This window comes from Tistrella mobilis KA081020-065 (assembly GCF_000264455.2).
In the GTDB taxonomy this organism is placed as follows: Bacteria; Pseudomonadota; Alphaproteobacteria; order Tistrellales; family Tistrellaceae; genus Tistrella; species Tistrella mobilis.
Genome location: NC_017966.1, coordinates 629,738 through 687,181 on the forward strand (window position 1 = coordinate 629,738; position 57,444 = coordinate 687,181).

The 57,444-nt window shown below is 68.7% G+C and carries 47 protein-coding genes and 1 tRNA gene (2 of these 48 only partly in view); 29 read left to right on the top strand and 19 right to left on the bottom strand.

The annotated features are described in order from the left end of the window. Together TMO_RS23525 and TMO_RS23530 are read left to right on the top strand one after the other, a co-directional pair. Positions 1–206: the 3' portion of an ArsR/SmtB family transcription factor gene (locus TMO_RS23525; RefSeq protein WP_014753317.1), read on the top strand. 136 nt of this gene lie to the left of the window's left edge; 206 of the gene's 342 nt are visible here — the last part of the coding sequence; the start codon falls outside the window, past its left edge; the stop codon is at positions 204–206. Then, entirely contained in the window at positions 203–700 is a 498-nt protein-coding gene (locus tag TMO_RS23530) for an SRPBCC domain-containing protein (protein WP_014753318.1), read from the top strand. The genes TMO_RS23525 and TMO_RS23530 overlap by 4 nt, the downstream gene beginning before the upstream one ends. Here TMO_RS23530 and TMO_RS23535 read toward each other — a convergent pair. Beyond that, complete coding sequence (locus tag TMO_RS23535; protein WP_014753319.1) at positions 684–1,250, bottom strand: LuxR C-terminal-related transcriptional regulator; 567 nt, start codon at positions 1,248–1,250, stop codon at positions 684–686. The genes TMO_RS23530 and TMO_RS23535 overlap by 17 nt on opposite strands. A gap of 163 nt (positions 1,251–1,413) precedes the next feature. Here TMO_RS23535 and TMO_RS23540 point away from each other — a divergent pair, with 163 nt between their 5' ends. Together TMO_RS23540 and TMO_RS23545 are read left to right on the top strand one after the other, a co-directional pair. Next, complete coding sequence (locus tag TMO_RS23540) at positions 1,414–2,589, top strand: thiolase domain-containing protein (protein WP_014753320.1); 1,176 nt, start codon at positions 1,414–1,416, stop codon at positions 2,587–2,589. 9 nt (positions 2,590–2,598) lie between these two features. Beyond that, positions 2,599–4,137: a class I adenylate-forming enzyme family protein gene (locus tag TMO_RS23545; protein ID WP_014753321.1), complete on the top strand. Its 1,539-nt coding sequence runs from the start codon at positions 2,599–2,601 to the stop codon at positions 4,135–4,137. On the opposite strand, the gene TMO_RS23550 is transcribed toward TMO_RS23545, so the two are convergent. Beyond that, positions 4,092–4,820 (bottom strand): UTRA domain-containing protein, encoded by a 729-nt coding sequence (locus tag TMO_RS23550; protein ID WP_014753322.1) that lies wholly within the window; start codon positions 4,818–4,820, stop codon positions 4,092–4,094. The two genes, TMO_RS23545 and TMO_RS23550, sit on opposite strands and share 46 nt — an antisense overlap. Before the next feature lie 91 nt (positions 4,821–4,911). Then, positions 4,912–5,205 carry a YciI family protein gene (locus tag TMO_RS23555; RefSeq protein WP_014753323.1) on the bottom strand — a complete coding sequence of 98 codons (294 nt, stop codon included), beginning with the start codon at positions 5,203–5,205 and terminating at the stop codon, positions 4,912–4,914. A 203-nt stretch (positions 5,206–5,408) separates the two neighbouring features. Here TMO_RS23555 and TMO_RS23560 point away from each other — a divergent pair, with 203 nt between their 5' ends. The 10 genes from TMO_RS23560 (at position 5,409) to TMO_RS23600 (ending at position 16,757) form a co-directional block, all read left to right on the top strand. Then, positions 5,409–6,275 (top strand): polysaccharide deacetylase family protein, encoded by an 867-nt coding sequence (locus tag TMO_RS23560; RefSeq protein ID WP_014753324.1) that lies wholly within the window; start codon positions 5,409–5,411, stop codon positions 6,273–6,275. Positions 6,276–6,354: 79 nt separating this feature from the next. Then, positions 6,355–6,948 (top strand): TRAP transporter small permease subunit, encoded by a 594-nt coding sequence (locus TMO_RS23565; protein WP_014753325.1) that lies wholly within the window; start codon positions 6,355–6,357, stop codon positions 6,946–6,948. After that, the gene (locus tag TMO_RS23570; RefSeq protein ID WP_014753326.1) at positions 6,945–8,228 is read left to right on the top strand and encodes a TRAP transporter large permease; all 1,284 of its coding nucleotides are present in this window, start codon (positions 6,945–6,947) and stop codon (positions 8,226–8,228) included. Before TMO_RS23565 ends, TMO_RS23570 begins: the two co-directional genes overlap by 4 nt. Before the next feature lie 65 nt (positions 8,229–8,293). Then, a complete protein-coding gene (locus tag TMO_RS23575) occupies positions 8,294–9,340 on the top strand; it encodes a TRAP transporter substrate-binding protein (protein ID WP_041607376.1) in 1,047 nt (348 codons plus the stop codon). A gap of 16 nt (positions 9,341–9,356) precedes the next feature. Then, positions 9,357–10,766 carry an MmgE/PrpD family protein gene (locus TMO_RS23580; protein ID WP_014753328.1) on the top strand — a complete coding sequence of 470 codons (1,410 nt, stop codon included), beginning with the start codon at positions 9,357–9,359 and terminating at the stop codon, positions 10,764–10,766. A gap of 185 nt (positions 10,767–10,951) precedes the next feature. Further along, complete coding sequence (locus tag TMO_RS23585) at positions 10,952–12,121, top strand: acyl-CoA dehydrogenase family protein (RefSeq protein ID WP_014753329.1); 1,170 nt, start codon at positions 10,952–10,954, stop codon at positions 12,119–12,121. Then, positions 12,118–13,380: a CaiB/BaiF CoA transferase family protein gene (locus TMO_RS23590; RefSeq protein WP_014753330.1), complete on the top strand. Its 1,263-nt coding sequence runs from the start codon at positions 12,118–12,120 to the stop codon at positions 13,378–13,380. The genes TMO_RS23585 and TMO_RS23590 overlap by 4 nt, the downstream gene beginning before the upstream one ends. Then, positions 13,377–13,784, top strand: coding sequence for a CoA transferase (locus TMO_RS32705; protein WP_267020808.1), 408 nt, complete (start codon positions 13,377–13,379; stop codon positions 13,782–13,784). The genes TMO_RS23590 and TMO_RS32705 overlap by 4 nt, the downstream gene beginning before the upstream one ends. Next, positions 13,699–14,472, top strand: a complete 774-nt coding sequence (locus TMO_RS23595) for a CaiB/BaiF CoA transferase family protein (RefSeq protein WP_014753331.1) — start codon at positions 13,699–13,701, stop codon at positions 14,470–14,472. Before TMO_RS32705 ends, TMO_RS23595 begins: the two co-directional genes overlap by 86 nt. Before the next feature lie 209 nt (positions 14,473–14,681). Beyond that, the gene (locus TMO_RS23600) at positions 14,682–16,757 is read left to right on the top strand and encodes a methyl-accepting chemotaxis protein (RefSeq protein WP_014753332.1); all 2,076 of its coding nucleotides are present in this window, start codon (positions 14,682–14,684) and stop codon (positions 16,755–16,757) included. Here TMO_RS23600 and TMO_RS23605 read toward each other — a convergent pair. Further along, positions 16,735–17,625, bottom strand: coding sequence for a DMT family transporter (locus TMO_RS23605; RefSeq protein ID WP_014753333.1), 891 nt, complete (start codon positions 17,623–17,625; stop codon positions 16,735–16,737). The two genes, TMO_RS23600 and TMO_RS23605, sit on opposite strands and share 23 nt — an antisense overlap. A gap of 204 nt (positions 17,626–17,829) precedes the next feature. Between TMO_RS23605 and TMO_RS23610 the strand changes: the two genes are divergently transcribed. Beyond that, positions 17,830–18,414, top strand: a complete 585-nt coding sequence (locus TMO_RS23610) for a peptide deformylase (RefSeq protein ID WP_014753334.1) — start codon at positions 17,830–17,832, stop codon at positions 18,412–18,414. A gap of 31 nt (positions 18,415–18,445) precedes the next feature. On the opposite strand, the gene TMO_RS23615 is transcribed toward TMO_RS23610, so the two are convergent. Next, complete coding sequence (locus TMO_RS23615) at positions 18,446–19,279, bottom strand: SDR family oxidoreductase (protein ID WP_014753335.1); 834 nt, start codon at positions 19,277–19,279, stop codon at positions 18,446–18,448. 97 nt (positions 19,280–19,376) lie between these two features. Between TMO_RS23615 and TMO_RS23620 the strand changes: the two genes are divergently transcribed. After that, on the top strand, positions 19,377–20,279 hold the full coding sequence (locus TMO_RS23620; RefSeq protein WP_014753336.1) for a LysR family transcriptional regulator: 903 nt from the start codon (positions 19,377–19,379) through the stop codon (positions 20,277–20,279). 15 nt (positions 20,280–20,294) lie between these two features. Here the strand turns inward: TMO_RS23620 and TMO_RS23625 are convergent, their stop codons facing one another. Continuing rightward, on the bottom strand, positions 20,295–20,972 hold the full coding sequence (locus TMO_RS23625) for a TetR/AcrR family transcriptional regulator (RefSeq protein WP_014753337.1): 678 nt from the start codon (positions 20,970–20,972) through the stop codon (positions 20,295–20,297). Positions 20,973–21,080: 108 nt separating this feature from the next. On the opposite strand from TMO_RS23625, the gene TMO_RS23630 reads away from it, so the two are divergent. The 3 genes from TMO_RS23630 to TMO_RS32710 all read left to right on the top strand — a co-directional run bounded on the left by TMO_RS23630 (position 21,081) and on the right by TMO_RS32710 (position 22,523). Continuing rightward, positions 21,081–21,821 (top strand): SDR family NAD(P)-dependent oxidoreductase, encoded by a 741-nt coding sequence (locus TMO_RS23630; RefSeq protein WP_014753338.1) that lies wholly within the window; start codon positions 21,081–21,083, stop codon positions 21,819–21,821. A 390-nt stretch (positions 21,822–22,211) separates the two neighbouring features. Continuing rightward, a tRNA-Pro gene (locus tag TMO_RS23635) sits at positions 22,212–22,285 on the top strand. Positions 22,286–22,388: 103 nt separating this feature from the next. Continuing rightward, positions 22,389–22,523: a hypothetical protein gene (locus tag TMO_RS32710; protein ID WP_014753339.1), complete on the top strand. Its 135-nt coding sequence runs from the start codon at positions 22,389–22,391 to the stop codon at positions 22,521–22,523. Positions 22,524–22,652: 129 nt separating this feature from the next. On the opposite strand, the gene TMO_RS23645 is transcribed toward TMO_RS32710, so the two are convergent. The 3 genes from TMO_RS23645 to TMO_RS23655 form a co-directional block, all read right to left on the bottom strand. Beyond that, positions 22,653–22,925: a ketopantoate reductase family protein gene (locus tag TMO_RS23645; RefSeq protein ID WP_014753340.1), complete on the bottom strand. Its 273-nt coding sequence runs from the start codon at positions 22,923–22,925 to the stop codon at positions 22,653–22,655. Positions 22,926–22,949: 24 nt separating this feature from the next. Beyond that, positions 22,950–24,500 carry a 2-isopropylmalate synthase gene (locus tag TMO_RS23650; protein ID WP_081599062.1) on the bottom strand — a complete coding sequence of 517 codons (1,551 nt, stop codon included), beginning with the start codon at positions 24,498–24,500 and terminating at the stop codon, positions 22,950–22,952. 449 nt (positions 24,501–24,949) lie between these two features. Next, positions 24,950–25,474, bottom strand: a complete 525-nt coding sequence (locus TMO_RS23655) for a lasso peptide biosynthesis B2 protein (protein ID WP_014753343.1) — start codon at positions 25,472–25,474, stop codon at positions 24,950–24,952. A 254-nt stretch (positions 25,475–25,728) separates the two neighbouring features. On the opposite strand from TMO_RS23655, the gene TMO_RS23660 reads away from it, so the two are divergent. Further along, complete coding sequence (locus TMO_RS23660; protein WP_014753344.1) at positions 25,729–26,964, top strand: sensor histidine kinase; 1,236 nt, start codon at positions 25,729–25,731, stop codon at positions 26,962–26,964. Positions 26,965–27,063: 99 nt separating this feature from the next. On the opposite strand, the gene TMO_RS23665 is transcribed toward TMO_RS23660, so the two are convergent. Further along, a complete protein-coding gene (locus tag TMO_RS23665; protein ID WP_014753345.1) occupies positions 27,064–28,041 on the bottom strand; it encodes a replication protein RepA in 978 nt (325 codons plus the stop codon). A 1,170-nt stretch (positions 28,042–29,211) separates the two neighbouring features. Between TMO_RS23665 and TMO_RS23670 the strand changes: the two genes are divergently transcribed. After that, positions 29,212–30,252, top strand: a complete 1,041-nt coding sequence (locus TMO_RS23670) for an AAA family ATPase (protein WP_014753346.1) — start codon at positions 29,212–29,214, stop codon at positions 30,250–30,252. Beyond that, positions 30,252–31,154: a ParB/RepB/Spo0J family partition protein gene (locus tag TMO_RS23675; RefSeq protein ID WP_014753347.1), complete on the top strand. Its 903-nt coding sequence runs from the start codon at positions 30,252–30,254 to the stop codon at positions 31,152–31,154. The genes TMO_RS23670 and TMO_RS23675 overlap by 1 nt, the downstream gene beginning before the upstream one ends. Before the next feature lie 122 nt (positions 31,155–31,276). Here TMO_RS23675 and TMO_RS23680 read toward each other — a convergent pair whose 3' ends face one another. After that, complete coding sequence (locus TMO_RS23680; protein ID WP_014753348.1) at positions 31,277–31,819, bottom strand: GNAT family N-acetyltransferase; 543 nt, start codon at positions 31,817–31,819, stop codon at positions 31,277–31,279. A 619-nt stretch (positions 31,820–32,438) separates the two neighbouring features. Here TMO_RS23680 and TMO_RS23685 point away from each other — a divergent pair. Next, positions 32,439–32,969, top strand: a complete 531-nt coding sequence (locus TMO_RS23685; RefSeq protein WP_014753349.1) for a PadR family transcriptional regulator — start codon at positions 32,439–32,441, stop codon at positions 32,967–32,969. A gap of 86 nt (positions 32,970–33,055) precedes the next feature. Here TMO_RS23685 and TMO_RS23690 read toward each other — a convergent pair whose 3' ends face one another. The 4 genes from TMO_RS23690 to TMO_RS23705 all read right to left on the bottom strand — a co-directional run bounded on the left by TMO_RS23690 (position 33,056) and on the right by TMO_RS23705 (position 38,168). Then, positions 33,056–33,433, bottom strand: coding sequence for a nuclear transport factor 2 family protein (locus TMO_RS23690; RefSeq protein ID WP_081599070.1), 378 nt, complete (start codon positions 33,431–33,433; stop codon positions 33,056–33,058). Between the two features lie 111 nt (positions 33,434–33,544). Further along, positions 33,545–35,656, bottom strand: a complete 2,112-nt coding sequence (locus TMO_RS23695; RefSeq protein ID WP_014753351.1) for an NADPH-dependent 2,4-dienoyl-CoA reductase — start codon at positions 35,654–35,656, stop codon at positions 33,545–33,547. Positions 35,657–35,747: 91 nt separating this feature from the next. Continuing rightward, positions 35,748–37,079 (bottom strand): lipase family protein, encoded by a 1,332-nt coding sequence (locus tag TMO_RS29940; protein ID WP_014753352.1) that lies wholly within the window; start codon positions 37,077–37,079, stop codon positions 35,748–35,750. A gap of 138 nt (positions 37,080–37,217) precedes the next feature. Next, positions 37,218–38,168, bottom strand: a complete 951-nt coding sequence (locus tag TMO_RS23705; protein WP_014753353.1) for a GlxA family transcriptional regulator — start codon at positions 38,166–38,168, stop codon at positions 37,218–37,220. Positions 38,169–38,296: 128 nt separating this feature from the next. Here TMO_RS23705 and TMO_RS23710 point away from each other — a divergent pair, with 128 nt between their 5' ends. Beyond that, positions 38,297–38,596: a DUF3817 domain-containing protein gene (locus TMO_RS23710; protein ID WP_014753354.1), complete on the top strand. Its 300-nt coding sequence runs from the start codon at positions 38,297–38,299 to the stop codon at positions 38,594–38,596. Beyond that, positions 38,593–39,000 (top strand): CopD family protein, encoded by a 408-nt coding sequence (locus TMO_RS23715; protein WP_014753355.1) that lies wholly within the window; start codon positions 38,593–38,595, stop codon positions 38,998–39,000. The genes TMO_RS23710 and TMO_RS23715 overlap by 4 nt, the downstream gene beginning before the upstream one ends. On the opposite strand, the gene TMO_RS29945 is transcribed toward TMO_RS23715, so the two are convergent. Beyond that, complete coding sequence (locus TMO_RS29945; protein WP_014753356.1) at positions 38,987–39,688, bottom strand: TetR/AcrR family transcriptional regulator; 702 nt, start codon at positions 39,686–39,688, stop codon at positions 38,987–38,989. The two genes, TMO_RS23715 and TMO_RS29945, sit on opposite strands and share 14 nt — an antisense overlap. A 97-nt stretch (positions 39,689–39,785) precedes the next feature. Here TMO_RS29945 and TMO_RS23725 point away from each other — a divergent pair, with 97 nt between their 5' ends. Beyond that, positions 39,786–40,889, top strand: coding sequence for an acyltransferase family protein (locus TMO_RS23725; protein ID WP_014753357.1), 1,104 nt, complete (start codon positions 39,786–39,788; stop codon positions 40,887–40,889). 9 nt (positions 40,890–40,898) lie between these two features. Here the strand turns inward: TMO_RS23725 and TMO_RS23730 are convergent, their stop codons facing one another. Then, positions 40,899–43,217 carry an autotransporter outer membrane beta-barrel domain-containing protein gene (locus TMO_RS23730; RefSeq protein ID WP_014753358.1) on the bottom strand — a complete coding sequence of 773 codons (2,319 nt, stop codon included), beginning with the start codon at positions 43,215–43,217 and terminating at the stop codon, positions 40,899–40,901. Between TMO_RS23730 and TMO_RS23735 the strand changes: the two genes are divergently transcribed. From TMO_RS23735 to TMO_RS23745, 3 genes are all read left to right on the top strand, one after another. Further along, the gene (locus TMO_RS23735) at positions 43,205–43,426 is read left to right on the top strand and encodes a hypothetical protein (protein WP_041607379.1); all 222 of its coding nucleotides are present in this window, start codon (positions 43,205–43,207) and stop codon (positions 43,424–43,426) included. The genes TMO_RS23730 and TMO_RS23735 overlap by 13 nt on opposite strands. Before the next feature lie 27 nt (positions 43,427–43,453). Then, positions 43,454–43,726, top strand: a complete 273-nt coding sequence (locus TMO_RS23740) for a hypothetical protein (RefSeq protein WP_041607380.1) — start codon at positions 43,454–43,456, stop codon at positions 43,724–43,726. A 66-nt stretch (positions 43,727–43,792) separates the two neighbouring features. Continuing rightward, on the top strand, positions 43,793–43,981 hold the full coding sequence (locus tag TMO_RS23745; RefSeq protein ID WP_041607381.1) for a hypothetical protein: 189 nt from the start codon (positions 43,793–43,795) through the stop codon (positions 43,979–43,981). A 706-nt stretch (positions 43,982–44,687) separates the two neighbouring features. On the opposite strand, the gene TMO_RS29950 is transcribed toward TMO_RS23745, so the two are convergent. Then, positions 44,688–56,555 (bottom strand): beta strand repeat-containing protein, encoded by an 11,868-nt coding sequence (locus TMO_RS29950; RefSeq protein WP_051045601.1) that lies wholly within the window; start codon positions 56,553–56,555, stop codon positions 44,688–44,690. Further along, positions 56,519–57,444: the 3' portion of a hypothetical protein gene (locus TMO_RS29955; protein ID WP_014753359.1), read on the bottom strand. Its footprint extends 586 nt past the window's final position; 926 of the gene's 1,512 nt are visible here — the last part of the coding sequence; its start codon lies beyond the right edge, outside the window — the gene reads right to left on this strand; it ends in the stop codon at positions 56,519–56,521. Before TMO_RS29955 ends, TMO_RS29950 begins: the two co-directional genes overlap by 37 nt.

A 57,444-nucleotide genomic window follows, 5' to 3' on the forward strand; every position in this document is an offset into this window, starting at 1 on the left:
CGGCCAGCCGCCACCTGAAGGCGCTGCGCCAGGCGGGGCTGATCGAGGAAAGCCATCCCGATTTCGATGCCCGGGTGCGGATCTACCGGCTGCGTCCCGAACCCTTCTCGGCGCTCAAATCCTGGGTCGACGAGACCGAACGGATGTGGTCGCACCAGTTGCTGGCCCTGAAGGCGCATCTGGAGGCGGAGGCGACGGAAGAATGACCGGCTCAAAAATCCTGGTCGCGCTGCGCATCGCGGCCCCCACGCCGCGGGTTTTCCGCGCCTTCACCGACGAGATCGGCCTCTGGTGGCAGGCGGACGGGCTGTTCGCCTTCACCCCCGGCCCGCCCGGCCGGCTCAGCTTCGATCCCAAGGGGCCGGAGGGGCGGCTGATCGAGGAAAAACCCGATGGCGCCCGGTTCGAGATCGGCCGCATCCTGACCTGGGAGGCGCCGCCGGCACCAGGCACAGCCGGCCGTCTGGCCCTGACCTGGCGCCAGGCGAGTTTCGCCGCCGACCAGGAAACCCGCGTATTTGTCGCCTTCGACCCGGTCGAGGACGGCACAAGGGTGACGGTGGAACATCTGGGCTGGGATGCGATCCCGATCAGCCACGCCGCCCGCCACCATTTCCCCGACGGCATTTTCCTGCACCGCCATGGCAGCTTCTGGCGGCGGCAGCTGGCGGGGCTGGCGGCGGTCAGCGTTCGACGATGACCTTGGCGATCAGCTCGGCGGTGTTCGCGACGCCCAGCTTGCGCATGATCGCGCTGCGATGCACCTCCACCGTGCGCGGCGAGATGGCCAGCGCCTGGGCGATCTGTTTGCTGGTCAGGCCGTTGACCACATAGCGGGTCACCTCGCGCTCACGCGGGGTGAGTGCCGCCGAACCCGGCGCGCGGTCCTCCAGCCGGTCGAAGGTCCAGACGATCAGGCGGAACGGGTCGTCGGGGGTGAGCGTGCGGCCGCGGGCGCGGGTCCAGATGATTTCGCCACTCTTGCACTGCATGAACCGCTCATCCTCGTAGCGGGGGCCGTTTTCCAGCCAGCGATGCCAGCGCGCACCGGTCTTCTCGTAATCGACGCTCGACGGGTAGAGCACGCGCACCGAGCGCCCCTCCAGCTCGGCCCGACGCCAGCCGAAGATCGCCTCGATTTCGGCATTCACCCGCAGGATCCGGCGGTGGGACAACACCATGATGCCGACCGGTGCGTTCATGAACCCGGCCAGCTCCAACCCGTCGGTCGACAGATCCTCCGGCTGCATCGCCATCCTCCCGCTTACGTAGCCTTCTACGTATATCCCCTGATTGTCGGGCGCGCTGCAAAGCTTTACCTGTTGGGCCAAGGCAGATCGACGAGGGCTGTCGCACAATGATGACGTATGTCATATAATAACGCCTGTCAGACAATGAACGCGGAGAGCGCCCATGGACCCGCAGATCTACATCACCGGCAGCGGCCACACCCGTTTCGGCCGCCTGTCCCAGACCCTGGAAGAGTTGATCGTCGAGGCCGCACGTGAGGCGATCGACGAGGCCGGTGTCGATCCGGCCGAGATCGATGCGATCTATCTGGGCCATTTCAATTCGGGCCTGGTTTCCGACAGCTTCGCCTCGTCGCTGGTCAAGGGTGCCGATCCTGCCCTGCGCTTCACCCCGGCCTCGCGCTGCGAGAATGCCTGTGCCTCGGGTGCGGCGGCCTTTCAGGCCGGCATGATGCGCATCGCCGCCGGCAAGGCCCGCAACGTGCTGGTGGTCGGCGCCGAGAAGATGACCCACCGGACCACCGAGGACGTCACCCGCGCGCTCGCCGGTGCCGGCTATCAGAATGATCCGGAAGAGGCCGCCCTCAGCTTCCCGCAGGTCTTCGGCATCGCCGCCCGCGCCTATGCCGATCGCCATGGCGACCCGCTGGACGCCATGGCCCGGATCGCGGCGAAGAACCATGCCAATGCCATGGCCAACCCGCTGGCCCAGATGCACAAGCCGCTGCCTTACGAATTCTGCCGCGAGGTCAGCGAGCGCAACCAGCTGATCGCCCCGCCGCTCCGGCTCAGCGACTGCTCGCTGGTCACCGACGGCGCCGCTGCGATCGTGCTCAGCAGCGATCAGGGCCATGCCGCTTCGGCCAGCCGCCGGGTGCGCATCGCCGCCGCCGAGCAGGTCTCGGACACCCTGCCGCTGGCCGGGCGCGACCTGATCGCCTTCGAGGGCCCGGCCCGCGCGATCCGCGCCGCCTATGAGGCCGCCGGCATCGGCCTGGATCAGCTGGATTTCGCCGAAGTCCATGACTGCTTTACCATCGCCGAACTGCTGATCTACGAAGCCATGGGCCTGGTACCCCAGGGCCAGGGTGCGCGGGCGCTGGAAGACGGCACCGTCTTCGCCGACGGCAAACTGCCGGTCAACCTCTCGGGCGGGCTGAAGGCCAAGGGCCATCCGGTCGGCGCCACCGGTGTCTCGATGCTGGCGCTCGGCTTCCGTCAGCTGACCGGCCAGGCCGGCGAGATGCAGCGTGCCGGCGCCGAATGGGGCCTCACCTTCAACATGGGCGGCGCGGCGGTCGCCAACTACGCCACCATCCTGCAGGCCGACCGGGCCTGAGCGCAGCCGATGAACATCGCAAGCTGGCTCCATCAGACCGCCCTCTGCTGGCCCGACCGGCCGGCGGTGTTCGAAGGCGATCGCCTGCACCTGAGCTATGACGGCCTGGCGGGCGCGGTATCCGACCGCGCCCGCCACCTGGCGCGGGTGCACGGCATCGTCAAGGGCGACCGCGTGGCGATCTTCGCCAAGAATGCGGCCGAATATCTCGAAACCCTGCATGCCTGCTGGTGGATCGGCGCCGTCGCGGTGCCGATCAACGGCAAGCTCCACCCGGCCGAGGCCGCCTGGATCGTGCGGGATTCCGGTGCAAAACTCGCCTTCACCGACACGGGTGACGTGCTGGGCGCCTGCCCGGGCCTCACCGAACTCGCCCTCGGCGCACCGGTGCCGGCGGGCGGCCAGCGCACGGCACCGGTCGCCTGCGACCGGACCGATCTGGCCTGGCTGTTCTACACCTCAGGCACCACCGGCCGGCCCAAGGGGGTGATGCTCACCCACGACAATCTCCGCCAGATGACGCTGTGCTACGCGCTCGACGTCGATCAGGCGCGGGCCGGCGACCACATGCTTTATGCGGCCCCCATGTCGCATGGGGCCGGGCTCTATATGTTCGCGCAGATCCGTGCGGGTGGCGCACATCTGGTGCCGGCCTCTCACGGGTTCGATCCGGCGGAGATCATGGCACTGGCGCGCAGCCATGGCGATCTGGTGTTCTTCGCCGCCCCCACCATGGTCAAGCGGCTGGTCACCGCCGCGCGCGCCGCCGGCTATGACGGCAGCGGCATCCGCACCATCATCTATGGCGGCGGCCCGATGTATGCGGCCGATATCGACGAGGCGGTGGCGGCCTTCGGGCCGCGCTTCGTGCAGATCTACGGCCAGGGCGAATCGCCCATGACCATCTCGGTCCTGCCGCGGGCGCTGGTCGCCGACCGCAGCCATCCGAACTGGCAGGCCAGGCGCGCCTCGGTCGGCTTCGCCCATGGCGCGGTCGCGGTCAGCATCCGCGATGCCGATGGCCGGGAGCTGGCGCCGGGAGAGACCGGCGAGATCTGCGTCGAGGGCCCCACGGTCATGCGCGGCTACTGGAACCGCCCCGAGGCGACGGCCGAAACCCTGAAGGATGGCTGGCTGCACACCGGCGATCTGGGCCATCTGGATGCCGAGGGGTTCCTGCACCTCACCGACCGGTCCAAGGACGTCATCATCTCGGGCGGCACCAATATCTACCCGCGCGAGGTGGAAGAGGCCCTGCTGCTGCACCCCGCGGTATTCGAGGTGGCGGTGATCGGCGAGCATGACGACGACTGGGGCGAGCGGGTGGTGGCCTTCGTGGTGACCGCCGGCACCGAGGCCGCAGATGCCGTCACGCTCGACCTCTGGTGCCGGCAGCAGATCGCCGCCTTCAAGCGGCCGAAGCGCTATGTCTTCGTCGACGCCCTGCCCAAGAACAATTACGGCAAGGTGCTGAAAACCGACCTGAGGGCGATGGCGGCCGATCAGCCGCCGGCGGTGCCCGGGCTGAACCGGCCGACGAACCGGTAAAGCCCGGCGGGGTGGAACAGGCGGACCTGGGTGATGGTCCGCGCCCCCTGCCGGGTTTCGCGATCCAGGATCAGCAGCGCATCGCCGCGATCCAGGTTAAGCAAGCGTGCGATCGGGGCATCGGCAAGGCCGGCGCCGATCACATGGACTGCATCCGACCACGGTACCTGTTGCAGCAACCAACGGCCCGGCGCGGTGGTGGAGAAATCCATCTCCCGCGCCGCCGGCACGGCCTCCAGCATCACCAGCCGGCGTTCCAGCGCCACCGCTGCCCCGTCGATCCGGTGCAGCCCTTCCATCCGCAGCACCTCGGTGCCGGCCGGCACCGGAAATGCGCTGCCCTGGGCCTCGGGCAGGCGCAGAACCTCGCGGGACAGCTGTACATAGGCGTAGCTGCGCCCGGCGCGCGCCGCCTCCACCGCGAAATCCTGGATCTCCATCACCGTGCGCTCGATCCGCGGCCGGGTGACGAAGGATCCCGCGCGGCGCCGCCGCTCGATCAGCCCGGCCGCAGCCAACGCGGTCAGGGCCTTGCTCACGGTCATGCGCGAGCAACCATAGACCTCCATCAGTTCGTGTTCGGACGGGATGCGGTCCCCCGGCTTCAGCCGGCCATCCAGAATGCCGCCCTCTATGTCGCCATAGATGCGCTGATGGAGCGAGGCGGCGGGCGCGTCTGGCACGGCGGGGCATCCCGAAACCGGTGGCCCGCGGCCGGCGCCGCGGGATCGGAATAAGCATAGACAATTGCCCCGCCGCGGCAAGACGATCGGATCAGTCGGCCGGCAACAGACCCTTCAGCGCATCGGCCGCCTTGGTCGGCGCCACCTCGTAGACGTCGTAGACGGCGACCCCCGCGGTCACGAAGGGATCGGCGGCGATGATCCGGTCCAGCGCCTCTCGCGCCAGACCGGTCGCCAGGATGAAGCCGCCGCTGCGCGGCACCCGCCGGCCGGCCAGCACGAAGGCGCCGGTGGCGAAATGTTCGCCCACCCAGACCTTGTGCGCCTCCAGCTCGGCATCCACCGCCTCGAGCGGGGCTGTATAGGTCAACAACAGGATGTACATCGGCGCGCCTCCTGGCCTTTGCGGTTCCCGGTCACCGCCCCTTGCGTGTGGTTGCGCGGGCTGGCTTCACCCCCGCGCGAGGTGCAGCGGTATCCGGCTGCCGATTGTGGCGGGGCGTGCTGCGGCGTGCAAACAATCGGTTGACATCATGTCGCCACGGTCCGAGAGTTGTCCGGACAAATAACACATGCAGGGGATCTGGGATGAGCTTCCGTTGGCCGAACGGCGCGCGGCTCGCGATGTCGATCGTCGTGAACGTCGAAGAGGGTGCGGAGATGTCGATCGCGCGCGGCGACAAGGGCCCGGAGCCGGTCGACGAGCTGGGCGTATCGCTGAAGATTCCGATCCGGAATTACGGCAACGAAAGCAATTACGACTACGGCATCCGCGCCGGTGCGCCGCGGGTGCTGAAGCTGCTGGACCGCTACGGCTTCAAGGTGACCTTCACGGCAGCCGCCACCGCGCTGGAACAGGCGCCGGAACTGGCAAAGGCGATCGCAGAGGGCGGCCACGAGGCCTGTTCGCATGGCTGGCGCTGGATCCACCAGTTCAGCTATGGCGAAGAGCGCGAGCGGGAGTTCGTGAAGAAGGCGGTTGCGAGCATCGAGGCCACCACCGGCACCCGCCCCCATGGCTGGCTGTCGCGCTACATGCACACCCCCTTCCTGCGCAAGACGCTGGCCGAGGAAGGCTTCGTCTATCACATGGACGATTACAGCGACGACGTGCCGCGCTGGGATGTGGTGGAAACCGCCCGGGGTCCGAAGCCGATCGTGATCATGCCCTATGCGCTCGACACCAACGACATGAAGTTCTGGCTGGCGCCGGGCTATACCCCGCAGCAGTGGCTGGACTATGCGATCGCCACTTTCGAGCAGCTGTACGAGGAAGGTGCGGAGGCGCCGCGGATGATGTCGCTGGGCCTGCATCTGCGCATCATCGGCCGCCCGGGCCGGATATGGGCGCTCGACCGCTTCATGGCCCATGTGGCGAGCCGCCCCGATGTCTGGGTGACCAGCCGGCTCGACATGGCCCGCCACTTCGCCGCCGAGGTTCCGCCGCCGGTCTGAGGTCGGCCGCCACGGTCACCCGCTTCGCCCCCGCAGCCATCGGCCGCATGCGCGGCCAAGCCGAAGGAGGCCGGCCCTCATGACCCTCATCATCCGTCTGTCGCGCTGGTCCGCCTGGATCGCCGGCATCCTTGTCCTGGCGGCCGGCCTGCTGATCGCCGGCGACGTCATCGCCCGCAACATCTGGTCGACCAGCCCCTTCTACAGCTTCGAAATCTCGCGCTATCTGTTCGGTGCCACGGTCGCCTTCGGGCTCTCTTTCGCGCTGGTCGAACGCGCCCATATCCGTATCGACCCGCTGGTCAAGCTGACCCGCGGGCGGCTGCGGTCGCTGATGGACCTCTTCGCCATCCTCGCCACCGTGCCGGTGGCCGGCGCCATCGCCTGGTATGCCTGGGACCTGACCATCCAGAGCGCGGAGCTGGGGGCTATCTCCAACTCACCGCTCGGTCTTCAGCAATGGATCCCGCAGGCGATCTGGGCGGCCGGTATGACCTGGTTCGCGCTGATCGCCGCAGGGCTCGCCGTGCTCGCCCTCATCGCCCTCGTCCGCGGCCGAGATGCCGAGGTCGGCCGCATTGCCGGCCTGCCCGATTTCGGCGGCGAAGGCGCCGAGGTCGCCCATGATCTCGACGCCGCACGCGGCGATCTTCAGATGGAGGCCGCAAGATGATCGGCGTCGCAGGCGGTTCGCTTTTGATCCTTCTGGCGCTGGGTCTGCCGGTCGGTGTCGCCCTCGGCATCCTGGCGGTGATCCTGGGCGATCTCTACGGCTTCCTGTCGCCGCTGCCCGCGCTCGGCGACATCATGTGGGGCGCCTCGACCGACTTTCTGCTGACCTCGGTGCCGATGTTCATCCTGATGGGTGAACTGCTGCTGCGCTCGGGCGTGGCCGCTGAAACCTATGACGGCATCGACCCCTATGTCAGCCGGGTGCCCGGCGGCATCATGCACACCAACATCGCCTCCTGCGCGCTGTTTGCCGCCACTTCCGGCTCGTCGGTCGCGACCGCGGCGACGATCAGCACGCTGGCGGTGCCGAACATGAACCGGCTGGGTTACAACCCGCCGCTGTTCCTGGGCTCGCTCGCAGCCGGCGGCACGCTGGGAATCCTGATCCCGCCATCGATCAACATGATCCTCTATGGCGTGCTGGCGGACGTCTCGGTCGGTGATCTTTACGCCGCGGGCATGCTGCCCGGGCTGCTGATGGCAGCACTGTTCTCAGGTATCATCGCCGTCTCCTGCCTGATCAACCCCGCCCTCGCCGGCCGGTCGACCGGCAACCGCCCCACGCTCAAGGGGCTGCTGGGGCTGCTGCCGATCCTGGTGCTGTTCGCGCTGGTCGTGGGCTCGATCTATGCCGGGCTCGCCACCCCCACCGAAGCCGCGGCGCTGGGCCTGCTCGGCGCCTTCGCAATCGCCGCTGCCCGTCGCAGGCTGGACCGCGCCACCCTGCTCGCCGCCTTCGAAGGCACCGCGCGCACCACGGCCATGGTCATGTTCATCGTGCTCGCGGCCTATTTCCTCAACTTCGTCATGGTCAATATCGGGCTGACCACGGCCGTCACCGGCCTGATCGCCGATCTCGACCTGTCGCCGTTGATGATCCTGGGCGCGATCGTGCTGCTCTATATGATCCTCGGCTGCTTCATGGACACGCTGTCGATGATGATCGCGACCACGCCGATCATCGTGCCGATCGTGGTTCAGGCCGGCTTCGATCCGCTGTGGTTCGGCGTCGTCTTCGTGATCCTGATCGAAGCGGCCCTGATCACACCCCCCGTCGGCATGAACCTGTTCATCGTCCAGGCGGTGCGCGGCGGCGGGCCGTTCCGCGACGTGGTCGCAGGCTCCCTGCCCTTCCTCTTCGTCATGATGGCGATGATCGTGCTGCTGATCATCTGGCCCGATCTCGCCCTCTGGCTGCCGGCGGCCTTCAAGGGCGGGTGACCATCCGCCCGGCCGTCGCCTCTCGTCAAGCATCAGGCCCATCAAGAACAACGGAAACCGACACCATGACAGGGAAAGCCATTGCCGCCGGCGCGGGGGTCTGCCTCGTGCTGGCCGCCGGGACGGCCGTCGCCCAGGATCTGCCCAAGACCGACATCACCGTGATCGGCAATCTGGGCATCACCACCCAGAGCCGCCAGATCGAGGCGCCGTTCTGGACGAAGGAACTGCCCGAGGCCTCGGGCGGGGCGATCTCGGTCAACTTCAAGCCCTGGAACGAGCTGGGCCTGAAGGGCCCTGAAGTCTTCCGGATCCTGAGCCGCGGCCAGGCACTGATCGCCACCGCCCAGCTCGGCCATCATGCCGGCGATGCGCCGATCAACGACGGCACCGACCTCGCCGGCCTGTCGCCCGACATGGCGACCTTCCGCAAGGTTTCCGAAGCCTTCCGCCCGGCGCTGAACGATGCCCTGAACAAGAAGTTCGGCATCGAAATCCTGACCATGCAGTCCTTCCAGAGCCAGATCCTCTACTGCCGGAGCGAGATCAAGGGCCTGGCGGATCTGAAGGGCAAGCGCATCCGCACCTCGGGCGCCTCGCAGGGCGATTTCGTCAGCTATTTCGGCGGCTCGCCGGTCGACATGGCCTTCGGCGAGGTGCAGCAGGCGCTGGCCCAGGGCACGATCGATTGCGCGATCACCGGCACGCTCGGCGGCTACAGCGCCAAGTGGAACGAGGGCGCGCGCTATCTCTACACCTTGCCGATCAATTACGGCGCCGGCGTCACCGCCGCCAATATCGGCGACTGGAAGAAGCTGCCCGAAAGCGTCCAGATCTTCATCACCACCGAACTCGACAAGGCCAATGAGCGGATGTGGCAGCTGAACATGGACGAAGACGCCATGGGCATCGCCTGCAACACCACCGGCCCCTGCCCGCTGGGGGAGCCGGCCGGCATGACCCGCGTCGATCCGGGTGCGGAGGACGAAGCCCTGCGCCGCAAGGCGCTGATCGAGGCGGTGCTGCCCAAATGGGCCGCGCGCTGCGGTGCCGACTGCGTGGCGGACTGGAACGCCACCGTCGGTAAGGTCGTCGACATGCAAATCAAGTAACCAGCGGAGCCCCCTCATGACCGTCGCCTCCCCGCCCGCCCTGCCGACCGGTATCGTCGACGCCTTCGCGACACATGTGGCGCGCACCCGTTACGAACATCTGCCGCCGCTTGCCGTGGCCAAGGCCAAGACCTTCCTGCTCGACACCATCGGCGTCGGGCTGGCCGGCACCTCGGGCCCCCATTTCGCCCGCATCTCCCGGGCGGCAGAGGCCTGGGGCCGGGGCGAGGAGGCGACGGTCTGGGGCAGCGGGCTGAAACTGCCCGCCCCCTCGGCCGCCATGGTGAATGCCTATCTGATCCATTGCCTGGAATATGACTGCGTGCATGAACGCGCCGTCGTCCACCCGATGGCAACCATCCTGTCGGCCTTCTTCGCCTGGGCCGAACGGGCCGGCGGCCGCGGCCGGCCGGTGAACGGTCGCCAGCTTTTGACCTCGCTTGCGGTCGGCGTCGACATGTCGGGGCTGCTGGGATCCGCCACCACGGCGCCGATCCGCTTCTTCCGCCCGGCGGTCGCCGGCGGCTTCGGCGCGGTCTCGGCCATCGGCAGTGCCGCGGGCTTTACCGCCGCCCAGGTGGCCGATGCCTACGGCATCCAGTACGGGCAATGCGCCGGCACGCTGCAACCCCATGCCGAAGGCTCGGGCCTGCTGCCGCTGCAGATCGGCTTCAACGCCCGCGCCGCCATCACCTCGGCCGATCTGGTCGAGGCGGGTTTCGACGGGCCGCATGACGTGCTCACCGGCCAGTACGGCTATTACAACCTGTTCGAACTCGGCCAGTATTCGCCCGAGGTCATCCCCGACGAGCTGGGTCGGGTCTGGCAGATCGCCCGGCTGTCGCATAAGCCCTTCCCCAGCGGCCGGCTGACCCATGGCGCGCTCGACGGGCTGCGGCAGGTGATGGCGGAAGGCATCACCGCCGCCGATATCGCCTCGGTCGAAATCCAGGCGCCGCCGCTGGTGAAGCGGCTGGTCGGCCGGCCCGATCTGGACAATCCGCCGGCCAACTACGCCAAGCTCTGCCTGTCCTTCGTGGCCGCCACCCTGCTGCTGCGTGGTCGGGTCGACGTGCCCGAATTCGCCGGTGACACCGTGCTGAACGACCCCGAAATCCATGCCTATGCAAAGCGGATCAGCGTGGTCGACGACGGCAATCCCGATCAGAACGCGCTGGCCCCGCAGCGGGTGATCGTCCGCCTGGCATCGGGCAGCACCAGGGTGATCGACCTGCCGGAAGTCTATGGCCATCCCGATGCCCCGCTCACCGATGCCGAGAACCGCGCCAAATTCGCCCGCTGCTGCGGCTGGGCGGTGCCGCCGGTGCCGGATGCCCGCCGCGCCGAGATCGAGCGCATGGTCGACGAGATCGAAGACGTCACCGATGTCGGCCAGATCGCGAAGCTGATGGTTTCGGAAGGCTGACCCGAACGGGCTGACCACCGCCTCTCCCGCGGCGCCGGCAGGGCTTTGTACCGCATGCTGCGGTCGGGCATTGACGGCGCCGTTTTTCGGACCATAATTTGTCCGGACATTTAAAGTTGCACCCTTGGCGCTTCACCCGGCGCCGCCCCCCTGCCGCTTCAGGCGCCCTTCGAAAGACCCGAGACATGGTTGACCAGACCACCGCCGCTGCCGCCGACACCGAGGACGGCGAGATCCTCGCCACGATCGACAAGTGGCTCGCCCGCGATGTGCGGCCCCATGTGCTGAAGCTCGATCATGCCGATGAGTACCCGCACGAAATCGTCGCCCAGATGAAGGAGCTTGGCCTGTTCGGCGCCACCATTCCGGTCGAATATGGCGGGCTGGGCCTGAACGCGACGACCTATGCGAAGATCGTCGAGACCATCGCCGAGACCTGGATGTCGCTGTCGGGGATCATCAACAGCCATCTGATCATGTCGGCCTGCGTCGCCCGCCAGGGCACGCCCGAACAGAAGGCGTACTACCTCCCGAAGTTTGCCACCGGCGAGCTGCGCGGCGGCCTGGCCCTGACCGAACCCGATGCCGGCACCGATCTTCAGGGCATCCGCACCCGGGCGAGGCGCGATGGCGACCACTATATCGTCAACGGCACCAAGACCTGGATCACCAACGGCATCGAAGGCTCGTGCTTCGCGCTGCTGGTCAAGACCGACCCCGAGGCGAACCCGCGCCACAAGGGCATGTCGATGTTCATCGCCGAGAAGGGCCCCGGCTTCACGGTGTCGAAGAAGCTGGAAAAGCTGGGCTATAAGGGCATCGATTCGGCTGAACTGGTCTTCGAGGACTACCGCATCCCGGCCGACCGGCTGATCGGCGGTGTGGAAGGCCAGGGCATGCAGGCGGCGCTGGGCGGGCTGGAGCTTGGCCGGATCAACATCGCCGCGCGCGGCTGCGGCCTGGCCGCCGCCTCGCTGAACGACTCGGTGCGCTATGCCCAGATCCGCAAGACCTTCGGCAAGCCGATCGCCGAGCATCAGGCGATCCAGCTGAAGCTGGGCGAGATGGCAACCCGTCTGCAGGCGGCACGGCTGCTGACCTATGATGCCGCCCGGGCCTATGACCGCGGCGAGCGCTGCGACATGGAAGCCGGCATGGCCAAGTATTTCGCCTCGGAAGCCGCCGTCGCCAACAGCCTGGAGGCGATGCGCATCCATGGCGGCTATGGCTATTCCAAGGAATACGATGTGGAGCGCTATTTCCGCGACGCGCCGCTGATGTGCATCGGCGAGGGCACCAACGAGATCCAGCGCATGATCATCGCCAAGCAGCTGATCGCGCGGAACCCGGCATGACCATCGGCGGCGATATCCCCACCGCCGCCATCCCGACCGGCCCGGCCGCGGACGACGACCGTCCGCTGGCCGGCATCCGGGTGCTGGCGATCGAGCAGTACGGGGCCGGCCCCTTCGCCAGCCTCTATCTTTCCGACATGGGCGCCGAGGTCATCAAGATCGAGCCCACGCCCGCCGACGGGCAGAAGGGCGGCGACAGCGCCCGCCAGAGCGGCCCGCATTTCCTGGGCGAGAACGACAGCCAGTTCTTCCAGACCTTCAATCTGGGCAAGCGCAGCATCGCGCTCGACCTGAAATCTCCCGCCGGCCGCGCGGTGTTCGAAAGACTGGTCAAAACCGCCGATGCGGTGATGAACAATCTGCGCGGCGACCAGCCCGACAGGCTCGGCATCACCCATCAGGCGCTGAAGGCGGTCAAGCCGTCGATCGTCTGCGCCCATCTGTCGGGCTATGGCCGCAGCGGCCCGCGCGCCGCCTGGCCGGCCTATGACTATCTGATGCAGGCCGAAGCCGGGTTCATCGCGCTCACCGGCGATCCCGAAGGTGGCGGCACCCGCATGGGCCTGTCGGTGGTCGATTATCTGACCGGGCTCACCACCGCCTTCGCGCTGACATCGGCCCTGTTCGGCGCCATGCGCACCGGCCGTGGCCGCGATGTCGACGTCACCCTCTACGACGTCGCCGTGCACCAGCTCACCTATCCGGCGATCTGGTATCTGAACGAAGGCACCACCACCGGGCGCCGGCCGCGCGGCGGCCATCCGGCGGTCGTGCCCTGCGAACAGTTTCCGGTGGCGGATGGCGCGATCTACGTGATGTGCATGCTGCCCAAATTCTGGCGCGCACTCTGCGAGATCACAGGCCTGCCCGATCTTGCCGCCGATCCGCGCTTCGCCGATGTCGCCGCGCGTTTCCGCAACCGCGATGCCCTCGCCGCCATCCTGGATCCGGTTTTCGCCACCCGGACCATGGCCGACTGGGTGGCCGCCTTCGCCGGCCGGCTGCCGGCGGCACCGGTGCTCTCGCTCGCCCAAGCGCTGGACAACCCGTTCCTCGCCGAACGCGGCGGCATCCAGAACGTCGACCATCCGGCAAAGCCCGGCATGCGAGTGCTCTCCAACCCGATCCGGCTGGATGGTGCGGTGATCAGGGCAAAGCCAGGGCCGGGCCTCGGTGCCGATACCGACGCGCTGCTGGGCGAGCTTGGCTACGATCCGGCCGCCATCGCAGCCCTCAGGGCCGAGGGGGCCGTGGCATGAAGCTCGAAGGTATCAAGGTCGTCGACCTGTCGCTGTTCCTGCCCGGCCCTTATCTCACCATGGTCATGGCCGATCACGGCGCCGAGGTGATCAAGATTGAGCCGCCTGCGGGGGAGCCGACCCGCGACATCGGCGCCAAGGCCGGTGGCACCAGCGTCTGGTTCCGCAACACCCATCGCGGCAAGCGATGCGTCACGCTCGACCTCAAGCATCCCGACGACAAGGCGCGGCTGTTCGAAATGCTGGCCGAGGCCGATGTGATCGGTCGAGGCCTTCCGCCCCGGCGTCGCCACCCGTCTCGGCATCGACTACGAAACGGTGCGGGCGATCAACCCGCGCATCGTCTATTGCGCGATCTCGGCCTTCGGCCAGACCGGCCCCGATCGCGACCGCCCGGCCCATGACATCGCGGTCGAGGCGCTGGCCGGCGTGCTCAGCCTCAATCTGGGTCAGGACGGCAAGCCCACCCATCCGCATATCCCCGTCGCCGATGCCAATGCGGCCCTGCTGGGCCTGGCCGGCGTGCTGATGGCGCTGCTACGGCGGACGACCACCGGGCGCGGCGACTACATCGACATGGCGATGCTGGATGCGACCATGGCCTGGCTGCCCAATGCCACCGGCGATCTGTTCGCCACCGGCAGGCCGCCGATGGTGAAGGAACAGCGCCAATGGGGCGGCGGCTCGTTCTATCAGATCTACGAGACTGCCGACGGCCGCCACATTGTGCTGGGCGGCAGCGAGCATAAATTCGTCGAAACCCTGCTCAAGGCGCTCGGCCGCGAGGATCTGATCCCCGCCGCCTCCAGCCCGCCCGGCCCCGCCCATGCCGAGACCACGACATTCCTGCGCAGTGTTTTCCGCACCCGCAGCCGGGCCGATTGGGAGGCCTGGTTCGAAGGCCGCGACGTGTGTTTCGCCCCCCTGCTCGACCTGGCGGAGGCCTTCGCCCGGCCGCAGGTTCAGGCCCGCGAGATGCTGATCCGCGATGCGGACGGCAATCTGCATGTCGGCACGCCGATCCGCTTCCTGGACGAACCCGGCCGCATCGATACCAGGGTCCCGGTGCGGGAGCCCCTCCCCCCGCGCTGACCGGCCCCGGTCGCACGCAGCCGGTCCGGGTCCGGCTGCGTGTTTCAGCCCGGACGGCGGCGTGTTGAGAGCGTCGCGCCGCCGCCCGGGCTGCCTTTCCGTCAGGGTTTCATGGCACGACACCATTAACACCCACGTAACCACCTGCTTCCTAAACTCAGCTACGGCCGCAGAAACACAACCAGGCGGCGCCGGGCGGGGGGTGCGGGATGTTCAAGACATCGATTTCCGGGCTGTTGACCAGCATCCAGCTCGCCATGCTGGCCGGCCTGCTGGCAGCCGCCTCGATCCTGGCGGCCGATGCCTGGCGGGATCGGGCCGCGGCCGAACGGGTCGTGGATGCCGCCCGCACCGACCGGGCGCTGTTCGCCGGCGTGATCGACACCCGCGCCCAGATCGCAGCCGTGCAGACCGCGCTGCTCACCGAAGACGCCCCCCAGACCACGATCTCCCGGGTCCGCGACAAGGCCGATGCCGCCGCCGCCGGTGCAGTGGACTTCGCCGGCCGGATGACGGGCGAGGACGCGCGCAAGGGCACCGAAGCCGTCACCCGCGCCATCGCCGACATGCAGGCGAAACGCACCGCCATGGACGCGCTGGCCACCCGCCCGCGCGACCAAAGGCAGCTGGCCGACAGCGCCGCCTGGCGGGAATCCGTCTACGGCGTGGTGAACGCCATGCTGGCCCTGTCCGATCAGATCGGCGACGAGCTGCGCATGACCGATCCGGCGATTGCGGAACTGGTCCAGATCCGCCGTTTCGCCTGGCAGCTGCGCGACCAGTTCGGTGGCCAATGCTCCCTGCTGCGCCCGCTGGTCGCCACCAGCACGCCCATCCCGCCCGAAACCCTGACGAAATGGGCATCGGGGACCGGTGGCTGGCAGGCGGCACTGGCCGGCATCGACTCCCTGCTCGTCCGTCCGGGCGCGCCGGCGGCGGTGATCGCCCGGGTCAACGCCGCCCGCGCCCAGGTGACCGACACCCAGGCACGGATGGACGCGCTGGTGGCCCGCTTCGACGGCAGCGGCAAGCCGGCCATGGAGGCGCGTGCCTACACCGCGATGTGCAACGGCCCCTTCGATGCCATCCTCGCGATCAGCACGGCGGCGCTGAACGAGGCCGTGGCGCTTGCGGAACAACGCCAGTCGACCGCCACCGTCAATCTCGGCCTCACCCTGGCCGGCCTGGCGCTGGCTCTGGCCCTGTCGGTTCTGGGCCTGGTGGTGATCGCCCGCCGCTTCCGTCGGCCAATGTCGACCCTGATGACCGCGGTTGGCCGGCTGGGCAGGCGCGATTTCGAAACCCCGGTCCCCGCGCCGCGCCATCCCGATGAAATCGGCCGGCTCGCCATCGCGCTCGAAGATCTACGGGTCAGCGCCCGCGAGGCCGAGCGGCTGGAAGCCGAAGCCGCCGCTGCCCGCGCCCGCGACATCGCCCGCGCCGAAACCGTCCGCGATCTCAGCCGCAGTTTCGAGGGAGAGGTGACCGCGGCACTCGCCGGCATCAGCCATGCCGGCCACACGCTCAGGAACACCGCCAGCCATATGCGTGCGCTGGCCGATGCCGCCAGCGAACGTGCCACCACCGGCGCCGGGGCCACCGCCGAGGCGGCCTCCAGCGTGCAGACCGTGGCGGCGGCCACCGAGGAACTCGCGGCCTCGATCTCGGAAATCAGCGCCCGCGTCCAGGCCAGCGCCACCGGTGCACGAGAGGCGGTGGATCAGGTGGCGGCCACCGGTCGCAGCTTCGATGCGCTGGTCGAAGCGGCGCGGCGGATCGGCGACGTGGTCGGACTGATCACCGATATCGCCGCCCAGACCAATCTTCTGGCGCTCAATGCCACGATCGAGGCGGCCCGTGCCGGAGAGGCCGGCAAGGGCTTCGCGGTCGTCGCCTCGGAGGTCAAGAACCTCGCCAACCAGACGTCGAAGGCGACCGAGGAAATCACGGCACTGGTCGCCGACATCCAGCGCCGCACCGGCGAGGCCGCGGGGTCGATGGATCAGGTTCAGGCCGCCATCCGCAGGGTCGATCAGGACAGTGCCGCCATCGCCGCCGCGGTCGAGGAACAGGGTGCGGCCACCGGCGAAATCTCGGGCTCGGTCCAGCAGGTGGCGACCGCCACCGGCGAGGTTCAGGACATCATCGCCGAGGTCGCCCGGTCGAGCGGCGAGACCGGCCGGGCCGCGACCGAGGTCACCGGCTCGGTCGAAGAGGTGGTCCACGAACAGGAGGTGCTGCAACGGGCGGTGGGCGATTTCCTCAGCCGCGTGCAGCAGGCCTGATCACGAGCGCGATCCCGCCCAGCACCGCCACCGACACCACGACCAGATGCCAGGTGATCGCCTCGCCCAGCAGCACCGTGCCGCCGAGCGCCGCGATCACCGGCACCGACAGCTGGACCGAAGCCGCCTGCGCGGCGCCCAGTGCCGGCAGCACCGCATACCAGACGGCATAGCCGAGGCCCGAGGCCAGGGCGCCCGAGGCGACCGCGAGTGCCACGCCCTGAGGATCGATCTCCATCCGCAGCAGCGCCGGCACCAGCAGCAGCACCGCCAGCGGCAGGCTGCGCATGAAATTGCCGGCGGTGGTCGCCAGAGGATCGCGGCTCCGCCGGCCGATCAGCGAATAGACGCCCCAGGCGGCGCCGCTCGCCAGCATCAGCGCCGCCGCAACCGGATCGGGCGCCTGCGCACCCTGATCTGGTATCTGCGTCTTGGGCGCCAGCAGCGCCACCAGCCCGCCCGCGGCCAGCGCGATCCCCAGCCATTGCAGCGGCCGCAGCCGCTCGCCGCGGATCAGCCCGGCCGCGATCATCGTCACCTGCACCGCCCCGAACAGCAGCAGCGCCCCTGAGGCGGCGGGCAGGCCGACATAGGCGAAAGAGAAGGCCGCCGCATAGGCCGACAGCGCCGCGGCCCCTGCCCAGGATCCTGGCCACGGGCCGGGTCGGACGCCCCCGCCCGTCCGCCGGCCCGCCCTGAGGCAGAGCCACAGCATCACCGCGCCTGCGGCCAGCCGGAGGCCGGTGAAGGCGGCGGGATCGATCGCGGTCCGGTCCAGCGCCCAGCGGCAGAGTACCGAATTGGCCGCGAAGGCGATCATTGCCACCACCGTCCAGCCGATGATGCGGGGGCGGTCGCCCGCGATCATGGCAGCGCGCCGGGCGTCGGCCGGGATCCTGCCGATACACCTCGATCATGGCAGAGCACGGCATTCAACATCGGCGACCCTCCCATATGGTTGCACCGGGGCCCGAAGCGGGGGCAGGCTGCGGGGATGCCGGCTTGCGATGCGGCCGCCATCGTGGCACATCCTGGCCACGCCGTCCGCCCTTCCGGTCTCAGGAGCCCCCCGATGCCCGTCCGCCCGATCGTGATGTTTCCCGACCCGCGCCTCACCTCGCCCGCGGCCGAGGTCACCAGCTTCGACGCCGCCCTCGCCGCGCTGGCCGACGACCTGCTGGACACGATGCGCGACGCCCCCGGCATCGGCATCACCGCGCCGCATCTGGGCCTTCTGCATCGCCTGGTGGTGATCGAACTGCCCGATGACGCGGAAGCCGGGGACGCGGAAGCCGGGGACGCGGAAGCCGGGGACGCGGAAGCCGGGGACGCGGAAGCCGGCGACCCGGAAGGCGTGCGCATCTATGTCAACCCGCGCATCACCTGGTCGTCGGACGACACCGTGATCCACGAAGAAGGCAGCATCTCCATGCCCGGCGTCAGCGAAGAGGTGGAACGCCCGGCGCGCATCCGCCTCACCTGGCAGGACCTGACGGGTGCTGCACACGAGGCCGAGGCCGACGGCCTGCTCGCCATCTGCCTGCAGCACGAAATCGACCAGCTGGACGGCATCTTCTGGACCCGCCGCCTGTCCAAGCTCCGCCGCGACCGGCTGCACAAGCGCTATGAAAAGATGAGGAAGGCGGGCAGCCGGTAACGGCGAGGGATCAGGCCGCCGCCGCCACCCGTCAGAGATCCGGACGATCGGCCGACTCCGCCACCTCCTTCTGGGCAGCAAGAGCGGCCAGGCGCGCCGAAAGCGCCGCCGAGACCGAGGCATAGGCCGTGCTGCCCAGGGTCAGCCGCAGCGGCGGGGCGGCACTTTCGGCCGCAGCGATCATCGCAGCCACGGTTCGGGCCGCATCGCCCTTCACCACGAAACTGCCATCGCCGATCGCGCGCCGCACATCGCCGGCGGGTGTCTGCTCATAGACATCCAATGCATCGGCGCGCACGAGGTTCGCCCCGAAATTCGTCGCCGTGGGGCCCGGTTCGGCGATGATGAAATCGATCCCGAAGGGCTTCACTTCCTGGGCGACCGATTCGATGAACCCTTCGATCCCCCATTTGGTGGCGTGATAGAGGCTGAAGCAGGGATAGGCGATCTGCCCGCCTTCAGACGAGACCTGCAGGATGCGCCCGCCGCCCTGGCGACGGAGATGCGGCAGGGCAGCGCGGATCAGATGGATCGATCCGGCGAGGTTGGTGGCGATCTGCAGGTCGATCTGCGCGGTCGTCAGCTCTTCGGCCGCGCCGAACAGACCATAGGCCGCATTGCTGACGACGACGTCGATCCGCTTGTGCCGGCGGAACGCATCGTCGATGGCGCCGTAGATTTCCGACACCGCGGTCAGATCGAGCCGAACGACGTCGAGACGGTCCCCGTACTGCCGCTGCAAATCCGACAGCAGATCCGCCCGGCGCGTGGAGGCGACGACACTGTCGCCCTTTGCAAGAAGCTGCCGTGCCATGTCGAGGCCGAGCCCTGAGGATGCCCCGGTGATGACCCATGTTTTCGTCATGAGGATTACCTTTCTGGTGGTCATCTCCAAGGTAGATCGGGCTGATTGGTGAGATAAGATTCCCAGGATGGGATGACCTGGTGAGGAAATTTCACATATGATGCGCCCCAGCCTGAACGACCTCGCCGCCTTCGCCGCTGTGGCCGGCCACCACAGCTTTCGCAAGGCCGCCGATGCCATGGGGGTGTCGCGCTCGGCGCTCAGCCACACGATCAGCGGGCTGGAGCGGAAGCTGGGCATCCGCCTGCTCAACCGCACCACGCGCAGCGTGTCGCTGACCGCGGCCGGTGCGCAGCTGCTCGAACGGCTCGATCCGGTTCTTCAGGATCTCGACCAGGCGCTCGACGCCCTCTCGGATGTGCGTGGGGCACCGCGGGGTGTGCTGCGGATCAATGCCAACAAGAGCGGCGCTGAATTCCTTCTGAACCAGGTCGTCCCGCGTTTCCTCGATCTGCATCCCGAGGTCGAGCTTGATCTGGTCTCCGAGGGTCGGCTGATCGACATCGTCGAGCACGGGTTCGATGCCGGCGTGCGCCTTCTGGAGGCCGTGCCGCGGGACATGGTCGCGGTGAAATTCGGCGGCGACATCCGCTTCATCGCGGTTGCAGCCCCGTCCTATCTCCAGAACTGCGAACCGCCCCAAACCCCGGACGACCTTCAGGCCCATGCCTGCATCCGCCAGCGCCTGCCGAGCGGAAAGCGCTACCGGTGGGAGTTCTCAAGACACGGAGCCGAAGTCACCATCGACGTCCCGGGCACCCTCACCCTCGACGACAATGATCTCCTGGTACAGGCCGCGGCGGCCGGACACGGCATAGCCTATGTCCCGGAACCCGTCGCCCGGGCCCGTCTGGCATCGGGACAGCTGGTGACCGTCCTCGATCCCTGGTGCCCGCCGATACCCGGTCTCGCGCTCTACTACCCCCGCAACCGGCACATGCCGGCAACGCTTCGGGCGTTTATCGATGTGATGAAAACTGCGGGTAAATCAGGGGGTTGAGGCCGGGGTGGCGGGTCATCTCCCGACCCACTGATCCCACCCCGCCATCGCCACGTCTGCCACCGCCTCCAGCTCCGCCCGGCCGGCGCCGTCACGGGCCAGGATCGACATGCCGGTCTGGACGGTCTGGATGAAGCGGGCCAGGGCGTGGATGTCGGTAGCGGGTGGGATGTCGCCCATGGTGACGGCCGTGGCGAAGCGGGCCTCCAGGCGCTGGAGGGTGGCGGCGCGGGCGTTCTGCAGCAGCTCGACCAGGGCCGTGTGCGCTTCGCTGCCGATGGCGGAAAGCGCCACCATGCAGCCATGGGGGATGTCGGCGCGGCAGCCGGTCAGGGCGGCGGCTGAATCCGTCAGCAGGGCCTGCACGGCATCGCGGGCCGTGGCGGCGGCCAGGAAGCCGCCCCAGACCAGGTGTTCATAGGTCTCGCGGTAATGGTCCACCGCCTCGGCATAGAGCGCCTCTTTCGATCCGAAGGCGGCGTAAAGGCTGGTCGAGCCGATGCCCATGGCCGCGGTCAGGTCGGAAATCGAGGTGGCGTCATAGCCCTTCATCCAGAACAGCCGGGTCGCCTCGGCCAGGGCGGCCTTGCGATCGAACGCACGAGGCCGCCCACGGCTGCGGGGTCCGGATGCGGGCGCGGGTGCGGCGGTGGTGGCGGCCGCTGGTGAGGCGGGACGATCTGATTTCTGCATCGATCACTTTATAAACCCGTTGACTCCCCCCGGCAATCGGTTTACCGATTTATGCATCGATCGATACATAAATCTGAACCCGACCTTGCTCATCCGAGAGGACAGGACATGAACTCCCTTGCAGGCAGGCGCGCGCTGGTCACCGGCGCATCGCGCGGCATCGGCGCCGGCATCGCACTGGCGCTGGCGGATGCCGGCGCCGATGTGGCGATCACCTATGAACGCTCCGTCGATCGGGCGGCTGCGGTGGTGGGCGCGATCGAGGCCAAGGGCCGGCGCGGCCTCGCCATTCAGGCCGACAGCGCCGACCCTGCCGCCGTGAAGCGATCGGTCGACGAGGCGGCATTGGGGCTCGGCGGCCTCGACATCCTGGTCAACAATGCCGGCATCGCCGATTTCGGCCCGCTCGTCGACCTTCCCCTCGAACGGATCGATGCCCTGCTGAACGTGAATGTACGGGCGGTGGTGCTGGCCGCGCAGGCCGCCATCCCGCATCTGGGCCGTGGCGGCCGCATCATCAGCATCGGATCATCGCTCGGCGTACAGGTGCCCGCCGCGGGGTTGACGATGTACGCGCTGACCAAGTCGGCGCTGGTGTCGTTCACCCGCGGTCTGGCGCGCGATCTGGGGCCACAGGGGATCACCGTCAATCTGGTCCAGCCGGGCCCGATCGATACCGACATGAACCCCGCCGATAGCGAGATGGCGCAGATGATCATCCCGCACACGCCGCTCGGCCGCTATGGCCGGCCGGAAGACATCGCTGCCGCGGTCACCTTCCTGGCCGGGCCGTCCGCCAGCTTCATGACCGGCTCGGCCATGACGGTGGACGGCGGATACAACGCCTGAGCCGGCAAAACATCTCAACCGTTCCGTCCGGCCGGGTGCGCAGGCAGGCTCACCTTGTAAAGGAGAGCCCGCTCCCGCGATCACATCCTCTGGAATGCCCATGAGCGGAGCTACGATAGAAAAATCGGATAAAACCGGCACAGTCTAAAAACTGGAATAAGAGGTCCGGTCAGCTAAGCCCAGCTTCGTCTCAACGTGAAAGAGATATATCAGCAAGACGGATGGGCGTATGGAGTAGGCCACGTGCAGTAAATTAGCATACGAATGGCTCACTCCGGACATTGAGCACGGCCAATGCTGCTGCAGCGCAGCTTCTGCTAAGCGGACGTTAGGAAAATGTCTATCGTCTCTTGACCTCTCAAGTGCTGGTCACCATCTCCGTGGCACCGGCCTTTCGTAGCTCAGCTGGAGAGAGCACCGGTGTTGGAAACCGGAGGTCGCAGGTTCGAGTCCTGCCGGGAGATCAGAGGGGCGCCCCAGGCGCCCCTCGCCATTTCGGCCTTGAGGCGGCTTTTTTACCCCAAAACGATCGTCCCCCGCCCCATCACCTGGCCCAGGCTGTTCTGGATGACCACCGGCTTTCTGGGCTTTCTCGTCATCGCCCGGCTGGCCCGTATCGAGGACGGTCTGGCCGGGGACGACTGTCTTTCGGGCATCGGCCTCGCCCTCGGCGCAGCCTGCCCCGCATCCGCACCGCGCTGATCGCGATTCTGCAGTTTCTCTACCCGGTCACGGCCCTGGTCGTCGACTGTGTGGCCTTCGACACGATGCTGGATCTGCATCAGGCACTGGGCGGGGCCGCCATCATGCTCGCGATCCTGGGCACCAGCCTCAACTGGTCGCCGGCGACGCTTTTTCGCCGGGCAGCCCACCACCAGAAAAAGGCTTAAGCGCCGCATAGATGCACGACTGGACGGGGGTGTCGATGCCGGTCGCAAGACCGGCGCGATGGATGGAGCCCGCAATCCAGTCCACTTCCAGCCGGCGGCCGCGCTCCAGATCGACCAGCAGCACCGGCTTCAGCGCCGGTGACTTGCCGGCCAGGACCGCGGCGGTGCGGGCCTCCAGATCATCCGGCACCGCCACCCCCCGTGCGCGTGCCACAGTCCGGCACCTCTGGCGACCCGCTCAGCAGACCATGCGGGCCTTCGCCGCCGCGGCACATTCCGCCCGGGCTTCAGCCTCGTTGCGATCGCGGCCGAAGCCGACACCAATCGCCCTCGCCCCCGCCTCGTCACCGATTTCGACATAGGCGGCGAACCCCGCCGCCGTACCGTCGATGCGGCGGGCATGGGCCTCGCCGCGCGTCACCGTCCAGGCGGCACCGGGCCGGTTGGGGGTGGGCATGGCACCACCGGTATCCGCCATATAGGCATCCGTGAAGGCGGCCCAGATTTCGGCGGCGGCGAGTTCGCGGCCGGTATTGTCGGCCAGTTGCTGCAGACGGCGGGCGAAATCGATCTGCACGAAGCGCGGCAGGTCCAGCCCCTGAGTGTGCTGCAGCACCCAGCTGGCGCCAGCCTTGCCCGACTGGCCGTTCACCCGGATCACCGCCTCGTAGGACCGGCCCAGATCGGCCGGATCGATCGGCAGATAGGGCAGATCCCAGATGCCGGTATTGCGCCGTTCCCAGTCGGCGAAGCCCTTGCGGATGGCATCCTGATGCGAGCCGGAAAAGGCGGTGAAGACCAGCTCGCCGGCATAGGGGTGGCGCGGATGGACCGGCAGGCCGGTCGCCTCGGTCGCCGCACGCACGCTGGCATCGATGTCCGAGAAATCCAGCCCCGGCGCGACGCCCTGGGTGTAGAGGTTGAGCGCGAGCGTCACCAGATCGACATTGCCGGTGCGCTCGCCATTGCCGAACAGGCAGCCCTCCACCCGCTCCGCGCCGGCCATCACTGCCAGTTCGGCCGCGGCAACGCCGGTGCCACGATCATTGTGCGGGTGCACGCTGATCACCACCGCGTCCCGCCGGGGGATGGTGCGACAGACATGCTCGATCCGGTCGGCATAGACATTGGGTGTCGAGACCTCGACCGTGGCCGGCAGGTTGATGATCATCTTTGCTTCGGGCGTCGGCCGAACCAGATCGATCACCGCGGCACAGACCTCGATCGCGAAATCGGGCTCGGTGGCGCTGAAGGTTTCGGGCGAGTACTGATATGTCCACTGCGTGCCCGGCCGGCGCGCCATTTCGGCCAGGATCTGCCGCGTGCCCTCCACCGCCAGGGCCTTCACCTCGGCCCGGCCGCCATTGAAGACCATCCGCCGGAATTCCGGCGCGATGGCGTTGTAGAGATGCACGCAGGCCCGCGATACGCCGTCCAGCGCTTCGAAGCTGCGGGCGATCAGATCGGGGCGCGACTGGGTCAGCACCTGAATGGTGACGTCGTCGGGGATCAGCCGCTCGTCGATCAGAGTCCGGACAAAGCGGAAATCGGTGTCCGAGGCCGCCGGAAACGCCACCTCGATCTCCTTGAAGCCGATCGCGACCAGATGCCGGAACAGCTTCAGCTTGGCCGGCACGTCCATGGGGTTCATCAGCGCCTGATTGCCGTCGCGGAGGTCGGTGGACAGCCAGCGCGGCGCCGCGGTGATGCTGCGCGAGGGCCATTGCCGGTCGGCCATGTCTGGCATGGTTGCGGCGGGGCGGTATTTCGTCTGCGGGGTGGTCAACATGAAGAAAGCTCTCGTCTCTGCACGACATATGGGTGCGGCGGGCCCTTGGCCGCCGGAGATGGCCGTCATTCGGATGCGGGCGATCGGCGTCAGCTGCACCGGCCGCCGGCGCTAAGTCGACGTGCGAGATCGAACCGGGCCAGATAATCCCGGGCATTGACATGCAGGGAGTGGAGACGAGGTCGCAACGCGCCACCGGCACAGGCTGGCGGCGTGGATATGGCGGTAGACATGGAGGAGATGACTTCAGACGACGGACAGATGCTGGATCACTTCGGCCGGCAGACATGCCGGATCACCCGACCTCTCAGGAGGCCGGGCGGCGAAGTCGAAGCAGGTTGGCCGGCAGCAGGGCTGCGAAGGATGCGGTCGTCATCTGTGCAGCATGGCCGCCGGTGCAACCGCATGTCAAGTCATCCGTCAACGACCCTGACGAAAGGCGGCAGTGGTCATTCCGGGCGTCGGGCGCGGTCTGAAGGAAAGCGGGCGATTTCCGTGTGATCCGGCGCCACCTCGTGGCCGAGAAACCCCCGGCCGCGATATTCCAGCCAGGCATGGGCGGCGATCCCGCCGCTTTCGGTATCACGCTTCACGCCATAGACGATCTCGACCGGCACGCCGCGGCGTCTGAGCATGCTCTGCCCGGCAAGCGCCTGAGGCAGGCAAACCGCCTTGAACGGCACCTTGCGCGCCGCCACTGCCACCAGCCGGCCGATGCGCCAGGACTGGCGCCAGTCCGGATCCGCCCGCAGCACCTCCAGATCGGTGGTGTCGGGCGGCATCAGCCGGGCGCCCTCGGGCCGGCGCGATGACCAGGCGGCCAGCCGGCGAAACGGAATCAGCTTCACCGATGTCACCGCCAGCGCCAGGCAAAAGGCCGCTTCGATCACCAGCAGACGCTGGATCCAGATATCGCCCCGAGGCGGCGGCGGCCGGGTGGCAGGGACGGCGGAAGCGGCAGGCTCGGTGGTCATGCGGAGGGGGTACCGGAAGCAGACATGGAACGGACGCCTTCATCATAGCGGCAGGCAGGGACAGCGCCAAGCCGCGCGCGGACCCGTTCCGGTTGCGGGATCACAGTCTTGGCCACTTGGTGGAAGACAAGGGGATACTTTCGCGATATTTTGCGCACATGCGCGATTTCTGTCGCAAATCGGCAATTACTAAATACACCTTAAATATATACTGTGTTTCGGGTGTATTTTAGATAAATGAATGAAGCAACCAGATGACCACGACCACCAACGACGCTGCCACCGATCACAAAAGCCCGGACACGGTCCTGCCGATGGGGAGGCCGATGGCTCATGCCGTCAACGGTCTCTTGCGAAGCCTTGCCGCACTGTCAGGTGCGGAACAGGCGGTCCTTCTGCTGATGCAGGCCGACGGGTCGGTCCGACGGTTGGGCAAGGCGGTTCCGATCCCGGGCATCCCGGGGCCGATCTTTCAGTTGCCGGACTGGGTAGCGCCCAACGCGGGCGCGCGGCCGGTGGCGATCGGAACCAATAGCCGCCCGGCAACGCTCGGGCTGCCGGCAGCCATGGTCGACGTGGTCCTGGTGCTTGATTCCGGTGATCTGCGCGTCGTGCTCGGCTGGTCGGGCATGCCTGATGCCGCCGCCCGCACGCGGGCCCTGACCGCCTGGTCGGATATCGCCCCGGCGCTGGACGACGTGGTCGGCCAGTATCGCCGCCATGATGCCGAAATGGTCAGGCGCGTGGCCATGGCGCGGGTCGAAGCCGATGTCGACCGCCTGGCAGAGACGGTGGCGGCGGCGAGGCGTCTGTTCCTGGCACGGATGAGCCATGAATTACGCACGCCATTGAACGCGATCATCGGCTTCTCGGAACTGATCCGGACGCGCGCCCTGGGGCCGCAGGCAATGGACCGCTATCTTCGCTATGTCGACGACATTCATGTCAGCGGCCGGGAAATGCTCCGGCTGGTCGACGATCTGCTCGACCTCGCCCGGGTCGAAGGCCATGCCCAGCCCATCGCCCCTGCCCTGCAGGACCTGCCCGCCCTGCTCCACGGCCCGCTCGACATCATTCGCCAGCGCGCCGAACGGGCCGGTCTGTCTTTACAGACGGATATCCCCGCCGGCATGCCGCCCCTGCGCGCCGATGGCGAGATTCTGAAACAGGCCATGCTGCGCCTGCTCGACGACGCCCTGCATGCCTGCCGCGCCGGCGGCGGCATCCGGCTGCGGGCGAAAACCCGAGAGGACGGATCAGGGCATATCGACGTGGAAACCGATGGCCGGCTCACGGTCATGCTCCGCGCCGACACCATGGCGACGGCCGATGCCCATGACGTCGATCCCGCGATCCGCCAGGCCGACAGCACGGGGGTCAATCTGCCGCTGGTGGCGGAAGCGATCGAGCGGCATGGCGGCCGGATGACCGTCAGTCCCGGCGACATGCTCACCCGGATTCAGATTGCCCTGCCCGGCCTCGAGACCTGAGCAGCCGGGCGGCGATGATGTTCAGATGTCAGAACCGCCGCGGCGTGCGGTAACGCAGGCTGCGGGATCTTTCGCGCCGCATGGATCGCCGGCGCGAGGTCAGGCGCGCTTCAGGCGGCTCGGCAGTTTGACCGCGACGCTCGACACCGCCACCGACGGTTTCGAGGGCTTCAGCACCAGGCCGCGGCCGGAAGCCTCGACGTTGGCTTCTGGATAGACGGCGAGCACGTCCTTCAGCACTTCCTTCAGGCGGAAGGCCAGAACCCGGTGGCCGCTCTCGCTGCCGAAATGATCCGACAGCGCATGCCAGGGCACGGTGATCTCGCGCTTCAGCGCATGCAGCCGATAGGTCAGCCAGACATAGAGATCGAGGGCGAGGCTCGAATGCTTCAGCCGGGCGATCGCCTCTTCCGACAGCGGCACCGAGTGTTCCATCAGATGCTCGAAGAAGGCTTCGGAGAGCTTCACATGCCGCACCCATTCACCGCCGGTGCGGAACAGGTCCTCGGCATCGCTGTCATCGCGCCACAGATCCATGCCGTCGACGATCCGCTGATCGGCCAGTCGCGCCTCGGCGCTGCCGCGTTCGAAGCGCATGGTGAACTCACACCGGGCGATGCGTAGTGCCTGCTCGCGAACCGGCGCATAGGAACCGCGCGGACCGCCCGAGGTCGACAGGCCCATCTTGCGCAGCCAGCTGGCCATGGTCGGCCCCAGATCGACCACCTGGCTCTGGCTGCGCACCGCCTCGGTCTGGAAATAGATCATGATCAGCCGCGCCTTGGTGCCATAGGGCACGCCGATGTCGACGATCTTGTCCTTGAGCGGCAGGATGCCGGGGCGGATGATCAGCTGATAGGCGCCGTTGCGGCGGACCCAGGGCTCCAGCGGATTCTTCGGCTCACGATGCGGCAGCGCTGCCTGGGCGAAACCCGAATGGAGATAATTGATCGTCTCGTTCTCGAGCGACATCATCTCGTGGGCCCAGCGCACCCGCCGCCGCTCGGCGGCCGAATCCGCCGTCGCCATGACCTGTTCAAGGCCGTGAAGCATGAGCTGCTGATGCACGTCCGCCATATCGACCTCCGGGCTCACGCACCGGGCGCCATGCTCCTCACATGGTCGTGCCCCGCGCATGGTTTCGGCCGGCCCCTGCCGAAGGGGCGACCCGTTCATGCCTGATCCGTCACGATCCGACTTTACACAGGACGGGCCGCCGGACGGAAGTCCGTCAGGCCCCCGCAACGGCGCCGCACCACGAATCCGTTACAAGTTCAGCGATGCTGCCGCGCCCCGCCGTCGGATGATGACGCGAGGATGACCACCGTTTCAAGTTCAGCGTTGTTGCCGCATCGTCGCCTCCACCTGTCGTTCCCGAGCTGTCGTTGCCCCACAGATGACGGATATCCTCGGTTTTCCACGCTGAACTCGTAACGTTCGGGGGGGGTCTGTCGGCCGGCTTTCGCTGAAAACGCAACGTATCGGCGCTGATCTCGATACGGCGCGGGCCCGGCTTTACGCTGAACTCGAATCACCTGCCCCGGTTATCCACGCTGAACTCGATACCCCTTCCTATAGAGAGTCCCCTATAGATCTTTCTTACCGATAGGGTGACGCCGCATGGTACATGCCATCAGGGTCCTGACGCCTCCCGCCCCATCTCAACGACCTCGGACAAAGGTCTGTGATGCCAGCCAAAACGGGAGACCTGCATCAACCCCTCCCCCCGCATCCCAAGCCATCACCCGGCAGTCGGGTACCGGGTTTCGTCCACAGCCGATCGCCGATTTCGACGCTGAAGTCGATACGCCGTACCACGTCGTGACGCGGTCGTCTTCACGCTGAATTGGTAACGCCCGGTCCCCTCCCCTCCCCTGCGGCCCGCAGCCGAAGCGTTACGAGTTCAGCGTCGGGAAGCACGGGATTCTGCGGGACTCCGGCTCTTGCGGCACAGCTCTCGCTGATTTTGAAACGCCCGCCGCCCGATCTTCAGGCATCGACCAGATTGTCGGACTCGGACGCTGAATTGGTAACGCCCGGCCTGCGACCGATGGGCGCGGCCACATCAGGAATCAGGTCAACCATCAACTTCGCGATTGATGCGTTGATGGCGGCGTGCGATGCTGTCGGCCGAACGGTAACGGGGACCGCGCCCCCTCGAGACCGGCTTCCATCCCGTCACGCTCCAGCCGGCCGCCGGCTGGCCATCATCCGATCCGGAAAGGCTCCCCTTATGAGGCTGTCCCGATGAACGGCGAACGCATGCGCGAACTTCGCCAGCAGCTGCGCTTCAGCCAGGCCGACCTGAAGGAAGCCCTGAACCAGATGCTTAGTCGCAGCTATGACAAGCCCAAGATTTCGCGCTGGGAAAACGGCCGCGATCCGATCCCGGCCGATGTCTCGATGGCGCTGAACCGCCTGGTCGAAGGCAAGGGGCGCGAGGCGCGGACCATTGTTTTCGCCAATCAGAAGGGTGGGGTGGGCAAAACCACCAGTGCGCTGAACCTGGCCTATGCTCTCAGCCGGGGCGATCACCGGGTGCTGCTGGTCGATATGGACCCTCAGGCCACCGCCACAGTCGCCCTTCTGGCCGACGGCGCTGTCGAAGCCTATCGCCAGCGCCGGACCATGGCGCAGGTCATCCTGGGCGATGTGCCGATCGCCGAGGTCATCATCAAGGCCGGCGAAGAAATCATACCCGACCGGGCGCCGCTCTGTGATCTTGCCGCCAGCCATATCGATCTGGCCGAGACCGATGGCCGGCGCGAACCCGGCTTCGACATCACCCTGCGCGAAGCGCTGGAGCAGGTGCGCGACCGCTATGACTTCATCGTCATCGATGCGCCGCCCAATCTGGGCATGCTGACCTGGATGTCGCTGGCGGCCGCCGACGACGTGATGATCCCGGTGCGCACCGAACCCTACGATACCATGGGCGTCGGCCTTATTCTCGGCACCATCAACAAGGTGCAGCGGCGACTGAACCCGGCCCTCCGGCTGGCCGGCATCCTGCCCACCCAGTACGGGCGGCGGAAATCGGTCGACCGCGAAGTGCTGGCCCATCTGGTCCAGGCGATGGGCGATATCGCCCCGGTGCTGGAGCCCGTGCCGAACAGCGCCGTCTTTGGCCATGCCGCCCGCAACGGCCGCATCGCCCTCGAAGCGTCGCCATCCAGTGCCGCACCCTCGGTCTATCTGCGACTGGCCGCCGGCATCATCGGCGACACCCCCCTGCCCCGCGCTGATGTCGATGTCAGCTATGCCGGCATTGATGAGGACGAGGTCTGATGGCTCCGCGACGCAAGGCCCCCTCCCCCATTCTCGGCGCCGTGCGCGAGATGATCGCCGATGCCTCCGACACGCTGGTGACCGAGAACAGTCGGTTCAAGCACACTTTCGAAGTGGCGATCGACAAGATCAGCCCGGACCCGGATCAGCCGCGCAAGCATATCGACGACGAGGCGATCGCCGAGCTGGCCCGCACCATGGAGGAGCACGGCCAGCTGCAGCCGATCCTGGTGCGGCGCGATCCGGCTGACCGGCGCCATTACGTCATCGTCGCTGGTGAGCGTCGCTACCGCGCCGCCCGGCTGAATGGCTGGCCCACGCTGCTCGCCATCGAGCATGATGCCGATCCTGAAATCGCGGCGCTGATCGAAAACCTGCAGCGCGTCGACCTGTCGCCGGTGGACGAGGCACGGGGGCTTGCCCGCCTGATCGAAGGCCGCGGCTGGAGCCAGGCCGAGGCGGCTGGCGTCCTGGGCAAGGCCAAGAGCGAGATCAGTGGCGTGCTCCGGATCCTCACCTTGCCGGATGATCTGCTCGATGCGGTTCTGACGTCAGAACTCACCCTGCCCAAGAATGTACTGGTCGAACTGGCTCGCATCGAGACCCCGGCCGTCCGTGACCGGCTGGTCGCCCTCGCCTTCGACGGCAAGCTGACGGTCCGCGCCCTCCGCGCCGCCCGGGCCGAGGATGACGGCAAGCCGCCAAGGCTGCCCGAGCACGACGCTGAAGTTGAAACGGCCGCCCCGCGCACGGCGCCGGGCAAGCTGTCGCTGCGGCAGCTCGATCGTCTGGCCCTTGCCCTTGAAGCCGCCGCCCATCGCGGCACGCCCCTGAGCGCTGCCGAGCGTGAGCGTCTCGAAATCGTCCAGCATCATATCGAGGCCCTGCTCAGCGGAAGCTGACGCAGAGCGGCGACGCTGAAGTTGAAACGGCAGGGCCTTCGGGCCCTGCCGTTTGTCGTTGCGGTGTCTCGCTTCCGGATCTCATTCCAGGCTGGACCGGCCGCGTGGATGCCTCCCTTGCATCAGCCGATGCGTTTGGTCATAAAGACCCGCGAGAACCCGTTATCGATCCGGCGCCCGGTCTCGACATAGCCGTGGCGCGTATAGATCTCGACATTCCGTGCCATCAGCACATGGGTGTAGAGCCGGACCTCCCGAAGCTTCAGCTCCGCCGCCCGGGCTTCTGTGAAGGCGAGCAGCTGACGGCCGAGACCGGTGCCCTGGGCCGAGGGCGCCACTGCGATGCTGTGCAGGAGGAGATGGTCGGTGTCTGGGATCAGGATGACCAAGCCAACCGGAGCCGGCCCGGTTCCGACCGCCGGACCGGTATCTTCCGCCAGCCAGACCTCGATATCCGGATCGGCGAGCAGGGCAGGGACATCGTCGCCCATCGGCCCGGGCTCTCGCCCGATCACCGGGATCCAGGGGGCGTAGGCGGCCGTCGTGATATCGATGATCGCTGCGGCGTCGTGAAGCGTCGCCCGGCGGAACGCCGGCGCTGGTGGCTGGTGGCACGACACCCGGGGGCCGGCCCCGGTGCCGTCCGGCAGGTCGATGGTCATCATGTCCGTCCTCGGCAGCGCCGTCCTGATCTGGAAAGCCGGGCAGGGGCGGGCGATGCGATCACCCGGCCGCTACGTCATCATAGAACCAATCGGGGCCCGGCTTCCTGCGTCAACCGGCTTCCTGCGTCAAACTGCCCGGGATCTGCGGTACGGGCGGGCCACGCTGAACTTGTAACGCCGGGCCGATGAAACACCGGGTTTGGCGTATCAGCTTCAGCGACGCATTCCGCATGGCCACCGGCGGCGCTGAAGACGATACGGCGGCGCTGCGTTCTGATGTCAGAATGGTAACGCTGAACGAACGGCGAGGGCAGGCCATGACCGATGGCATCCGATAAGGCGTTGCGTTACGAGTTCAGCGTTGGAAAGAAGGCTGTAGGGTCTGAAAGGGTGTTTGCAAACAGAGCTGCTGGGATCCGCCCCGGGCATCTCCGCGCCCTGAAACAGGACATCAGGGCCCGATAATGATCAAGGCGACGGTCTGCCGTATCAAACTCAGCGCCTGGCGTTACGAGTTCAGCGTTGCCGAAGAGCGCGGTTATGGGTCGCGGGTCTTGACGTCGACGGCCGGGAGCCGGAGAGTGACGGCGCGTGCTGCCCATCAAAAGCCGAGCCCTTGATGTCCCTGCCCCATGCCCTGCTTACCTCGCTGCTGGAGCGGCCCTGTTCCGGGTCGGAACTGGCCGGCCGGTTCGACCGCTCGATCGGCTATTTCTGGCAGGCAAGCCATCAGCAGATCTACCGGGAACTCTCGCGGCTGGAGGCGGGGGGATTGATCGAGGCGCTGGAACCCGAGGCGAGCCGTGGCCGGCCGCGGGCCTACCGGGTGCTGCCCGCCGGACGCGCCGAGCTTGCACGCTGGGTGGATGAGGTGTCGGAGCCGAGGCCGCTTAGGGATGAATTGATGGTGCGCCTGCGCGCTGCCGCGGTTCTGGGCACCACCGGCCTTGCGGAGGACCTCCGGAGCCGGTTGCAGCGGCACCGCGACATGCTGGCCCGCTATCGCGAGATCGAGGCCCGGGACTTCACGCCGCCGCCGGCCACGCAGGATGCCCGCCTTCGCCATCTGGTGCTGAAGGCGGGCATCCGGCACGAGAGAAACTGGATTGACCTCTGTGTCGATGCGCTGGAGATTCTGTCGGCGGAATAACCCGCCGACAGCGCCTGTGCGCGGCGGGGCCCGGGGCGCGGATCAGGGTGCAGAGGGGCCATGGGGCTCCGAAGAAGGGCCGTGGGTCAGGTCTTGGCCTTGAATGCCGGCAGGCTGCCGCCCACGCGCGCCGCCATGCGGGCACCCAGCGCCTGCAGGCCGCTCATCGGCCGGACCATGACCTCGAAATCCCGGATCAGCCCGTCTTCATCGAAACGGATCATGTCGATGCCCTTCAGGCTGCGGCCGTCGACTGTGGCCGAAAATTCCAGTACCACATCCAGCCCATCATCCGACACGAAGCTGCGGTGATAGGTGAAATCCTCGAAGACCTCGATGACATTGCTCAGCGCCAGCACCAGCGCCTCGGCAGAGGCATAGGCGTTATGGGCCATGGGGGAGCGGAAAACCGCCTCCGGATGGGCAATCTCGCGCAGGCGGCCGAGATCATGAGCCTCCATCATCTGATGCCAGAGCTGAAGCGAGGCTTTGACGGCGGGGGCGGCGGCTTCGGGGATGTACAGAGTGGTCACGGCGCGTTTCCTCGTATCGGTCTTGTTGGGTAAGTTCTGACGTCAGAACGTCGCGGCGAGGCGTGTGCCCTGGTCGATGGCGCGCTTGGCGTCGAGTTCGAGGGCCAGATCGGCACCGCCGATCAGATGAACCGTGCAGCCGGCCGCCTCCAGCGCCGCGGCCAGGCTGCGCTCCGGCTCCTGTCCGGCGCAGATCACCACGCTGTCGGCAGGGATGACCCGGGTCTCGCCGCCCGATGTCACCACCAGCCCGTCATCGTCGATCCGCTCATAGGTGACGCCGCCGGTCATGGTCACGCCGCGGGCCTGCAGGGCCGCACGGTGGATCCAGCCGGTGGTCTTGCCGAGCCCGGCGCCCGGCCGGCCGGCCTTGCGCTGGAGCAGCTGCACCTGGCGTACGGCGGGGCGGGGGGCCGGCTTGCCCAGCCCGCCCGGCGTCGCGGGGTTGGTGTCCACGCCCCAGTCACGGGCAAAATCTTCGATGCTGTCGGTCCCTGTGCCATCGGGTCCTGTGCCATCGGGTCCGTGGCCTTCGCCATGGGTCAGCAGCTCGGCGACGTCGAAGCCGATGCCGCCGGCTCCGATGATCGCCACCCGATCCCCCACCGGCTTGCGGTCGCGTAGCACATCCAGATAGCCCAGCACCTTCGGATGGTCGCGCCCGGCAATCTCGGGCGCGCGCGGCACCACGCCGGTCGCCAGGATCACGGCGTCGAAACCGCCGACGGCCAGCTCCTCCGCCGTCACCCGATGGCCGGACCGCAGCGCCACTCCCGTCACCTCGATCCGCTTGCGGAAATAGCGCAGCGTCTCGTGGAACTCCTCCTTGCCCGGGATAGTTTTGGCCAAGTTGAACTGGCCGCCGATCTGGTCGTCGGCTTCGAACAGCGTCACCTGATGGCCGCGTTCCGCGGCGGTGGTGGCGAAGGCGAGTCCGGCCGGGCCGGCGCCGACCACGGCCAGCCGCTTCGGCGCCGCGGTCGGCGCAATCACCAGCTCGGTCTCGTTGCAGGCCCGCGGATTGACCAGGCAGGAGGTGATCTTGCCACCGAAAGTATGGTCCAGGCAGGCTTGGTTGCAGCCGATACAGGTGTTGATTTCATCGGCGCGGCCGGTGCGGGCCTTGCGCACGAAATCGGCATCGGCCAGGAAGGGGCGGGCCATCGACACCATGTCGCAGGCCCCTTCGGCCAGCAGTCGTTCGGCCAGCTCAGGCGTGTTGATCCGGTTGGTCGCCACCAGGGGCAGGCCGACCATGCCCTTCAGCCGCTGCGTCACCCAGGCGAAGGCGCCGCGCGGCACCCGGGTCGCGATGGTCGGCACCCGCGCCTCGTGCCAGCCGATGCCGGTGTTGATGATGGTGGCGCCGGCCGCCTCGATGGCACGGGCCAGGATCGCCACCTCCTCGAAGGTCGATCCGCCCTCCACCAGATCCAGCATCGACAGACGGTAGATGATGATGAAGTCGGGGCCGAGCTTTTCCCGCACCCGCCTGACGATCTCGACCGGGAAGCGGATACGGTTCTCGTAAGGCCCGCCCCACTCGTCGTCGCGGTGGTTGGTGCGCGCGGCGATGAACTCGTTGATCAGATAGCCTTCCGATCCCATGATCTCGACGCCGTCATAGCCGGCCTCGCGGGCGAGGGCGGCGCAGCGCACGAAATCCGCGATCGTCTCCTCCACCTCTGCACCAGTCAGCGCATGGGGGCGGGCAGGGTTGATCGGCGCGCGAACCGCACTCGGCGCCACCAGATCAGGATGATAGGCATACCGGCCGAAATGCAGGATCTGCATGGCGATGCGGCCGCCTTCGGCATGCACCGCGTCGGTCACGATCCGGTGGCGGCGGGCCTCGTCGGTGGTGGTCAGCATCGCCCCGCCGGGCAGCGGCCGGCCCCGTTCATTGGGTGCGATGCCGCCGGTCACGATCAGCCCCACTTCGCCGCGCGCCCGTTCGGCATAGAAGGCGGCCATGCGCTCAAAGCCATGCGGCGCCTCTTCCAGGCCCAGATGCATCGAGCCCATCAGCACCCGGTTGGGCAGGGTCACGAAGCCCAGATCCAGCGGCCGGGTGAGGGCGGGGAAGGCGGATGAGAGGGGAGGGAAGGGTGGGGTAGGGGAGAGTGGGGTGGGATTGGACAGATCGACGGTCATCCTCAGCGCGCTCCGGCTTTTATGCAACCAGTTGCATGAACTCTAGCCGGAGCCGGAGGGTGGCGCAACTGGTTGCATGGCGCGCTGCCGGTCAGCCCTCGTGGAGCATGGCCTGGAAGCTGTCCAGATCCGGTGCCTGCGGCTTCCAGTCCGCCGGAACTTCCGGCAGCAGCTGCGACGGCGTCAGGCCGAAATTATGGACATACTGGTCGATATGGGTGGCGGTGATCAGCTGGCCGATCTGGTCCATCACCGTGGCCTTGCCGGTCTGGGCGGGGTTCTGTGCCGTCACCGGGTTGTTGTCGGTGAAGGGGGGCCAGTCGCTCCAGGCGGGGTCGGATTTCAGCGTATAGCCCTGGGCATCGGTCGTGACCTTGCCCCAGGTGAAATGCCCCCAATTGGACGAGAAATCCGCTGCACCGAACATGTTGTGCGTGATGTTGGCATAGGTGATGTCGCGGATCCGGCGCTCCATGTAATGCACCAGCAGGTCGACCGTGTAGCCGACGCTGACGGTGCCCGAGCCCAGCATGCCGAAGATGCTGGGATAATTGCCGGCCTTGTCCTTGGGCTGGATCACCGTCGGCAGCATGTTCCAGGCGCGCGGCACCACGTCGTGCATGTTTACAAGATCGGTGGCGTCGGGATAGCCCGCGGCGAACAGGTCCAACCAGGCCTGGTTGCCCGGGGTGGCACCGGCCGAGGGCAGGAGGTTGATGGTGCCCCAGCCGCTTTTGGTGGGATCCGGATAGAGATAGAAGGCGAGGGTGGGGGAGAGCGCGCCGGCCAGGCTGTGGCCGGTGAACCAGAGCGTGGCGCTGCTGTCGGCCTTGGATGCCAGGAAGCTTTGCAGCGAGCCCTGTTTCGGATCGGTCATGCCCAAAAGTGCGCTGATGCCGGTGGCGGTACCAGCCGAGATCTGCGGCGTGCTTGCCGGCAGCACCTCGTGTCGCTTTTCGGTGAACGGGATCGCCGGCGGCCAGGTCGAGGTGGTGCGGGCGTAGACGTCGAAGTCTTCGTCGATCCAGTCCATGACGTTTGCGGCATTGGTCGCCGCGATCGCCACCACATAGGTGTTGAGCGACGGGCTCCAGCCGACATACATCGAATTCGTGGCGTAGAGCGACAGGATCTTCGAGCCGTGCTTGAGCGGCGCCACCCAGACGCAGGGCCCCCAGACCACCTGCCAGTCACCGCCCGCCAGCTGGCTGTTCATGGTCGGGAAAAAGCCCGGCCAGGCCGGGCCCTGATAGTTGGCGAAGGCGCCGTCGCTCGACAGATCCTGCAGCGTGCCGCCATTCAGCCCGGCCGCCATATAGGCGGTCAGCTCGGTGTTGTAGCCCGAGGTCGTCGCCTTGATATCGGCGACGGCATTCGATGCCAGACTGAGTGAGAACACCGTCTGGTTGAGATCATAGGCCATGGATGTCTTCCCCCCAAGGCGTCCTCTGCCCTGAAACGGCGGACCATTTTGCAAAGGACATGTGTAGACCGGGTGATTTTATCACGCGATCGCACGACGGGAAGTTGCAGGTTGAGGAAATTCAACGATTGTTGAGTGTCAGCCGCTGCGTGACGTTCCGAAGCTGCGCCGCCAGTCGCTGGGAGTCACCCCGGTCACCTGCCGGAAGCGTTGGCGGAAGGTGACGGCACTGTCGAAACCGGCTTCGGTGGCGACCCGTTCGATCGACCACGCGGTGGTTTCCAGCAGCAGCTGGGCGCGACGGATGCGAGCGGTCAGCAGCCATTGCAGGGGGGTGGTGCCGGTTTCGGCACGAAAGCGACGCGCGAAGGTGCGCGGGCTCATCCCCGCGCGGGCCGCAAGGCGCTCCACCTTCAGCCGCTGGTCCAGATTGACGCGCATCCAGTCCAGCAGGGGGGCCAGGCCGGCGGCGGCGGGCGGGTCGTCCTGGATGAACTGGGCCTGACCGCCGGCACGTTCCAGCGGCACCACCGCCGCCCTGGCGGTGCGGGCGGCGACCCGGGCGCCGAAGTCGCGCCGGATCATGTGCAGGCAGAGGTCCAGCCCCGCCGCCGCCCCGGCCGAGGTCAGCACATCGCCTTCGTCGACATAGAGCACGGCCGGATCGACCGCCACCTCGGGGTACATCCGGGCCAGCAGCCCCGCCGCCTGCCAATGGGTGGTCGCGCGCCGGCCGTCGAGCAGTCCGGCGGCGGCGAGCACGAAGGCGCCGGTGCAGATCGACGCGATCCGCGCGCCGCGGTGCCGAGCCCGGGCCAGCGTCGCCAGAATGGCCGGATCGGCTGGGCTGCGCGGCTCGGCCATGCCCGGCACGATCACGGTGGCCGCGTCGCCGACGGAGGCCAGAGCCTGCGGCACCCTTAGACCATAGCCCTCTGCCGCCACCTCGGCATGGGGGGCTGCGACCGTGATCCGATAGGGCCGCGTGCCGTCGTCCAGCCGCGCGCGGGCGAAGGTCTCCACCGCCGTCGCAAGGTCGAAAGGCAGCACGCCGTCGAAGGCGAGCACGGCAAGGTGATGGGGCGGCATGGCGGCTCCGGTTGCAGCCTGTCGTCTATGGCGGAAACTCATCGATCTTTGTCATTCCTGCCACTGGCTGCAAGCCTGCAGATGGCGGCACCCTGCCGCAGTCGATCATTGGGAGGGAAGGGACAGGCATGACCGCCTTGCAGGGATTGAGACGGGCCGCGTTGGCGGAGGGGACGACGCTGGTTCTGCTGGTGCTGGTTGCGGTGCCGCTGAAGCATCTGGCAGGCTGGCCGCTGGCGGTACAGGTGATGGGCCCGGTTCACGGCCTGGCCTTTCTTACCTGGACCTGGGCGCTGATCGCTTCGGCGCCGGTGGCAGGCTGGCGGCCGCTGGAACTGGCGCAGCTGCTGGGCGGCGCGGTCGTGCCCTTCGGTGCCCTGATCAACGACCGGCTGATCCGGCGCCGGGCGGCGGAGATCGCCGCATGACCCCGCTGCTGCTGCTGAAGGCCATCCATCTGATGGCGGCGATTCTGTGGACCGGTGGCATGCTGGTTCTGGCCCTGGGGCTGTGCTGCGGCCGCCCGGCCGAACCGCTGATCACCCGATTGCGCGCCTGGGACCAGGCCATCACCGTGCCGGCGATGGTGGTGGTCTGGGCGGCGGGTATCGCCATCGCCAGCCTGGGGGGCTGGTTCCCCGATGGCTGGCTGCTGGTCAAGCTGGTGGCGGTGATGGTTCTGTCGGGCCTGCACGGCCTGCTGGCCGGCACCTTGCGGCGGATGCTGGTCGACCGGGCCCATCTGCCGCCCGGCCTTGCCCGCCATGCCGCCCCGGCCGTCGTGATCTGCATCGCCGTCATCGTCCTGATGGCCGTGCTTAAGCCTCTTTAGCTGCGGATGCGCCGGCAGGGCAGGGGGCCAGGCTGGCGCGCATGATTTCGACCACCGCCGCATGGGCGGTGGCATCGTCCACGGCCGGCGGCTGCGGATCACGCAGGCGGTGCATCGCCATCCAGGCCGCCATCTCCACCAGGGCGCGGGCGCGGGCATGGGTGGCGGGGCCCGGTTCGGCCTCGCCGGCCGCCAGGGCGGCGAAACGGGTGAAGTCGCGGAAATAGCGGCTGCGCAATTCGGTACCGTAGAAGGCGGCCACCTCGGGGATTTCCGCCGCGCAGCGATCCAGCAGCCAGATCAGCCGACGATGGGTGGCAAGCAGTTCCAGCATCTCGATCGCCACCGCGCGGATCTCGTCCGGGCCGGCATGGCCGCCGGCAAGGGCGGCGTCCAGAGCCGGCCGATGCACGCGTGCCGGCGCCGCCGCGACCAGGGAGGCGGCGGCCGAAGCCAGGCCCTGCGCCTCGAACCGGTCGGTGCCCGCTGGCGTCAGGCCCTGCGCCTCGGCCAGTGCCAGTTCGAACAGGGCTTCCTTGCCCGAGACATAGCTGTAGAGCGCCCCCGCCGATAACCCGGCCTCGCGCGCCACATCGGCCATCTGGGTCAGGCGGTAGCCCTGACGGGTGAAAACGGTCAGCGCCGCCGCGGCGATGTCCTCAAGACGTCCTGGCTTCTTCAGGCGCATCGCGTCGCCAGACGGGTCATGGAGGCATACGCCATTTTAATTGAATCGTTCATTTAAAAATGATACACGCAAAGGATCAGCCATACAAGGTGACACCATGGCCGGACCCGCCCTCGGACGTTCGCGCGCGATCGATCACCTGCGCAATCTTGTGATCCTTGGCCTGATCCTGTTTCACACCGCCCGGCTGTTCGACACCGAGCCATGGCATATAAAGGATGCCGGCCGCTACGCCGCGGCCGATGTGTTGATCGGGGTGTTCAATATCGGGCAGATGCCGCTGCTGTTCTTCCTGGCCGGCATCACCGCCATGCACAGTCTGGCGGCGCGCGAGGCCGGGCGTTACGTGCGCGAACGTCTGCAGCGCCTGGGCCTGCCGCTGGTCGCGGGCATCCTGCTGGTGGTGCCGCCGCAGGTCTATGTCGAGCGTCTGGCCGCCGGGCTCGACGGTCGGGCGAGCCCGATCGACCTTGCCCCCGGTACCGGCTTTCTCGATTTCTACCCGGGCTTCTTCGACTGCTGCTATCCGGCGGCCAATTTCAGCTGGCACCATCTCTGGTTCCTGGCCTATCTGCTGGTCTATGCCCTGGTGCTGCTGCCGGTCTTCGTGATCGCCCGCCGGCCCGGGCCGCGGGCGCTGCTGGAGCGGGCCGGCGCGCGGGTCGCGGCGGCAGGGCCGGCTGCATTGCTTGCCCCCGGCCTGCCGGTCCTGCTGGGCGGCTGGTTCGCGCTGTCGCCGGCGCTGGGGGCAGCAGCCGAACGCCATTGTCGCCTGCTTCTGATCATAGCCGCGGTTGCGACCGCACTGGCGGTGACGGCCTGGATGACCGGGGCGCTGCCGGTGCCGGTCCTGCGCCGGTCGCTGCGTGTGGCCGGCGAATGGGCCACCATCCTCGGCCTGCTCGGCTGGGCCGGGCGGCGGCTGGCGGCACCGATCCCCGGCCTCAGCGACGTCACGCGCTTCGCCTTTCCCTTCTACATCGTCCATCAGACGGTGATCGTGGTGTCGGGCTATCTGCTGCTCGGCTGGTCCGGACAGCCGCTGGTGAAATATCTGGTCATCGTCCTGGTGTCGGGCCTGGTCTCCTGGGGGCTCGCCCGGGCGCTTGCCGCCACCGCGCTCACCCGTCTGCTGTTCGGGATCAAAAGCGAACGGCCCGGGATGACCCCGGGCCGCTCGCAGACGTCACGATCGATATAGGCCCGGCGCCTACCAGCGATAGCGCAGCGACAGGGTACCGCCGACCGACTGGCGTTCTTCCGAGAGTTCCGAATCGACGCTCAGCTGCAGGTCGAGATCCTCGTCCAGGCGATACTGCACGCCGGCCCTGAGCACAGCGGCATCTTCCGGCACCTCGACATCGCTGCCCTGGAAGCTGACCCCGGGCAGCTCCGCCAGATGGCGGGTGATGTCGCGCTCGGGCCGGAATTCGTGCTTCCAGCCGGCGCGGAAGAAGGGTTCGATCCGGCTGCCATCCTCGAACGTCACCGGTCCGCCGATCTGGAAGCCCAGGGTCATCGGCATCGAGATGGTGTCGGAGGCGTCGTAGACCACACCGCTACCATTGCCGAAGCTGTCGCGGGCCTCGTCCAGGTGCAGCCGGGTCGGCTCCACCGCCGCGAAGGGGGTGATCTTGAGCCCGGCGGTCAACGGCAGGGCATAGCCGACTTCCAGCCGCGCGCCCAGCGTGGTGCCGTCGAAGCGGGTCACGGCCGCGCGGGTCAGCCCCAGGAAGCGCAGATCGCGGGTGTAGCGGGTATCGCCCGTGGCGGCATAGCCGATGACCGAGGCATAGGTATCGCCGAAGCGGCGCAGACCATAGACGCTCACCCCATACTGCTTGCCGGTGCCGCTGGCCGCGAGACCGTCGAGATCGTAGCTGGTCTCCCCATAGGTGAAGGCACCGCCGATCAGGAAGCTGCCGTCATCGGCGCCGCCATCGATGCCGATGGTGGTGCCGAAATAATGCCCGTCGAAGCCGTCGCCGGTTTCGTAGGCACCTTCCGGCGTCATCCAGGCCCGTCCTCCGGCCATATTGCCACCCTCGGACGCCGTTGCCGTCTGGTCGAGGGCCGCCTCCCGGCTGCCGGGGGCCGCCGCTGCTGCCCCCATCCGCCAGCTGTCCAGCCGGCCGGTCACCGTCTGCATGGCGCGGGTGCTGGCGGTCAGCATGCTCTGCGGCACGCTGGCGGCCCCGGTGTCGCCGACGCTGCGATAGCCGCGGTCGAGCGTCGCGGTGTCGCTGATCGAGACCAGACCGGCGGTGATCGCCTTTGAATATTCCGAGGCCGCCTCGCTCTGGATCCGGCCGAGCAACTCGCCGATCCGACGGCCGAAGCCGCTCAACCCCTCGGGGGTGAAGTCGGCATCGGCCTGGATGCCCAGCCGGCCGTCGGTATTGGTCAGGCTGTAGCTCAGGATCGCGCTGGTCGGGGCGGAAAGTTCCAGATTGCCGGCGGCCAGCCCGGTATCCGAGACCAGGACATCGGCGATCGCCAGCCGGCCCGGCTTCACCGAACCGCTGTTGATCGTGGCGAGCGACAGCTTGCCGTCCATGCTGGCAGCGCCGGTGATGTGCAGCCCGTCGGCCTTGCCGGTGGCATGGTCGACGCGCAGCTGCACTTCGCCGTCTTCGGACTGGGTGAAGCCGCCATTGATCGTGGTCGTGACCACGCCCGTGGTCGCCTGCTGCAGCCGGCCGTGATTGACGAAGCTGCCGGTGCCGCCCAGATCGATGCTGGCGCCGGAATTGATCGTGGCCCCGGCCTCGTTGGTCAGCAGATTGGCGCCGCCGTCGCCCAGCTTGATGCTGCCGGTCAGCGTGCCCTTGTTGGTGACGGTGGTGTCGCCGATCCGGCTGTCGATCACCAGCCCGTCGCCGCCTGCGAAGGTCTGCAGCGTGCCGGCATTGGTGACCTCGTTGATCGGGCCGTCGAGCAGCAGGGCATGGCCGTCGGCCGCGCCGGTGACCACCACGCCTTCGGCGATGTCCACCACCGGGTCGGTGGTAGAATGCGCCACCACCGCGCTGGCACCGGCGCCGCTGACGGTGATCGGGGCATAGACATAGACCGAGACCGCGTGGCTGCTGCCGCCGCCATTGCCCGACAGGAACAGGGTGGTGGTGCCGTTGGTGACGATGCCGCCGCCGCCGGCGGCGGACTGAGCGACCACGCCATGGGCACCCGCCCCGGTGGTGGTGATGGGCGCGTTGACGCCCACCGTCACACTGCCGGCGCTGGCCTTGCTCGACGCATTGGCGGCCGCCGAGACCGTGCCACCGGTGGTGAGCACCGTGCCGCCGCCGGAGCCCACGCTCTGCGCCAGAATGCCGAAGGAGTTCACGCCGGTGGTGTAGATCTGGCCGTTGCTGGTGATGGTGACGTTGTTGCCGTCGGCGCCGCTCGCCTTGTTGCCGACCCGGACGGTGGCGCCGGTCGCCGCCAGCGCCAGACCGCCGCCGCCGCCGATCGACTGGGCGACGAGACCGGGAGAGGCGGCACCCGGTGGTGGTGATGGCCGCGCCATTGGTCACCGTCAGCGTGTTCGACTTGCTGGCGACCGTCCCGCCCAGATTGACCGAGGTGGCATTGATGGCCGAGAGGCCGCCGCCGCCCGAAATCACCTGGGCGACCAGGCCCGGCGCGAAGCTGCCGCCGGTCTGGATGCTGCCGCCGCTGAGGGTCATGGAGACCGCGGCATTGCCGCTGGTGCCGCCGCCGGTGCCGCCCAGATAGACGCTGCCCGAGAAGACCGCACCGCTGGTGCCGGACACCGCCATCACGCCGCCGCCGCCGGTGATCGCCTGGGCGACCACGCCGGCCGCATTGACGCCCTGGGTCAGCACCTTGGGGGCGCCGGTGATGGTGATGTCCTGGGCGGACCCCGCGCCGCCCTGCTGGCCGAGCCGGGCATTGATGCTGCCGCCCGAGGCCTGGGTGGCGATCGAGGCGAAGCCGCCGCCGCCACCCACCGACTGCACCAGCACGCCCAGCGAATTGGCGCCCGAGGTCTGGATGACCGCATTGCCCAGATAGCCCGCCACCGCATCGTTCTGCGACGGGCCGCCATTGCCCGAGCCGCGCACGGCGCCGAGCTGCAGGTTGACCGAGGCCGAGGACTGGGCGGCGGTGTTGGTCTGGGTGAAGAAGATGCCGTTGTCGCCCACCGACTGCGCGACCACGGCCGTTGCATTGGCCGCCGTGGTGGCGATGGTCTGGTTCTGGGTGGTGATCGAGACGGCGCCGCCGTTCAGATTGCTGCCGCCGCCGCCCATATTCCCGAGGCCATAATTGGTGACGCCGGCATCGGTGAAGACCGAGGCGACCACGCCGCCGCCGCCGCCCACCGACTGGGCCAGGATGGCGGTGGAGCCCACGCCGTTTGTAATGACACTGGTCGGCACGTTCAGCGTAACGGCGCTGCCATAGGCGATGGCCGAGCCGAAATTGGCGGAAAGCTGCCGGTATTCCGAGAACACCGCACCGCCGGCGCCGCCGATCGACTGGGCGAGGATGCCATAGGACACGCTGCCCACGGTCTGCACCGTGCCGCCGGTGCCGGTGGTCAGCCAGACATTGCCGGCATTGGAGCCGCTGACGGCCGAGTTGAAATAGACCTGGCCGGCGCCATGGGCGAGACCGCCGCCGCCGCCGATTGACTGGGCGACGATGCCGGGAGAGGCGCCGCTATAGGTGGTGATCAGCGCCGAGCTTGTCGCCGAGACCGTGCCGCCATTGCCGTTGAGCGGCCCGCCCAGGCGGACGGCATCGGTATGAATGCCCGCGATGCCGCCGCCGCCTGCGATCGACTGCACCACCAGGCCGGGGGCGAAGGCGCCGCTGGTGGTGACGCTGCCGGCCGCCAGATAGCCATAGGCGGTGTTGGCATTGGCGCCGCTGCCGCCGGTGGCGCCGAGCGTCACCATCCCCGAGAACCAGGAACCCGCTTGCGAGGACAGGCTGGCGATGCCGCCGCCACCCGAGATCGACTGAACGATCACGCCGGCGGCATTGGTGCCGCGGGTGAGGATGTTCGCGGTGCCGCTGACGCTGGTCGGCATGGCCGATCCGGCGCCGCCGCGCTGGCCGATGATGCCGGCATCGATCCAGCCGCCGCTCGACAGGGTGGCGATGGAGACGATGCCGCCGCCGCCGCCGATCGACTGGCCCACCACGCCGTAGGCATTGGCGCCCGAGGTATCGATGGTGGTGACGCCGCCGGCGCCCAGGGTGACGTTGGTGGAATAGGTGATGTTCTGGCCGCCGTCGCCCTTGCCGACCGAGGTGCCGAGATTGATCGCGGTGTGCACCGCCCCCTGCGACGCGGCATTGGCCTGGGTGAAATAGGTGTGGCGCCCGAGGTATCGATGGTGGTGACGCCGCCGGCGCCCAGGGTGACGTTGGTGGAATAGGTGATGTTCTGGCCGCCGTCGCCCTTGCCGACCGAGGTGCCGAGATTGATCGCGGTGTGCACCGCCCCCTGCGACGCGGCATTGGCCTGGGTGAAATAGGTGCCGCCGGCGCCCAGCGACTGGGCGATGACGCCCGCGCCATTGGCGCCGGCGGTCGCAATGGTCTGGGTGCGGGTGGTGACGGCGACGGTGTTGCCGTTCAGCCCGCTGGCGTTGGCGGCGTTCAGGGTAACGCCATAGCTGGTGATGTTGGCGTTCGAGAAGGCCGAGGCGATCACGCCGCCGCCACCGCCGATCGACTGGCCGACGATGCCGGCCGAGCCGGCGCCCGAAGTGACGACATTCGCCGCCGTATCGATGACGATGCTGCCGCCATAGGCGATGCCGGTGCCGAAGCTGGCGGTCGCCTGGTTGACGGGGCTGAACACCGCGCCGCCGGCACCGCCGATCGACTGCGCCAGAATGCCGAAGGCGGTGGCCCCTTGAGTCTGGACCGATCCGCTGCCGGTGGTGGTGACCTTCACCTGCGAGGCGTTGGAGCCGCTGGGTGCGTTCAGGATGACGGCATTGCCGCCATTGGCGAGGGCGAGACCGCCGCCGCCGCCGATCGACTGGGCGACGATGCCGGCCGAGGCATTGCCGATCGTGCCGATGGCGGCAGCACTGCTGACGGTAACCGTGTTGCCGTTGCCGGCAACATAGCCGCCCAGATAGACCCCGCTGCTGTGAACGCCCGAAATGCCGCCGCCACCGGCGATCGACTGCGCCACCAGACCCGGGGCGAAGACGCCGCCGGTGGTGATGCTGCCACCGGTGAGGTTGACATTGACCACCCCGCCATTGCCGCCGCCGCCAGTATAGGTGCCGAGCGTCACCGGCCCCGAATAGCCCGTGCTGCCCGACTGGCCGGCGACCACGGCGATGCCGCCGCCGCCGCTGATCGACTGCGCGACCACGCCCAGCGCATTGGTGCCACGGGTGGTGATGTTCGCCGCCCCGCTGACGGTGGTGGCGAGGCCGACACCGCCGCCGCCACGGGCGCCGAGCCGGCTGCTGTCGATCGACCCGCCGGTCGACTGGGTGGCGATGGCATAGATGCCGCCGCCGGCCCCCACCGACTGCGCGACCACGCCGAAAGCATTGGCGCCCGAGGTATCGATGGTGGTGGCGCCGCCGCTGCCCAGCGTCACCTTCACCGAATCGCTCTGACTGACGCCGCCATTGCCGCTGCCCTGGCCGGCACCCAGGTTGAAGGTGGCATGGATGCTGCCCTGGGCGGCGGTGTTGGTCTGGGCGTAATACACGCCGCTGGCGCCGACCGACTGGGCGATCACCGCTGCGCCATTGGCGCCCGAGGTCGCAATCGTCTGGCCATGGGTGGTGACCGCGACATTGCTGCCGTAATCGCTGCTGCCGCTGCTGCCGTAGAGATTGGCGACATAGCTGGTATAGGCGGCATCGGCGAAGCTGGAGGCGATGACGCCGCCGCCGCCGCCCACCGACTGGGCGAGAATGGCCGTGGAGCCCTGGCCGGTGGTCACCACATTCGCCCCGGCATCGACATAGACCCCGCCCGCATAGGCAGCCGAGGCGCCGAAGCTGGCGATGACGCCGTGATTGGGGGCGATGAAGGCACCGCCGCCGCCGCCGATCGACTGGGCCAGGATGCCGAAGCCCAGATTGCCGGTGGTCTGCAGCCAGCCATTGCCGCTGGTGGTGACCCCCACCGTGCTGGCATCGCTGCCGCCGGTCGTGCTGATGAACTGGGCATTGTAGCTGGTGAGCGCCAGGCCACCGCCGCCGCCGATCGACTGGGCGACGATGGCGCTGGCGCCGATGCCGGACGTCGCAACCGGTGCCAGCGCCGTGACGCTGGCGACCCCGGCGATGCCGGCCGTGCCGCCGCCCATCTGCACCGTATCGGTGTTCAGCGCCGAGATGCCGCCGCCGCCCGCGATCGACTGGGCGACGATGCCATGGGCAAACATGCCGGTGGTGGTGATGCCGCCGCCGCCCGAGAGGTTGACGGTGGCATTGCCGGCATTGTTGCCGCTGCCGCCCCGGGCGCCGAGTACTGCCGTGCCGGTGAAGAACTCCAGCCCGGGGGTCGCGACGGCCAGGATGCCGCCGCCATTGCTGACCGACTGCGCGACGATGCCGAAGGCGTTGTTGCCGCGGGTGACGATGCTGGCGGCGCCCGTCACCGTGGTCGCCATGCCCATGCCGTTGCCGCCGCGCTGGCCGAGCTGCACGCCCTTGGCGTTGCCATAATTGGCGCGGGTGGAGATGGCGACGATACCGCCGCCGCCGCCCACCGACTGTGCGACCGCGCCGAAGGCGTTGGCGCCCGAGGTGTCGATGGTGGTCACACCACCTGCACCCAGCGTCACCTTGATCGCGTCGGCGACGTTGGCGCCGCCATTGCCGCCGGCACTGACCGTGCCCAGATAGCCGGTGACGTTGATCGTGCCCTGGCTGACGGTATTGGCCTGGGTGAAGTACACGCCGCCGGCGCCTACCGACTGGCCGACCACGGCTGCGGCGTTCACGCCCGAGGTCGCGATGGTCTGGTTGTGGGTGGTGACGGCGACGGTGCCGGCATAGAGATTGCCGTTGCCGGCGCTGTTCAGGCCCGTCCCGTAATTGACGAAGCCGTCATTCGCGGTGGTGGAGGCGATCACGCCGCCGCCGCCGCCGATCGACTGACCCAGGATCGCGACCGAGCCCGCGCCCGAGGTGACGACGTTCGCGCCCGCATCGACGGCGATATTGCCGGCATAGCCGATGCCGGTGCCGAGATTGGTGCTGAGAGGGGCAGTCGGCCCGAAGATCGCGCCGCCGGCGCCGCCGATCGACTGCGCCAGAATGCCGAAAGAGGTGGTGCCCTGGGTTTGAACCGCGCCGCCGCCGGAAGTGGTGACGGTCACCTGGCTGGCATTCGATCCGCTGGGCGTATTGGCGAAGGTGACGGCGCCGGTGCCGATGGCCAGCCCGCCGCCGCCGCCGATCGACTGCGCGACGATGCCCGCGGCGGCCGTGCCGTAGGTAGTGATCGCCGACGAGCTGGCAACGCTGACGGCGCCGCCATTGCCGGCGAGCACGCCGCCCAGCGTCACGTCATTGGTGAGCACGCCGGAAATGCCGCCGCCGCCGGCGATGGACTGGGCCACCAGACCATGGGCATAGGCACCGCCGGTGGCGATGCTGCCATTGGTCAGGTTGACATTCACCGCACGGGTATCGCTGCCATTGCCGCCGGTGGCACCCAGCCGGACATTGCCGGTGAAGGCCGCCCCCGACTGGCCCGACACCACGAAGATGCCGCCGCCGGTGCTGATCGACTGGGCGACCGCGCCCAGCGCATTGGTGCCGCGGGTCACGATATTCGCGGTGCCGGTCAGCGTAGTGGCAAGGCCCGTGCCGCTGCCGCCGCGCTGGCCCAGAATGGCGCCCTTGACCGTGCCGCCGGTCGCCTGGGTGGCAATCGCGACGATGCCGCCACCGCCGCCCACCGACTGGGCGATCGCGCCGAAGGCATTGGCGCCCGAGGTGTCGATGGTGGTGAGACCACCGGCACCGAGCGTGACCTTGATCGCGTCGGCGACGTCCGCGCCGCCATTGCCGCCGGCACTGACGGTGCCGAGATAGCCGGTGACATTGACCGCGCCCTGGCTGGCGCTGTTCGCCTGGGTGAAGAACACGCCGCTGGCACCCACCGCCTGGCCCACCACGGCTGCGGCGTTCACGCCCGAGGTCGCGATGGTCTGGTTGTGGGTGGTGACGGCGACGGTGCCGGCGTTCAGATTGCCGTTACCGGCGCTGTTCAGCCCCGTCCCGTAATTGACGAAGCCGGCATTCGCGGTAGTGGAGGCGATCACGCCGCCGCCGCCGCCGATCGACTGCCCCAGGATCGTGACCGAACCCGCGCCCGAGGTGACGACGTTCGCCCCCGCATCGATGCCGATATTGCCGGCATAGCCGATGCCCGTGCCGAGATTGGTGCTGAGGAGAGACGTCGGCCCGAAGATCGCGCCGCCGCCGCCGCCCACCGACTGCGCCAGAATGCCGAAAGAGGTGGTGCCCTGGGTTTGAACCGCGCCGCCGCCGGAAGTGGTGACGGTCACCTGGCTGGCATTCGACCCGCTGGGGGTATTGGCGAAGGTGACGGCGCCGGTGCCGATGGCAAGCCCGCCGCCGCCGCCGATCGACTGGGCGACGATGCCGGCCGCCGCCGTGCCGTAGGTGGTGATCGCCGACGAGCTGGCAACGCTGACGGTGCCGCCATTGCCGGCGACCACGCCGCCCAGCGTCACGTCGTTGGTCAGCACGCCGGAAATGCCGCCGCCGCCGGCGATGGACTGGGCCACCAGACCATGGGCATAGGCACCGCCGGTGGCGATGCTGCCATTGGTCAGGTTAACGGTCACCGTTCGGCCGTTGCTGCCGCTGCCGCCGATGGCGCCCAGCCGGACATTACCGGTGAAGGCCGCCCCCGTCTGGCCCGAGACCACGACGATGCCGCCGCCATTGCTGACCGACTGGGCAACCGCACCCAGCGCATTGGTGCCGCGGGTCACGATGTTGGCGGTCCCCGTCAGCGTGGTGGCCATGCCGCTGCCGCTGCCGCCGCGCTGGCCCAGAATGGCGGTGCCGACGGTGCCGCCGGTCGCCTGGTTGGAGATCGCGATGATGCCGCCGCCGCCACCCACCGCCTGGGCGACCGCGCCGAAGGCATTGGCGCCCGAGGTATCGATGGTGGTGACACCGCCTGTGCCGAGCGCGATCCTGATCGCATCGGCCTGGTCCACGCCGCCATTGCCGCTGCCGTAGGCGGTGCCCAGATAGGCCGTGACGCTGACCGCGCCCTGGCTGGCGGTATTGGCCTGGCTGAAGAAGGTCCCGCCCGCGCCGATCGACTGGCCGACCACGGCGGCGGCATTGGCGCCGGCGGTGGCGATGGTCTGATTGCGGGTGGTGATGGACATGGTGCCGGCATTCAGTCCGCTGGCATTGGCGCCGTTCAGCCCGACCGCATAAGAGGTGAAACCGGCATCCGATGCGGTGGAGGCGACCACGCCGCCGCCGCCGGCGATCGACTGGCCGAGCACGGCGACAGAGGCCATACCCGTCGTGATGACATTCGCGCCCGCATCGATCCCGACATTGTCGGCATAGGCGATCGAGGCGCCGAAATTGGCGCCGAGCAGCCGGTTAGGCCCGAAGACCGCACCGCCACCGCCGCCGATCGACTGCGCCAGGATGCCGAAAGAAGTGGCCCCTTGAGTCTGCACCGCGCCGGCCCCGGTGGTGGTGACAAGGACCTGGCGCGAATTCGATGCGCTGGGCGCGCTGGCGAAGTTGACCTGGCCGTCGCTGGTCGCGATGCCGCCGCCGCCACCGATCGACTGGGCGATGATGCCCGAGGCGGAGGTACCATAGGTGGTGATGGCCGACGAGCTGGCGACCGTGACCGTGTTGCCATAGCCGGCCACCACGCCGCCGAGCGTGAGGCTGGTGGTGCGGATGCCGGAAATCCCGCCGCCGCCCGCGATCGACTGGACGACCAGACCATGGGCGTTGAAGCCGTTGGTGACGATCCGCCCGCCGGTGAGGTTGACGTTCACCGTGCCGCCGTCACCCGTGCCGCCACCGGTGGCGCCGAGCCGCGTGCTGCCCGAGAAGATGGCGCCGGAGCCGGCGGCGGCGAGGGCGACACCGCCACCGCCGGTCACCGACTGCACCACCGCGCCGATCGCATTGTCGGCATGGGTGATGATGCTGGCCGTTCCCGACAGCGTAACCGCGCGGCCGTTGCCGCCGCCGCCCGACTGGCCGAGCTGGGCCGTGGCCGTGGTGCTGCCGGCCGAGGTGGTCGCGAAGCCGGCGATGCCGCCGCCGCTGCCGATCGACTGGACGGCGACGCCCATCGAATTGCGGCCCCAGGTTTCGATCGAGGTGGTGCCGCCGTTATCGCCCAGGGTCAGCATCACCGCATCGGCCGCACTGGTGCCGCCGCTGCCGCCGCCCCGGCTGGCGCCGAGGGTGAAGGTGGGCGAAACCGCGCCCGAAATCTTGCCGGCGCTGAAGGTTGCGATACCGCCGCCGCCGCCGATCGACTGCACCACCAGGGCGCTGGCATTGTCGCCGCCGGTCTGGATCAGCGCCGAGGTGCCGCCGCCCGTGCTGACCAGGATCTTGCCGCCGTCGCCGGCATTGCTCGACGACGAACCGAGGGTGAGGCTGGCCGAGGCCGAGGCGCGGGTGGCGCTGGTAATGTCGATGATGTCGGAAATGCCGCCGCCGCCGCCGATCGATTGGGCGATGACCGCACTGCTGCCGATGCCCGAGGCGGTGATGTCGCGGGTGATGTAAACGCTGACGGTTCCGCCCGAGCCCGAAATGCCGCCGCCGCCGCCGAGGGTGACCGGCGCCGAAATCTTGCCCCCCGAGGCGCTGGACTGGGCCGAGCCGCCGAGGCCGCCGCCGCCGCCAACAGACTGGGCGACGATCGCATGCGCGGCGCCGGCTGCGGTGGTGATCACGCCGCGGCTGGTGACCGTGACGCCCTGGCCGTTCTGGCCGCCGCCGCCCGATCCGCCGAGGGCCATGGCGAGCGAGGCTTCACCACCCTGGGCCGAGGTCGACGACGCGCCGCCGGCATCGCCGCCGCCACCACCCACCGACTGGGCAAAGATGCCGTGCGAGAGGAAGCCGTAGGTGGCGAGCGTGCCGTCATTCACGACATAGACGGCGCCGCCGGCCCCGCCATTGCCGCCCGATCCGCCGAGCGCAAAGCTGGTGGCATAGGCGCCGCTATTGGCATTGGTGGTGGCCGAGGCGCCGGTGCCGCCGCCGCCGCCCACCGACTGGGCGTAGATCGCGGTCGCATGGGCGCCCGCGGTCCGGATGGTCGTGGCGCTGTTCACCGAAACCGTGCCGCCGGACCCGCCGCCGCCGCCCGATCCGCCGAGGCCGGCGGACATCGCCACACCCTTGGAGGTGGAGGCAGAGGTACCGGTGGAGCCGCTGGAGACGCTGGCGCCGGGTTCGCTGTCATCCGCCTGGCCGGCGGTGGCCGAGGTGGTGACCGCGCCGCCATTGCCGCCGCCACCACCCACCGACTGGACATAGATGCCGTAGGAGAGATCGCCCCAGGTGGTGATGGAGGTGGGGCGTGCCTGATCGTTGTTGCAGATGTTGTTCGAAATGCTGCCGCAGACATTCACGCTGCCGCCGGCGCCGCCCCCGGCGCCCGATCCGCCGAGGCCGAGCGCCACCGAGGCCGAGCCGCCCGAGCCGGTGGTGGAGCTGGACGAGCCGCCATTGCCGCCGCCGCCACCCACCGACTGGGCATAGACCGCCGCCGCATTGGCGCCATAGGTGGTGAGCGTGCCGCCGCCGAGGCCGACATTCACGGCACCGCCCGCGCCGGCGCCGCCGCCGGTACCCCCCATCGAGAGCGCGACGCTGGCCTTGCCGGCATCGGCATTGGAACTGGCCGAGCCGCCATTGCCGCCACCGCCGCCCACCGACTGAGCGAAGATCGCCTGGGAGTTGAGGCCGCCCTTGCCGTCGGAGGTGCCGGTGGTGATGCTGGCCGAGTTGGTGACCACGATGCTGCCGCCGGCCGCACCGCCGCCGCCCGAGCCGCCGATCGCGAGGCCGGCGGCATAGCCGCCATCGGCGCCCGCCTGGCTGCCCTGAGAGGTGGAGCCGGTCTTGCCGGCAGAGGCCGAATTGTGGCTGCTGTTCGACTGGCCGGAACCCGAGGTCGGCACGGTGCCGGTGGAGGCGCTGGTGGACCCGTCTTCTTCGTCTTCATCCGAGGCCGGCGCCGCGGTCGCCGCCGTGGTCGCCCCGCCGCCATTGCCGCCGCCGCCGCCCACCGACTGGGCGAAAATGCCGGCCGAATTGATGCCCGTGGTCCTGAGCGTGCCGAAATTCAGCACGGTGACCAGATTGGCAGCCCCGCCACCGCCGCCCGAGCCGCCGAGCCCGAAAGAGAGGGCGCCCGAGCCGCCGCTTTCGACGGTGCTGGAGGCGGCACCGCCATTGCCGCCGCCGCCACCCACCGACTGGGCGAAGATCGCCGCCGATTGCAGGCCGCTGGTGGTGATGCTGCCGGTGTTCACGACCGTCGCGGTCGATCCGGCGCCGCCGCCACCACCGGTGCCGCCCAGGCTGATGGAACCCGCATAATTGCCGCCGGCCGCATTGGTGGTGGCAGAGCCGCCATTGCCGCCGCCGCCGCCCACCGACTGGGCGGTGATGCCGTTCGACAGCATGCCCGAGGTGGTGATGGTGGCAACGCTGCTGACCAGCACGGCGCCGCCATTGCCGGCCTTGCCGCCGGCGCCGCCGATGGCGAGCGAGGCGCCGACGCCGTTATCGGCTTCCTCGTCGGTCGAGGCAGCCGGGCCGCTCTGCGAGAACTGGGCGGCGGTCGCGACCGCCGCACCGGTATTGGTCTGCTGGGCGAAGCCGGTGCCGGTATAGGCCGCGACACCGCCATCCAGCGCGCCGCCCTGCTGGCCGGTGGCCGAAGCGGTGGCCGTGCCGCCATCGCCGCCGCCACCTCCGACCGACTGGGCGAAGATCGCCGTCGACCCGGCACCGGTGGTGGCGAGCGTGCCGCCGGCGACCACCGTCACCGCATCGGCATTGCCGCCGCCGCCGCCAAAGCCGCCCACCGCCAGAGATGCGGCATATTTGTTGCTGGAGGCGCTGCTTTCCGAATAGCCGCCGCGGCCGCCGCCGCCGCCCACCGACTGGGCATAGATGGCGCTTGCGTGGTTGCCATAGGTCAGGATGCTGCCGCCGGTGGCGGTGACGCCACCCCAGGGATTGCTGCAGCTGCCCGAGCTGACATTGCCGCAGACGGTGACCCTGCCGCCGGTCCCGCCGGTGCCGCCGCCGCCGCCGACTGCGACCGAAATGGCGCCCGTGCCCGAAATCGCATTGGCATAGGCCGAGCCGCCATTGCCGCCGCTGCCGCCCACCGACTGCGCCAGGATGGCGACCGAGCGGTCGCCGGCGCCCGGATTGCCCGGCACGACGCCGGCCATGCCGGTCTGGATGCTGCCGGTCAGCGTGACGGCGACCGCGCCGGCATTGCCGCCGGCCGCACCCGACCCGCCGATCGCGACCGATGCCGAACCGCTCTGGGAGTTCTCGCCGCCGCCCGAGGCCGAGGCCGCGAAGGCCGAGGCATTGCCGCCATTGCCGCCGCCGCCGCCGATCGACTGGGCGATGATGCCGTAGGCGTCGAAGCCGGTGGTGACCAGGTTGTTGGCGACCGTCACCGAAACCGCGCCGCCGTTCTGGCCCGACCCGCCGCTGCCGCCGGTGGCGCCGGCCGCACCGACCGAAATCTTGGAGGCCGGGTTGCCGGTCGAGATCGAGCCGGAATAGGCGGCGCCACCGCTGCCGCCGGTGCCGCCGATCGACTGGGCGATGATCGCCGCGGCAAGATCGCCTGCGGTCGAGATGCCGGTATAGGTGTTGACCGTAACCGTACCGCCGGTGCCGCCGCTGCCGCCATAGCCGCCGACCGCGACCGCCGGGGCCGCGATGGTCGATCCTGCTGCGCCGGCGCTGAAGCCGCCGAGGCCGCCGCTGCCGCCGATCGACTGTGCCACGATGCCGTGCGACAGAAGGCCGGTGGTGGTGATGGTGTCGTAGGTGGCAATGGTCACGCCGCCCGCGGCGCCGCCGCCGCCGCCACTGCCGCCCAGGCTGACCCCGGCCGAACCCAGCCCGCCCAGGCTGCCGGCGATGTCCCAGCCGCCATTGCCGCCGGCACCGCCGATCGACTGGGCCAGAACGCCGGCCGACTGATGGCCGGTGGTCGAGACGCGCCCGCCGCCCTGGATGGTGACCGTCACCTGGCTGGCGCGGCCACCCTTGCCGCCGCCGCCGCCGATCGCGGCCGAGACTGCGCCGCTTTCGCCGAAGGAGCCGGCGATGGCGAAACCGCCCGAGCCGCCATTGCCGCCCATCGACTGGGCGACCACGCCGGGCGAGAGCGGTCCGGTGACGGTGAGGGCCGAATAATTGTCGACGGTGACCGTGCCGCCGGTGCCGCCATTGCCGCCGCCGCCGCCCACCGCCATACTGGCGGTGCCGTTCGAGCTGAGACCGGCGGCACCCGAGAAGCCGCCCGAGCCGCCACCGCCGCCGATCGACTGCGCCAGAAGGGCAGGGGCATTGCCGGTGCTGGCGGCCGACACGTTGACCGCCGCCTGATTGACCAGCGTGACCGCGCCACCGGCGCCACCCGCGGCACCGCTGCCGCCGGCGCCGATATTGGCCGAAACCGATCCGCTGATCGAGCCTGCGACCGCATAGCCGCCCGAGCCGCCGCCGCCGCCGATCGACTGGGCGGCGATCGCCGCCGCACCGCCGCCATAGGTATTGATCAGCCCGGTGTTCACCACCTGGACCGTACCGCCATTATTGCCGCTGCCGCCGGCACCGCCGATCGCGGCCGAGGCGCCGCTGGAATAGCTGAGCGCGCCCGAGGTGGTGTAGCCGCCATTGCCGCCGCCACCGCCGATCGACTGCGCCAGAATGGCGCTGGCGCCATAGCCATAGGTGGTGATCGCGGCGGTCTGGCTGCTGTTGGCGGCATAATTGTGGGCGGTGACCGCGCCCGCGGCACCACCGGCGCCGCCCGACCCGCCGACACCCAGCGACACCGCCAGCTGCGGGCTGGCCGAAAGCCCCAGCGCCGAGCCGCCGGAGCCGCCGCCGCCGCCGATGGACTGGGCCAGAATGCCGTGCGAGCTGTCGCCCGAGGTGGTGATGACGCTGCCGGTGTTCTCGACGATCACCGTGCTGCCGGCACCCGCGGCGCCGCCGGATCCGCCGACGCCGAAGCTGAGGGCGCTGTTCGCGACCGCCAGGCTGGCATCGACCGTCGAGCCGCCGCCACCGCCACCGCCGCCGATCGACTGGCCGACCAGGGCCGAGGCGCCGACACCGGTGGTGGTCAGCGTGATGCCGTTCGGGCTGACATAGACCTGGCCGCCATTGCCACCCTTGCCGCCCTTGCCGCCGTAAGACAGCGCGAAACTGCCCTGGAAGCCGGCCGCCAGAGAGACCGCATAGCCGCCCGAGCCGCCGCCACCGCCGATCGACTGGCCGGCGATTGCCGAGGAGCCGTCGCCGACGGTCGAGATGGTCTTGCCCGTGGTCAGCCCGGAAAGCCGGCCCTGGCCGCTGCAGGCGCCGGCGGCGGAGGAATCGCCGCTGAAGCTGTTGCAGTTGATCGCGACCGACCCGGCCGAGCCGCCATCACCACCCGATCCGCCATGGGAGAGCGAGGCGCTCTGCCCGGAACTGGCCGAGAGCGCCACAGCGCCGCCGCCGACACCACCACCGCCGCCGACCGACTGGGCGAGGATGCCGGCCGAATTCACCTCCACCGTCGTGATCGAGCCGGTGCTGAGCACGGCGACCGAGCCGGCGCTGCCGCCGCCGCCGCCGGACCCGCCGACCGCGAAGGCCAGGCCCGAGCCGGAGCCCGAGACGCCCCATCGCCGCCGACCCCGCCACCGCCGCCCACCGACTGTGCCAGCACGCCGACGGCACCGCCGGCCGAGTCGGTGGTGACGGGGGTGGGGGCGAGCGAGGGGATGCAGCCATTGCCGGTGCAGATGTCGGCTGTATTGTTCACCGCCACCGATCCGCCCGAACCGCCATCGCCGCCTGAACCGCCGACGGCGACCGACGCAGTGCTGCCTGAAGCCGAGAAGGCCATGCCGCCGCTGCCGCCGGCACCGCCCACCGACTGAGCGAAGATGCCGACCGAGGACGGGCCATAGGCGGTGATGGTGCTGGAATTGTTGACCGTGACCAGGCTGCCCGATCCGGCCCTGCCGCCATCGGCACCCAGCGCCACCAGGCCTGCCGCGACACCGGCATTGCCGCCGCCGCCGCCGACCGATTGGGCATAGATCGCCGTCGCACCGGCGGCGGCCGAGGGGTTCGCGGCGCTGCCGACCGTCAGCACGCCGATATTGTTGATCGTCACCAGCCCGGCATTGCCGCCATAGCCGCCACCGCCGCTATAGCCGCCGAAGGTGCCGTTGCTGCTGCCGCCATCGCCGCCGAAGCCGCCGATCGACTGGGCGGCAAGGGGGGTGCCGGCCGCGGTGGTGATCGCGGCATTGTTAGTGATGGTGACATTGCCGCCGGCACCGCCGGGCACGCCGTCGCCGCCATCGCCCCAGAGACCGCCATTATTGTTGCCGCCATCGCCGCCCTGGCCGCCGGCGCTCTGCGCCACGATGCCGAGCGACGACGAGCCGCCCTGGATGTTGAGCGCCATGTTGTTGGTGA

What these genes read in the sequence shown, in the direction of transcription:
- TMO_RS23530 (WP_014753318.1), top strand. Translation starts at nt 203, where the DNA reads ATGACCGGCTCAAAAATCCTGGTCGCGCTGCGCATCGCGGCCCCCACG.
- TMO_RS29940 (WP_014753352.1), bottom strand. Translation starts at nt 37,079, where the DNA reads ATGGCCTATGATCTCAACCAGACGGTGTTCTCACTCAGTCTGGCATCG.
- TMO_RS23585 (WP_014753329.1), top strand. Translation starts at nt 10,952, where the DNA reads ATGGTTGACCAGACCACCGCCGCTGCCGCCGACACCGAGGACGGCGAG.
- TMO_RS23650 (WP_081599062.1), bottom strand. Translation starts at nt 24,500, where the DNA reads ATGTTGACCACCCCGCAGACGAAATACCGCCCCGCCGCAACCATGCCA.
- TMO_RS29945 (WP_014753356.1), bottom strand. Translation starts at nt 39,688, where the DNA reads ATGCGCCTGAAGAAGCCAGGACGTCTTGAGGACATCGCCGCGGCGGCG.
- TMO_RS23570 (WP_014753326.1), top strand. Translation starts at nt 6,945, where the DNA reads ATGATCGGCGTCGCAGGCGGTTCGCTTTTGATCCTTCTGGCGCTGGGT.
- TMO_RS23545 (WP_014753321.1), top strand. Translation starts at nt 2,599, where the DNA reads ATGAACATCGCAAGCTGGCTCCATCAGACCGCCCTCTGCTGGCCCGAC.
- TMO_RS23625 (WP_014753337.1), bottom strand. Translation starts at nt 20,972, where the DNA reads ATGCAGAAATCAGATCGTCCCGCCTCACCAGCGGCCGCCACCACCGCC.
- TMO_RS23665 (WP_014753345.1), bottom strand. Translation starts at nt 28,041, where the DNA reads ATGGCGGACGTGCATCAGCAGCTCATGCTTCACGGCCTTGAACAGGTC.
- TMO_RS23575 (WP_041607376.1), top strand. Translation starts at nt 8,294, where the DNA reads ATGACAGGGAAAGCCATTGCCGCCGGCGCGGGGGTCTGCCTCGTGCTG.
- TMO_RS23615 (WP_014753335.1), bottom strand. Translation starts at nt 19,279, where the DNA reads ATGACGAAAACATGGGTCATCACCGGGGCATCCTCAGGGCTCGGCCTC.
- TMO_RS23590 (WP_014753330.1), top strand. Translation starts at nt 12,118, where the DNA reads ATGACCATCGGCGGCGATATCCCCACCGCCGCCATCCCGACCGGCCCG.
- TMO_RS23670 (WP_014753346.1), top strand. Translation starts at nt 29,212, where the DNA reads ATGAACGGCGAACGCATGCGCGAACTTCGCCAGCAGCTGCGCTTCAGC.
- TMO_RS23630 (WP_014753338.1), top strand. Translation starts at nt 21,081, where the DNA reads ATGAACTCCCTTGCAGGCAGGCGCGCGCTGGTCACCGGCGCATCGCGC.
- TMO_RS23730 (WP_014753358.1), bottom strand. Translation starts at nt 43,217, where the DNA reads ATGGCGCGGCCATCACCACCACCGGGTGCCGCCTCTCCCGGTCTCGTC.
- TMO_RS23685 (WP_014753349.1), top strand. Translation starts at nt 32,439, where the DNA reads ATGTCCCTGCCCCATGCCCTGCTTACCTCGCTGCTGGAGCGGCCCTGT.
- TMO_RS23710 (WP_014753354.1), top strand. Translation starts at nt 38,297, where the DNA reads ATGACCGCCTTGCAGGGATTGAGACGGGCCGCGTTGGCGGAGGGGACG.
- TMO_RS23610 (WP_014753334.1), top strand. Translation starts at nt 17,830, where the DNA reads ATGCCCGTCCGCCCGATCGTGATGTTTCCCGACCCGCGCCTCACCTCG.
- TMO_RS23695 (WP_014753351.1), bottom strand. Translation starts at nt 35,656, where the DNA reads ATGACCGTCGATCTGTCCAATCCCACCCCACTCTCCCCTACCCCACCC.
- TMO_RS23715 (WP_014753355.1), top strand. Translation starts at nt 38,593, where the DNA reads ATGACCCCGCTGCTGCTGCTGAAGGCCATCCATCTGATGGCGGCGATT.
- TMO_RS23660 (WP_014753344.1), top strand. Translation starts at nt 25,729, where the DNA reads ATGACCACGACCACCAACGACGCTGCCACCGATCACAAAAGCCCGGAC.
- TMO_RS23560 (WP_014753324.1), top strand. Translation starts at nt 5,409, where the DNA reads ATGAGCTTCCGTTGGCCGAACGGCGCGCGGCTCGCGATGTCGATCGTC.
- TMO_RS32710 (WP_014753339.1), top strand. Translation starts at nt 22,389, where the DNA reads ATGACCACCGGCTTTCTGGGCTTTCTCGTCATCGCCCGGCTGGCCCGT.
- TMO_RS23565 (WP_014753325.1), top strand. Translation starts at nt 6,355, where the DNA reads ATGACCCTCATCATCCGTCTGTCGCGCTGGTCCGCCTGGATCGCCGGC.
- TMO_RS23705 (WP_014753353.1), bottom strand. Translation starts at nt 38,168, where the DNA reads ATGCCGCCCCATCACCTTGCCGTGCTCGCCTTCGACGGCGTGCTGCCT.
- TMO_RS23605 (WP_014753333.1), bottom strand. Translation starts at nt 17,625, where the DNA reads ATGATCGCGGGCGACCGCCCCCGCATCATCGGCTGGACGGTGGTGGCA.
- TMO_RS23690 (WP_081599070.1), bottom strand. Translation starts at nt 33,433, where the DNA reads ATGATGGAGGCTCATGATCTCGGCCGCCTGCGCGAGATTGCCCATCCG.
- TMO_RS23555 (WP_014753323.1), bottom strand. Translation starts at nt 5,205, where the DNA reads ATGTACATCCTGTTGTTGACCTATACAGCCCCGCTCGAGGCGGTGGAT.
- TMO_RS23535 (WP_014753319.1), bottom strand. Translation starts at nt 1,250, where the DNA reads ATGCAGCCGGAGGATCTGTCGACCGACGGGTTGGAGCTGGCCGGGTTC.
- TMO_RS23620 (WP_014753336.1), top strand. Translation starts at nt 19,377, where the DNA reads ATGATGCGCCCCAGCCTGAACGACCTCGCCGCCTTCGCCGCTGTGGCC.
- TMO_RS23675 (WP_014753347.1), top strand. Translation starts at nt 30,252, where the DNA reads ATGGCTCCGCGACGCAAGGCCCCCTCCCCCATTCTCGGCGCCGTGCGC.
- TMO_RS23735 (WP_041607379.1), top strand. Translation starts at nt 43,205, where the DNA reads ATGGCCGCGCCATTGGTCACCGTCAGCGTGTTCGACTTGCTGGCGACC.
- TMO_RS23540 (WP_014753320.1), top strand. Translation starts at nt 1,414, where the DNA reads ATGGACCCGCAGATCTACATCACCGGCAGCGGCCACACCCGTTTCGGC.
- TMO_RS23580 (WP_014753328.1), top strand. Translation starts at nt 9,357, where the DNA reads ATGACCGTCGCCTCCCCGCCCGCCCTGCCGACCGGTATCGTCGACGCC.
- TMO_RS23680 (WP_014753348.1), bottom strand. Translation starts at nt 31,819, where the DNA reads ATGATGACCATCGACCTGCCGGACGGCACCGGGGCCGGCCCCCGGGTG.
- TMO_RS23655 (WP_014753343.1), bottom strand. Translation starts at nt 25,474, where the DNA reads ATGACCACCGAGCCTGCCGCTTCCGCCGTCCCTGCCACCCGGCCGCCG.
- TMO_RS23725 (WP_014753357.1), top strand. Translation starts at nt 39,786, where the DNA reads ATGGCCGGACCCGCCCTCGGACGTTCGCGCGCGATCGATCACCTGCGC.
- TMO_RS32705 (WP_267020808.1), top strand. Translation starts at nt 13,377, where the DNA reads ATGAAGCTCGAAGGTATCAAGGTCGTCGACCTGTCGCTGTTCCTGCCC.
- TMO_RS23600 (WP_014753332.1), top strand. Translation starts at nt 14,682, where the DNA reads ATGTTCAAGACATCGATTTCCGGGCTGTTGACCAGCATCCAGCTCGCC.